We start from the raw sequence: 57671 nt of genomic DNA, 5'->3' as shown, positions 1-57671 counted from the left end.
CCCCCTTTAATGTACTTTGTCATTTTTCGCACTTATACCCTTTCCTCTTTTTTCTCAAATGTTGAAAGATATTTATCAATATGCCTTGTTCAATTAAATAGCCCGCATATTGAATAGAATCACTCGCATTCTTTAAACAACTTTACTTTTTTAAACAACTTTTTTGTCACTTTACACCCCGGTATTACCTACAATAGCAATAACAAATAAATACTGTTCAATTCCAAACTAAAAGCCATTATACGGTTTATGTTCGTATAACAGCTTTAAATAAAATTATTGGATTTTCTGCACTCTCGGCATAAAGCATGCAACTACTAATCCGACGATTGCAAATACTAGCATAACTAAATATGCATCATTGGTACTCAAAATAGACGATAATTGACGAATATTTTCGTGAACAACTTGCTGTGTTTCAAGTGTCGTGGCATGAGCAGTTGATTGAATTGAATAAATAGTCATGACAACAGCTGTTCCAATAGCACCTGCAAGTTGGCGAACCGTATTATTAACAGCAGATCCATGTGAACCTAATTCTTGTGGAAGTGCATTTAAGCCAGCTGTATTTAAAGGCATCGTAATAAAACTTAAACCTATTCGTAAAATAATTGTACGAATCATTAGGTATAAAAAGGTTGTAGAAGAGGTTAAATCCAGTACGCCCCATATAGAAATAATAATAAATACTAATCCAGTTATAAATAAAGGTTTAGCCCCATATTTATCAAACATTTTCCCTGTAACTGGTGAAAGGAATGCGTTAATGACTGCTCCAGGTAAGAGTAGCAATCCTGCCTCTAATGCTGTAAAACCTCGCCCATTTTGTAAGTACATTGGTAGCAAAATTAAATCAGCATACATAATCACCGTAATAACAACATTAATAATTGATGTTAATGTAAAAATTTTATACTTGAAAACAGTTAAATTTAATAATGGATCTTTTGACTTGATTTGTCGGATACAGAACAGAGATGTAATAATCATACCAATAATGGTCGTTGTTAAAACAGTTACATCATCCCAGCCTTTACTTCCTGCACTACTAAATCCAAATAGAATACTGCCAAACCCTATTGTTGAGAGTAAAATACTAAACATATCCAATTTTACTTTTGTTGTTTCTGCGACATTCATTAAATATTTATTTGCTAACAAAATAACAGCCATTACAAATGGAACTAGCCCGATAAATAGCCAACGCCATGAGAAATATTCAATGAGGAAACCTGAAAGTGTAGGAGCAATTGCAGGTGCAAATATCATGGCAAACCCAATTTTCCCCATTACAGCTCCGCGCTTTTCAGCAGGATATAAATATAAAATTACCGTCATCATAAGAGGTACGATTATGCCTGCTCCGACAGCTTGAATCATACGTCCAGTTAATAGTAGGCCAAAATTCATGGCACTCCCACAAACAATTGAACCGATTAATAAAAAGCCCATTGAGCTTATAAACAGTTGTCTTGTTGTAAATCTCTTCATTAAAAATGCAGTAATTGGGACAAGTACCCCATTAACAAGCATAAATCCAGTAGATAACCATTGGATGGTAGCTGCATCAACTTGAAATACATCCATTAAGTTACTAAGTGCAACATTTAACAGCGTTTGATTTAATGTGGATAAAAAACACCCCATTATTAATACGACCATTAAAATAGTCTTTGCTCTTTCTGATAATTCGTTTTGCATATGAACCCCTTACTATTGAAGCTTGTATTATCGACAATTTGTCGATAAAGTATATGGTATCAGAAAGCTATATCTCTTGACCATAAACAATATTTTTGAAATTGTTCACTAGTCGACAATAATAAAGTAGCTGTCGATGAAACAAGAGATGATGAACAGAGGAGTGAACAAATGTCTACGGATAAAAAAGAAGATCCAAGGTCGATTAGAACAAAGGAAATGTTCAAGAAGGCAGTCCTACAATTATTAAGTGCAGGGGAAAAGACTTCTTCATTGACCGTACAAAAAGTAGCGCAGGCTGCAAAATTAAATCGCACAACTTTTTATTTACATTACCATGATATTCAGGAATTAATTGAGCAACTAACCTGCGAAATCATGGAAGAAATTTCAATTCAAATAATGACGCTTATTGATACTAAAGATTTGTCGGAAAAAGAGCAATTGACGAAGCTATTAGATAACTTATATAGTCACCGTGAATACTTATTAATTTTATTTGACAATGATGAATTCGAAGAAAAGCTATTTATTTTTTTCCAACAACTTGTAATAAAAAGACGAGAGAATCGTAAGCAAATACTCCCGGAAAACTATGTAACAGTTGATATTAAAACTGCTTCGTTAATTGGTGTTATTATGTGGTGGATCAGGAAAGGTTTACACTTCAGTTCGGACTATATAGCCAATCAAATTTATCTATTGTATAAAAGTTAAAGTACAGGCTGACGAATTGAATTAGGTTAATGTAAATTTAACTCAATTCATTATTTACCATAAGTAATAAATAAGCTGGGTATAGATTACTCCCATACCCAGCATTTCTTCTCCTCCGAACTTAGCTACACAACTAAGATGCTCTCTCTCTTAAACGACACCGTGAAACTGCATTCTAAAAACGAACAATGTACCATAATATTAATGCAATCTATCATCAAACATTAATTGTATTTGAATACCAAACGGGTCTTCAATTATTCCGTATGCTTTGCTAAAAACATTATTAGCTAACGGAACAATGATTCTTACTCTCTTATCTGCTGTCAGACTCTTATAAAAATGTTCGATTTCTTCTAAGTCCGCACTTTGAATACACAGTGAAGTGTTATTCCCTACTACATATTTTTCTGTGACATCCATTGTATCTTCTGCCAGCATTACCTTTGTTCTTCCAATGGATAAAACGGAGTGAGAAATATGATTTTTATTCTCTTCCGTAAGCTGAAGCGAGCTATCGCGTTTGGCCATGTCCTCATAAGTAACGACTAATAATTCCTCTGCATTAAAATGCTTTTTGTAAAAATCGACCGCTTCTCTAGCTTTTCCGTTCATGGATAGGAAAATGGCTACTTCTAGTGTTGTACTCATATTACAATCTCCTTTATAAAATAATTTCGGTAGATATCTTATCGATTGATATTACCTTGATCTTATTTTAGGATGTAAAGGTATCAAAACGTGACACCTTTAAGGAGATTTGTATGAAGAAATCAGAAAGAATAAATGACATGATTAGATACTTAAATAATCGGGAGTACTTTAATTTAAGTGATCTAATGGCTAAATACAATATTTCCAAAAGTACAGCTCTACGTGATATTAATTCATTAGAACAATTAGGTATGCCTATTTTTACTGAGCACGGCAGGCATGGACGTTATGGTCTTTTAAAAAATCGATTACTATCCCCCATTATCTTTACGATTGATGAAGTGTATGCTCTGTACTTTGCCATGCTAACGCTAGAATCTTATCAATCAACACCATTCCATTTAAGTGTTACTAAACTAAATGAAAAATTTGAAAACTGTCTGTCTAAAAATCAAATACAGCAAATTCACAAAATGAAAAAAGTCCTGCAATTTGAAGTAAATCAACACAATCATGTAAGTCAATTTTTAGATAAAATTTTAAAAAGCGTTCTTAATGAAAGCACCTGTAAGATTCAGTATTTGAAAAATAACGAGCACAAAAATTACCATGTTCAATTTTTCAAAATTTCTGCTAGGTTTGGTCAATGGTATGCTACTGGGATAGAGTTCAATACGAATAAATATAGAGTTTTCAGATGTGATAAAATAACCTCTTTAGAAGAACAAGATATCAACTCACACTTTTCTATTGATCATCTTATTAGTCGTTCATTAGAAATTTATAAATCGAAGGAGAGTATTGACTTTGAAGTTGAGATTTCAGCACAGGCAAAGGATATTTTTCACAAAGAACATTACCCTTCTATGAAATTAGAAATTGGTAGTAAAACAGTCGTGAAGGGATTTTATAATCCTCATGAAGAGGAATTTATTGCTAATTACTTTCTGAAATACGGTCATCATGTTCTAACAGTAAAGCCCGATTCATTAAAGCATAATATCCAAGATGCCATACAAAACCTTTTCAATCACTATCAAAAATTATAAATCAGCTTGCGGATCACAATATAAAAAAGTTTGCCCTCACGTTGCTAAAAAAACTATAGCAGACAGAAAAGGAGCCAAACGAAAGATAAATGGGCCCGCAAGCTCCGGCACACCAATAGAAACAGTAAACATTTGCTGAAAGAAGTTAAAAACCTCCAAAAAGAGACTGGGATAAAACAGGTTAAAACCTTAAAAAGCGCGAGAAATCAATGTTAGAAACGTTGATTTCTCGCGCTTTTCTGATGTGAATTTTCCCAATCTTGCTTTAAAAATAAACTCTTTGATATCAAACACTCTTCTTGAACTGCCCAGCAAATTGCAACAGTTAATTAGATTCTCCATTTGCATCTTTAGAGTAATTATACTGAGAAGGATCAACTGGAGTATAACCTGTTGGCGTATAGAATCTCAATAAGTCACCATTCACGACTTTATCAGATAATTCCAATTTGTGATCGACTTCATCTTTAATAGTTTTCGCAAACTCTAATTGACTATCATCTAGTAGTAAACCTGTTTTATTATCATAATATTTCCCATTAACCGAATAAATAGTAGGACTGACAAAACCGCCATTTCTAAATGGTACAACTTCATCATGCTCTTTTGATAATAAGTCGGAACCAAATTGAACAAATTTTTGTGTATCTACTCCTAGTAAATGTAAAACAGTTGGAAGAAGGTCTGTTTGGCCTCCATAAGTATGGTTGGTTTCACCTTGCATTCCTGGAACATGTATTAATAATGGTACTCGTTGTAAATTAGCACTTTCAAATGGTGTAATTTCTTTTCCAATGACTTGTCCCATCGCTTCATTATGATTATCTGAAATACCGTAATGGTCACCATAAAGAACGATCATCGAATTATCATATAATCCTGATTCTTTTAATTGATTGAACATTTGTTCGATTGCTTCATCTGCATAACGTGCTGTTTGGAAATAACTATCTACACTTACATCTCCAGTAGCCGCTTTATCAATTGTTACTAAGTCTTGATTCATTTGATATGGGAAGTGGTTCCCTACCGTAATAAATTTCGTATAAAAAGGTTGTGGTAACGAACTTAAAAGACTTTTAGATTGTTCAAAGAATGGTTTATCTAACAAACCATATTCAGCCATGTTTTCTGAAGAACTCGTATCATAATAACTAGCATCAAAGAAGTAATCGAATCCAAATGATTTATAAATCTCATTTCGATTCCAGAAGCTTCCGTTATTACCATGGAATACGGCTGATGTATAACCATAATCTTTTAAAATACTTGGAGCCGCTTGGTACGTATTTTGTGCTTTTGTAATATAAGCAGATCCTTGTGGTAACCCAAACAAAGAATTTTCCAACATAAATTCTGCATCGGAAGTTTTACCTTGACCTGTTTGATGGAAGAAATTATCAAAATACATTGTATTCTCATCTTTTGCTAATGAATTTAAAAATGGTGTAACTTCTTCACCGTTTAATTTATAGTCGATCATAAAGTTTTGGAATGATTCTAAATGTAAATAGATGACGTTCATTCCTTTTGCTGCACCAAAATATTCTGCATTAGGTTTGGCGTAATTAGATTTTGTATAGTTTATCACTTCTGTAACATCACTACTATCCGCCAAAGCTCTCTGTGAAGATGCTTTTATCGTTTCTACTGAATCATAAATCGTATAGTTATAAATCCCTAGATATTTCACAATATAGTTTCTATCAAATCCTCGAGATAATAGTTGCGGGCGATCAGCTTCAGCTAGTCCTAAATTTAGGAATGATACTACTAATGCACACGCAATGATTGTCATTGCTTTTTTATATCCAAAACGATTAGTTTCTTTTTGTATTTTTTTTGAGAATCGTAGGTAAAACATTACAAATACATCCACAAAGAACAAGATATCATAAGGCTTTATTAAAGAAAGAACACTACTACCTAAATCTCCAAAGTTCTGCGATTGGAAAACTGTAGGTAATGTAATGAAATCACTAAAAAATCGGTAATAAACTACATTTGAATATAAAAGAATAGACATCAACGTGTAAACTACAACTAGTGATGTATATTTTCTCTTCCCTTTAAATAAAAAGGAAATTCCTAGAAATAGCAATGCTGAACCTAGTGGATTTATTAGTAAAAGGAATTGTTGAAGGAATCCTTCTACTCCTAGGTCAAATTGTGTTGTTTGAGTGAGGTATGTTTTAATCCATAACATTAAAACAGCTAATAAATAAATCCCTAAAAAATTGTTTAATAGGTTATCTTTTTTACTTAATAAATTTTTCATTTTTTCCCTACCTTTTACTTACTTAAATTTAAATCTAGATGTATATTAACTAAGATTATAAGTATATATTGCATTAAAAAAATGTTATTTCACAGTAGCTTTTTCGCAGCTATTGTATACTACTCCCCCATATAGACTTCTGTCAAGTTGTTAAATATAATTGAAGGCAGTTAGCACGTTTCTTCCTATTATTGTAAACCCCTTTCATAAAACCCCACGCATATGTTAGTTTTATAACGAACATTTACTTACGGGTCACTTTAGGCCGAGTGATCTTTAATATAGTTTTCAACAATAGTAATTTTAAAACACAATTTTAGTTTTAACAATTAAATTTAGTGACATGAAACTTATAATTTTGTAAGGTTTTAGTTTCAGAATATTGCCTTATTTCATATATGTAATTTTTTCCTCATTCCACTAGACTGCTCTGTTGAATTTATTATCAGCTATAATAAATTGGATGTATTAGAAAGAAAGCAGGTAAATTATGATTGATATTTTTTGGCTATGCTACTTAGGAATTTTAGCAATAGCTTCAATTGGAATACTCATAAAAGATGGATATAAAACTACTTTTGGGGTATTAGATTTTGTTTTTTCCTTCGTCACTTGGATAGGTTTATTTGGTTATGTCACAAATAATCAGATTCTTACTCCAATTGTATGGAAATTTGTATTTATAATTGGTTTATTATTTGACATTGTATTTGGTTTCAAAAAGTTTAATGAAGACATAAATTATGATGGTGAACCACTCTACTTTAAACTAGCAATTTTCGTAATCACATTTATAATCTTTATTGGACCATTATATTTTGGATTATTTAATTATGCTTTTAAATAAAGCAATCTTTAGTTTCTTTCGACGAAGAATAGTAGGCGCATACTAGAGCATCGAATTTTGATGCTCCTTTTTTACGCTATTTGTGTCAAATGTGACATAAAAAATACTCTACTCTTATTTAACTATCCTGCTACGTTCGTTCAATAAAGAAAAAAAGAGCTGCATATGCAACTCAATGTTCTTCAAGTAAAGCCTCTGTTACTTCAATAAGAACCCCTGAATATAAAAAGCAAACATCGTAACAATAATACACGAATAAGCTTATTCCTAAATAGAATATTGTAAAGAAATTACTGTATTTTTATTTTGAATGCATCCGTTTGAAACCATTATATTTCTCATTGGGATATTGTCGACTTGAGTCATCCCTAAATAAGACATAGCTTTAAATTCATTTTTCAATCTGTATAATCCTATTGAATGTAAGCTCTTTCCCAATCCTGTCCCCAGAAAATTAGGATGCATACCTATCCAAAAAATCCGTCCTTCATTATCTGTATTTGGTTCTATATGAGGAAAAACTACACCAACAGGTTCATTGTTAACCATATACACGGTAAACATTTCATTTACTTGTGTCGGAAGTTCGGTCCTCATTCCATCTAAAAACTTCTCTGCATCAATATAACTTGTACCCATCACTTCAGATAACAATAAGATAGAGTTATTCTCAGAAAATGACCATACTTCATAATCTGGTATGGAAACATTTGATGGTGTCATTAAAGATCTCTTATATATAACCCTTTCACTAATAATTTCCATTTTAGCCCTAGTACAATTTAAGCTATCTAAAAGAATTTTAGGACACTCAAACCTAACTTTTTTCAGTCTACTACTTTGTAATTTATCTAAAAGTTCATTTATAAGCACATCTATTTCAGAAGCAAGATGAAGTTTATTCTCTAAAATTTCTAACATAATTACACGATCACTTTTTATGTAATGTACGCCAACTCTTTGTAAATGCTGAAGCAGTTTATCCACAAATTTTCACTTCTTTTTATTTTATTTATAAAATTCTTCACTTTCTATAAATTTCCTTCTTCTATTATCCTGCGCCGTTAGATCAATAAAGCCCCGAAAACTTTACTATTTGTAAAATTTTCCTGGCTTTTTACTATATTTTATTGAGGTTTTGTCCCAGCAATTTATTTTCAACCATAAACCATCCGCTATGGCCATGTATGGTGTCTGTGTTCTCTTACCCCTACCACCTTTGAAAAGTCGCTATTACTTCAATTAATTTATAAATTAGTTAGCAACTTTTTAGCAACCTCTTTAGTTGAAAAAGGATTTTGACCAGTTATTAGGTTGCCATCTCCATTTATTAATCATAAAACCCTAAAATCTTTCATACTTTCTCCAAGAATATAGTGTGAAAACCACATCAAATTCTGCTTCATAATAGCCACATTCATTCCTGGCTGGTCAGAACTATATGCCATTCCTTTAAATATAATTAATTCTGTATCAACTTCCATATCCCTTAATCCTTGATATAGCTCATATGCATTTGGAGTTGGGACTCTTGCATCCTTTTCGCCATGTTGGATTAGAGTAGGCGTACAGGCTGATTTAATATATGTCATGGGTGATGTTTTGCCATAGATCTCTGGATCATTCCATGGATCATCTCCTAAATACATCCTAATAAAGTAAGGTATATCTGTATTTACGTAGTGGGTACTCCAATTAGTCATTCCACCCCCAACTGAAATAGCTTTAAATCTACTACTAAATATAGAACAGAAAGCTGATATATATCCCCCGTTGCTCCATCCCATAACCCCTACACTGTCTTTATCTGCAATCCCTTTGTCAACTAGCTTATCCACTCCAGATATAACATCATCGTAGTTAGCAATTCCCAGTTTTCTATAGTTTGCTTTTAAGAATTCATTCCCATAACCCGAACTTCCCCTGTAGTTTGGTTCTAAAACGATAAAACCTTTTTCGATAAACTGTTCAATAGGATATTTCTCATTAAAACAGTCTGAAAATATTGGAAAAGATGCCCAAGCCGGACCACCATGGATTACTACTAATAAGGGATATTTTTTATTTGCGTCAAAGTCGACTGGGGTTGATAAAACTCCCTCTATTTCAAGACCATCACTACTTTTCCAAGAAATTATTTCCCTGTTACTTTTAAGCTTTCCTTTGAAAAAGCTATTTTCATTCGTTATTTTTTTATCATCTAAATAGATTTCAAAGGTTTCATTTGTTATTGCCTTATTAAAGGCTAAATGATTTCCGTTCCTTGTTATAGAAGCATCTATTATAAAGCTATTTTCTTTATCGCTTAACATTTCCACAGTGCCATTCTCAAATAACAACCCAATAAGATAATTCGTTTTATTCTGCCATCTAATTAATATTCCTTTAGCTGTCCACCGTAATGGAATAACCGTACTATCAAAATCTGTTAAAGGTTGAATTAGCTCTCCATTATTAATATCATATATCTCTAGCGTACTGTCTTGAATATGGGTCTTATAGTAATCCTTCTCCCTTATGCTTGCTGAGTAACATATTTTGCTGCCTTCAGGAGAAAAGCAAACACTCCCTCCCAACAACTTATCTATATTCAACTTCTTCAGCTCTCCAGCTTTAATATCTAGTATGTATAGATCTCCATTAATAGTATCTTCCATATTTGGGCTTGGTGTAGCCATTAATACAACCTTTTTTCCACAATTTGAAATATCAAATTCATGGACATGGAAGTCCTTACTATCAGTTAGTTGATCAACAACACTATTTTCGTGTTCATATTTATCATTTTGTATCACTTTTTCTATTTCAATGTAATATAAACAATTATTCTGGTATTCCTTACCTATATGATGGAAATCTCCATATAGTTCCTTACGTTTCTTTATCGTCTCAGATTCTTTTGACTGTGCAACATAATAAAAACCCTTGCCAGTAGGCTCCCATTTGAATTTACTGACCCCTTCTTTCTCATCAGTAATTTGAACCCCACTATAACCATCTATTGCCTTAACAAAGATCTGATTTTTCTTATTATCCCCGTCACCAACTGGGCTAAGGTATGCGATATTTCTAGAATCTGGAGACCATAATGGGTATGTACTATCTATATCCCTAGTTGTTAATGGGTAACACCGCCCTTTATCTTTTTCATATATCCACACATGATTCCTATATTTATTGTCTTTCCAGTTAGCTGTCTTCTTGACAAATGCAACGTTTTTGCCATCATCACTTATGTTTGTACCTGATAAGGTTGGTAATGAAATAATCTCTTCTATACTTAAATATGTTTTTTCATTCATTTCCATTAATAAACCCCCTCGTTAACTCTCTTCCAATAAAGTTAGCAGGTACAGGGCTTAGTTCTAGTTCTCTTGCCCAAACAGAAAGTTGACCTATGTGGTGAATTTCGTGAGTAATTATATGATGTAATATTTCATCAAAAGTGTATTTATCTTCATCCCAAGAAACACTTACTAGTTTTTCTTTTAAAGCGCCTACATTTGTTTTTAAATATTCAGCTAATTCATTTCGTGATTTATCTGAAAGTGATTTAACCTTTTCAAGTGTATTATAATCAGCAAACTGAAATACTACATCTTCTTTGCCTTGAATACCTCGAATCCAACTATATTCCACATCAATTATGTGAAAAAGTGTATATAATATATTTCCTACTCCACCCCTGCGGTCTTTTAACAACTCTTTAATTGTCAGTTGATTGCACCAGTCAAACCATTCATCTCTTACCTGCCAGTTGTATTCAAAGAATTTAATCATTGTAAGCACTCCAATCTAGCTTATTACAGTATATTTCGATGTAAATGCAACAATTTCCTTCTTCATACAGATAGGTAAGTCTTTGGAATTATCACGACTTTCACCGCATACGGCATTCCAACTAATCCAATTTATTCTTTCTATGTCTAAGCAGACGAGTGCTTTTCTTCCATTACTAGATTATTGAGCAGGAGTAGGGCTACAGGAGCGATTGAGGAAGCATAACAAAAAAGACTTGCGTATATGGAGATTAATCATAAACACAAGTCCTATCCTTATAAAATTATAGCACCTCTTACTCTAAGTACATTTCTTTCCAATCTGCTAACATTACAAAAGATTAGTTTTATGGTAGTAAAAAATATGTTCGAGTTCGGGGAGGGCACTGAAAAAGTCTATATCTTCTCACATTGTGACTCTACTGTTGTTTTCCGAAGCATTCCGCTCGCTTTCCGCGGGCGAGCGCCGAGCCTCCTCCTACACTTCGCTTCGTGCGGGGTCTCGTCTGTCTCGCTTTCCCGCAGGAGTCGAGCGATGCTTCTCCAAACAACGCAATGTTTCACACTATTATTTTAGTCACGCTTTCCTTTATAATAAAAGAATTAATGTGCAGGTGGTGCCCCCCATGATTTCAAATCAAGAAACCCTTAATTTAAGTCCATATATGGCGATCTACGATATTGTTGTGCCAAAAGATAATATACTTCGCCAAATCAATGAACTTGTTGATTTTTCATTCATTTTAGAAGAGTTAAAAACAAAATATTGTTTAGACAATGGACGTAATGCCATTCCTCCAATTCGTATGTTTAAGTACTTATTATTAAAAGCAATTTATGATGTATCAGACGTCGACCTTGTAGAGCGTTCGAAGTACGATATGTCATTTAAATATTTCTTGGATATGGCGCCAGAAGATCCAGTCATTGATTCAAGTTCGCTTACAAAATTTCGTCGGCTTCGTCTTCAAGACGTAAGCTTATTAGACATGCTCATTGGGAAAACAGTTGAGATCGCATTGGAGAAAAAAATCATCAACAGTCAAACGATTATTGTGGATGCCACACATACAAAAGCACGTTACAACCAAAAAACGCCTAAAGAATTTTTACAAGAGAAATCAAAAAACGCTCGAAAAGCTGTCTACAAAATTGACGAATCGATGAAAGACAAATTCCCCACAAAGACCACTTCTAACGAAGTAAAGGATGAGTTAACTTACTGTAAGGAAGTTATTTCAGTCATTGAAAAGGAACCACAAATTGCACAAATGCCATCTGTCAAAGAAAAGCTGAATGTTTTAAAAGAAGTCGTAGAAGATTTCCAAGAACATCTAAATTACTCTTCTGATGCGGATGCGCAAAAAGGGCATAAGACGTCGGAATCTTCTTTCTTCGGGTATAAGACACATATCGCGTTGAGTGATGAACGTATTATTACAGCGGCTGTCATTACAACAGGTGAAAAAAGCGATGGAAAATATCTTCAAGAGTTAATTGAAAAAAGCACACAAGCAGGTATGAAAATTAATACAGTTATTGGAGACGCAGCTTACTCTGAAAAGGCAAATATCGAATATACAAAAGAAGAGAAAATCGCGCTTGTGGCAAAGTTGAATCCTATTCTTACACAAGGACCACGAAAAGAAGAAGACAAGTTTGAGTTTAATAAAGACGCTGGAATGTTTGTTTGTAAGGCCGGTCATCTCGCGACAAGAAAAGCACGTACGGGTAAAAAAGGAACGAGTAAGAGTCAAAGTCAGACATATTATTTTGACATTGAAAAATGCAAAGTATGTCCAATGAGAGAGGGCTGTTATAAAAAAGGCGCAAAAAGTAAAACATATTCTGTCACAATTAAGTCGGATACACATGCCGAACAAGAGGCATTTCAAAATACGGAAGCATTTAAGCAATTAGCCGCAAATCGCTACAAAGTAGAAGCGAAGAATAGTGAATTAAAAAACGGACACGGGTACGATACGGCATCGACTGCGGGTCTATTTGGCATGGAAATTCAAGGTGCTACAACGATATTCGCTGTCAATTTGAAACGGATATTAAAGTTACTAAACGAAAATGAATAAGGAATAGAGACAGAAATAAGGCACTTCCTGTTCAACATTGAACAAGAAGTGCCTTATTTTTATCTGAGAAAGGTTCGCTTTTATGAAAACGTAAGTTTTTCAGTGCCCTCAGTTCGGGGACTGTTTTTGTTGCTAATTCTAATTTTCTTTAATATTGCGCCAAGCACCATTCTTTAGTTTCTTGGTCGGCAAAGGATGCTTCTACACTATTTGAATAAATTTGGCGATAATCTTCTTCACTTAGATTAAATTCATTGTTAACTAAATGGATTTCTTTTGCCATTGTAGTATCTGATACTGTTCTGTTATCTGTATTAAATGTCACTTTTATTCCATCTTTATGAAACTTATAAATCGGATGTTCAGAATAATGATGAACAGCTTTCGTCTGGACATTACTTGTTGGACACATTTCAAGCACTACCTGTCTTTCTTTCACAATCTTATAAGCTTCGGCACAATCTTTAATAAATACTCCGTGTCCTATTCTTTCAGCCCCCAACAGTTCAACAGCCTCCAGAACGTTTTTACCAATTCCCGTTTCACCGGCATGAATAGTCACTCTGTAGCCATATTCTTTGGCTAATGCGATAGGTTCTACGAATTTTCCACAAAAGCCTTCTTCTTCAGATGCACATAGATCCATTGCCACCACACCTTTTCCAAGGAACTTTTTCCCGTTTTCAACCACCTCAAATGCGCTTTCTACAGACATCGTCCTCATGCAAGACAAGATTATATTTCCCTTTATTTCGTAACAGCTTTCAGCGTCCCTCATCCCCTCTATAACAGATTGAATAACTTCTTCAACACCAAGACCTTGTAATGTATGAAGTAACGGGGCAAATCTGACTTCTAAATATTTCACATTTTCTCTTGTTGCATTCTCAAATAGCTCAAAAGTAATTCTTCTTAAGTTCTCCTTGGACTGCATGACCATATTAGGAAGAGAAAATCTTTTTAAATACTCATCAAGGGATTCACATTCTAACGGAGCAATCAGCTCCTTTTGCAGTTCATCCTTATCAAAAGAAGGTAACTGAATACCTTCCTTCTGTGCAATATCGATAATAGTTTCAGCTCTAAGGCTTCCATCCAAATGACAGTGAAGTTCAATTTTTGGTAATGCTAAAAAGTTCATTTTTGTCCTCCTGAAATAAATTTTTAGATTAAAAAACATAAAAAAATTCCTGACTACAAAGAAAATACAAGTTTTGTACTTGTACTTTCTTCGTAATCAGGAATTTCGGTTCCTGGTAGAGACCCCCAAACCATATTATTGGAGTTATACGGAATTTTATTGAATTCATTAATGTTTTTTAACATGATAATAAAAAAATTTCGGATTGTCAACATGGTCCTTAATACCGATAAATCATTTGTGGTAATAAGTCTATCGGACTATCACAAACAAAAATGGAGGGATTCCGGTATTGGATAGCATATCGTGATATTCCCCATATATGTTTTTATCTAATTTTGCAGCAATTGCGGCAAGGTATTCACTCCCCCCCAACATAAATAGTGTCCGCTTCCTGAGGGGTTCCTTCTTGAACAAACTGAAATAGACATACTTGGAATCGGAAGCTTGCAATGCAGAGTCGTTAAATTAGGAGAACCTGATCTGTTAAGGTTCACCGTTATTTCGGGGGTTCGTCTTAATAATGCGAATCTACAACGCTAAGAAATATACGTGATTTTATGCAAAAGGAAGAACAAGTCTATCGAGTGAAAATATTGGTATATCCGCGATTTACACTATTAGTATAAATGTTGTATAAATAGTTTCCAAAAGAAATACCGAGAAACACTGATTTAACAGCATTTGTCGCCTTTCGGTGTGTCCCCAAACTTTCGTTTGGGAACGTTATTAGGTTTATTTATGTATACGTTATAAATCATTGTTTTACAAAAGCCTCCCATTAATTCAATAAGATACCAAAGAAGATATGTAGTTCGAGGGTTAATTTTTCTATATTCCCCTTCTTATATCAAAGTAATCTGAACTAAAAAATGGCTGTAATTGAAATTCCCTTAATAAATATTTAGTAGAAAATCGTACGTTTTTTACATTTAAATTATTATTATCGATTTCATTTTTTAACTCTTTTTTTAAGGGGTATGCCATTCTAAACTTCCAAATTTCACCACGTATTGCAGAGCCTTCTAATAATTCTTTTGAAAAGTATAAAATATATTGATACATAGATGGGAAATCTTTTTTAATCATCTCTTTATTCTTCAAAAATGCTTGGATATACAATTCTAACTCTGGTTGTTTTAATTTAGTCTGTTTTCTATCAGAAAAATAATATGAACTCCCTGCTTCCCAATTGCCAAGTCGGACTACAAAAGTAGCAATCGAATAACGTCTTATCTCTTTATCTAAGTGGTTAAAATACTTATAATACGGCATTTGTGGAAACCATTGTCCCGTATGAAAATAACCTATCTCAAAACCACTTAATCCCACTTTAACAGATTCAACTATTTGTTGTTCCAACCTAATTTCATCCCCCAATCCCTCACTAGAAATGGTTAAGCATCTGTACATCATCCTATCACATTCCTTATCACTTAACTTCAACTAACCTGTCTTGTTAGTTGAATAAAAAAATGCATCCAAAACTCCTTTGGCAACATTTCATTGAGAGTCTATTTATATGTTACCGCCATTCAGAACAAGTGGATCGAACAGTCTTCTTTAAAATTATTTTTCGCAGCGTCTCAGAGTGTTATTTTCTATAAAAAACAGCGACAAGCACTGATTTAACAGTGTTTGTCGCTGTTTGAAATGTTACCAAGCTTACATTTGGGAACTTTATTTAGGTAGATTATGTATGCTTTATACACTTTCAATAATAGCTAAAATATCATCAAATTGGTTCACGACATAATCTGCTTTTTCTAACTCTTTTTCTTGAGCAAAATCAAAACGAACGCCAATTGATATTAAATCATTATCAAGGGCTGCTTGAATGTCTGATGAACGGTCACCTACAACAAACCCATTTTGAATATCATTTTCCTTTAGAACAGTTGCTACTAATTCAGACTTGTTCCCTGAAGTAATTAAATCAATACTGTAAATACCTTTTATCCATTTTGTTAGATTATAAGTCTCTGCAATGGCTTGTAAATAATCAGTTTGCCCATTACTCGCTATAAACAAAGGCTGCGTTTGTGCCAGTTTCGTTAACGTACTTTTTACTCCTTCATATAAAGCACCGTTACCCATTTTTATTTGTTCAATCAGTGCTAATTGAAATAATTGATTACTCTGTTCACGCATTTGTGGCGAATGTTCGGGGCATAGTGTTTCCCAAACAACAGGTAAAGGGACACCCATAATTTCTCGGTATTTTTCAATCGGTGTAGTACCCGTCCATTGTCCCTTTTGCCGTAATTGCTCGAAAGTCGCTTCGAGTGCTGGTTCTAAAATTAAGTTCGTTTGAAATAAGGTACCATCCATATCAAAAATTACAGCTGAATTCATTTGAGTAGTGCTCCTTTGGAATGTTTTTTAACCTTCTCTATAACAACGAATATTCTGTCATTTTGTTCCTGAAATATTTAAAAACGCACCCAAAGCGGTGTTTGGGAGTGTTTATCTCTGAATTTGAATATTAAAACTTACTAACACCAAAAAAATCGGTCAGCGGTTTTTCTCTACCTTTTTCATGCCATTCATGATAAAGATTAAATACTTTCATCACATCGCCACTATAGCAATCTTCTACTAAATAGTGAATAGCAGCAGCACTTCTCCAATAGTTAAGCATAATTGAAGCTAACGACGTCTGATTATAACTACCTGAGCCAAATTCATCTAAAGAAAAATCTCCATACTTTGGTTTGAAGATTTCAATCATTAAATGATCAATTTTTCTTAGCTCATTAAATTGCTCTTCGGTTAAGGTTAATTTTTGAGAAAGATATTCGCACATGCCTTCTTCAAACCAAATACTTTCATGACGCTCATCTTCAAAATCATCTAGAAAAAGTTCAATGTGGTGTGTTAATTCATGGGCTAATACACAAAAAACATGATCAACTGTGATGGATTGAAAATATTGCTTTATGTATTCAGTAGCATCATTATGTGCTAACCTTTCGTCTTCTATTTGAGAAAGATAAAAGTGCTTCCATTCATCCAAACTAGGTGACATAAAAATAGTTTCCTCGTTTGTAAAAGCTGGGACAGGATTTTTTGAGAAGACTGTCATTGCATTTTCACTATTTGTCCACACAATTGTTTTTGGCAGCACCTTTAATTCAAACTCGTTAACCAAACGTTCTTTATATAGTTCTAGCTTGCTGTTTAAGATTTTTATGTCATTGGCATTGTTTTTGTAATCCGTGATACTTTCAAATGCAAAAATTTGTTTCATCAATTTTCATCACTCCTCATATGATTATATCAATATAAACCAAATTTGGATTTTATTATTTCGAATGTTCCCAAACCGTCGTTTGGTAACTTTCATTCCAGTTAAAACAGTCCAATCCCGTTCCCAAAATCGTATTTGTGTACTTTTCTATCCTTGACATTGTAAATCCGCATAAATCTGACGGAAAGTCACCGTAAATGACACTATTTTCCGTAAAATCTCTAATAGTTAAATAAGCATTACACGTTGAATTTCGATAACCGTAAACTTCGATAGGTTTTGTCATTTCAAAAACAAAGGATGTCAAAAGAAATTCTTTGATATTATGTTTTGTGCTTTCATTACTATAACTATCTACAAATAAAAACCAAGCAAGGTACTCGTCTGATTTAATGTGGTAGTGTTCTATCCCTTTTTCATTTGCATACATTTTATAGGCTCTCCAAGCGTCTGTTACAAGTACATTATTAGATGTTAATTTAGAGCCTATCATACCGTCAACTTTCGTTTTCACAACACGCCCCATACAAGCTACATTAACCTTTAACAGAGCCAAAAAAATAAGAAAGTAACAAAGAGTCGTACTTTCATTTTAATTAACATTACTTATTTGATTTCCTCAGCCAACTCCAAAATAATTCCTTCTGGACCACGAACGTAGCATAATTTATAACTTTCTTCATATTGCTGTATCTCACTAAAGATTTGCGTATCCTTCTTTTTCAATTTGGCAACAACGGCTTCAATATCTTCAACTGTAAATGCAATATGTCGGATACCCAGTGTATTTGCAAAGGGTTGCTGAATATCTTTTTCATCTGACGGTGTATAAAATTTGATTAGCTCTATCCATGTCTGACCGTCTGTCGTTCCCAATCCTACACACGCTACTTTAACGTCATCAAGCCCAGCTGCATATCCCATTAAATCTCCTTCCATTTCCCATTCCCCTTTCACCTCAAGTCCAAAATCGAGAAAACACTCTTTAGCGGCGGAGAGATTATTTACGATTACACCCACATGATCTATTCTTTGGATCTTCAAATTTCATACCTCCATTGTTTCTGTTTTTTTGCAATATCCTGTATTCAAATTCTAGTATTAACCAAATCTGTCTTTTTGTATTAACAGCTACATAAAACAGAAAACTCGATAATTATCTAGGCCTCTTTATTTCTCATGTGGCAGTAATATGGAATCTTCCTTGTGTAGTTTTAATTTCAAAGTAATATTTTTCATTATTTTTTAAGTTATCCAATTGTACACTTGTTCCAGGTGATACCAACAATTCATCTACTACTACATCTCCATTTTTATCTTTTACCCTTAGTAATATGTCACTTTCATTATTAACGTGATTAGTAATCTCTTTATTCCAAAAAACGCTATCATATATCAGATAATCTTTGTCATATCTCCGATGCTCTTTGTCGCTAAAAATTATTCTTTCCCATTCTTCCATCCCATCTGCTGAATCTACAACGACAACGGCGATTCTCATAGGGAAAAAGATTTGATTCACAGCCCCTACAAGCGGATGTTTTCTGTGCGAAAGTGCAACGACAGCAACAACAAAAGCGGCTCATCGGACGCCCCCACCAGTCGGAACGGTAATCAACCACACGTTATGGTGATGAACCTTTTTATAGTAAAAAAATACTCTATCAATTTTATAAGTGCAAGAAACAAAAAAAGAACGACATCGTCCACTATGAACTCAATGATCTTAAATTACCGCCCCCGTTAACCATCCATGAAGCGCAATAAACAGCTCTTCACCACAGAAAATGAAAGATGATTAAGTTCTTTCATGGGAGTTGAATAGGAAATTATTATTTATATTTACTCATTGTTTGTCCTTATTCCACTTATATGGAATTTCCGCCCATTTATATAACAAAATAAACAAAAACATTATAAAACAGGTCATTATGTTATCTGTCCAATTAATCTCTTTATTGGCAATGAATTTCCAAGCGGTTAATACCACAAAATATATTAAGGGAAATCTGATGCTTTGCTTAAACATAATATCACAGCCTTCATTCATATTTCTTCTACATATTTTTGTTCTTCAAGGAACCTGATGTAACTCTATTTAATATTTTTCTTAATGGCCATCGACATAAAGATATTGTGATGATGATTATCAAAATGAAAACAACTGATTGCAGAAAACGACTTGAAAATTGTCCAGCAATCCAATTACCTCCATAATAAATACAAATAACCCCCAATAACACCGTGAAAAGATAGGAAAAAGAAGCGAGAATTAATTGTTTAGCCGTTAATTGTCTTATTGATTCTCTATTTTTGTGTATAAGATTAATTGTCGCAAATATACAGTAAGCTATAATAATAAATGAAAACACACAAATACACCTCCCTTTATCAAATCTCCCTTCCAAAATATCCATATCATAACATTTTATCTTCAACTAAACTGCTTCTTTAGTTTAATAAGAAAAAAGCTTAATTCCTTAAAGGTAAAGCTCCCGTTAGCACAATCATCCACTTAACTTTGAATTCATTTCATAATTGAATCAATTTCATAAATCATATTTTTCAAAAGCCTAGACTACTCCTATTAAGAAAACTTGCGTTTTTAAAAATTATGCTGCTTGAATTTGTACTTGTGATAAAGCATTCAGACGATCCACCGCTAACTTGCAGGCATTATAAATAAACGTCACCAGGTTGAAATGTAGTTTAGCTTTTCTTCCTGTTCTGTGACGGACATTGTTTAACTGAAAATATTGCTTTAGGTATGCATTTACACGTTCAACGGCTGTACGTTCCTTATAAAGTTGCTTCCATAGTTCGGAGCCTCGTGCTGGATACGTGAATTTTCGTAAATCTATGTCACATTTGATTTTGAAAACCTTCTGACAGAGGGAATCATCACGTAACGGACAGGTTGCACATTCCTTTGGCCTTGTGAATTTTAGTGTTCGGTATTTTTCGTCGAAGCTGTCATAGCGGTAGCTGTGTTCACGTACACAAGTCGGTCTGAAATGCTCATCAAATCCGAGATACTCGCCTTCATTGCGGACATTATAGGGAATGACTGCACGCATTTGATATTCGTGTAATTGACGGTAAATGGGTTCATAATCATACCCTGCATCCAAAATAGCGGTTGTAAAATGCCCTGGAAATTGGTCTTCTGCTTTCTTTAAAAGAGGAATCGCTGCTTTACTATCTGACAAATTAGCAGATGTCATGAGGCGTCTAACGATATATTGACTCTTGGTCGTCACCGCGAGATGTCCTTTAAAGCCAAACCAAAACGTATTTTTACCGTCACTGTTCTTTTTGATGCCCCAATTCGGTTCGATGGGGGCATCTTGCCACAGTGTCTCCAGTGGTGTGTCGAGTTGGTCCTTGATTTCTTTTTCATAAGTTGACTGATTGGCTTTGATTTCTACTTGTTTCGTCAGCCAAGCATCTCGTTCTTCTTTTGATTTTCGTCCACGTTTTTTTGGTGGTGCCGTCCCTTTTTTCACCGAAGGTTTCGCTGCATCGCATGATTCAAAATGTGTGGCATCTATAGCGAGATGTACATCGTTTAGAAAGCCTTCTGTCATGGCTACTTGTATCAATGTATCTTGCATCACATCAAGTACATCGGATTGACTAATGACATCAATCATTCGAGAATAAGACGCTTCAGAAGGCACAACATCAGAAACAAGAAATCCACAATCCAAGCGGAATAAAGGATCATTGACCAAACGTTTGTTTAAATCCTTGATTGTTGGAATACGTTCGACAATGCGAACAATGAGTGACTGTATCATAGCACCGTAATTTAATTCACGTGGAGCACCGCGTAACGTCTTTTTTGAAAATAGCTGAAAAATCGGCTGTACGTCGAAAGTGGCAAAAATCGCATCAAATCGATGGGAACTTTCCATTTTCAATAATTCTTGGATGTCAAATAGGCTCATTTGTTTTACAATAGTCATAGGGCATTCACCTCATTCAGTATGGTTTAGTTTCGTCGCTACCATTATACCGAATTTGGGGAGGTGCCCGTTTTTTATTGTTTCAGAATCCTTGATACTAAAGGGATTAAAATTATGAAATTAACTCAATTATATTTCATAATAATTTGCATCGTCAGAGAGATACTAACTAGAGTAACTATTAGTAGTAAAATCCCATCATCATTACTCAAATCAAATCCATAGACAACACTTAAACAAATCACACAGCTTAACGAATTTAAGCCGAATAAAATCCCCCAAATGACTTCCTTGAATCTTTTATAGGCTTTATTACCAGTTAAATATCTTATATAAAAAGAACACACCAAACCCATTCCAACTATGATTAGCGAGGACTTTATGAAGGATGATGTTAAGGTAATCGGCTCTTCCCAAGACATATCAGTATAAATAATATTAGAGAAATTAATCATATTGAAAACGAAAACACAGAGAAGAACATAAAAAAATAAAACCCATTCAGCTACATAAATCATCAGCAATAAAAGCTTTTTCAACATCGTCTCACCTACCATTCGTTTGTATTCTCTATAAACTTTATAGACTCTAACTTACAACGGGCAAAATTGGCAAAAGTTCCACATTAAACAATTTTTTCTTCCGCTAACCTGCTCCGTTAGTACAATAAGAAAAAAGAGCTGTCTAAAACAGCTCAATGTTCTTCAAGTAATGCACCCGTTAGCCATCCATGTCGCATAAAATCATCGCTACACCACAGAAAATGAAAGATTATTACGTTCTTTCATGGGAGTTGAATAGACAAAATTCACCTAAATTTTCAGAAGGGAATGTTTATGCTCAATTCTTATCCTGAAATGGTTCATTATTCGTATTTGTTCTTCAGTTAGTTTTTCTATGTCCCAATACATATGCATTAAACTGTATTCAAAAATTTCCTTTAATTTTATAAATAGAGGGAGTTTTTCTAACATCTCTGATGATATAGTATTTTCCTCCTGATAGCCTTCAATTATTGCATTAGATATAGAACGACCATAGTCAACAATGTTACTGTTTCCTACAAATGAATATTCCATCGCACTATATATTGGAACAGCTAAATCAAATATATAGAAGTTTTTTTCGCAATCTTGAAAATCAATCATCGTAAAATTATTATTACTATCTACCAATGTGTTTTCTAACCATAAATCACCGTGTATCAAACCATAATCCGACTGTTTTTTCGGAATATTTTTTATTAAGGATAAAACCTCGTCTGCAATTTCTCTAATTATATTTTCTTCTTTAGGGATATATTTAAGAAAAGCATATTCTTCATTTTCATACCAATCTTTAATGTATTTAACAGTCTCTATATTTTCAAATTTCTTTGATAGGCGATGTAAACGACCAATTTGTCTACCTAATTCTTTTAAAACCTTTGCATTCCATTGACTTCTATGCAAGTGTGCACCTGAAGCACCCTTATATAAAACAGTTAGAACTTCACTCTCTAATGTCATTTTTTCAATTAATTTTTCGTTTAATGATTGTATTATGGGGGATACTCCAAATCCTTCGCTATACAAAAAATTAGTATATTTAATTTCTTCTAACTGTTCATCATATGTTTTATAGTTTGTTATTCTTGCAAAGTAGTTCCCCTGTTCTGTAATACATCGAAACATCTCATTAGTCACTGATTCGACTGCCATAATATTAACTGGATAAATTTTGTTAAGTGATTCAAGTATCCTTTGTTCCATAATCTTTTACTCCTCCTTTTATCTTTAATCGCCTTAGTCATTGTCAAAATTTTTATTATGATAAAAAACACTTTACATTCCCTTATTATACCATATAATAAAATCTTTGTTATTTAACTAAAATGCCCATTAGTTCAATAAGAAAAAAGAGCTGCCTATGCAACTCAATGATCTCAAGTAATGACCCGTTAGCAATATAATCTAAATCAGATCTCTATTTTAGGCACTACCCTTTTTTTGAATATAAAGGTCGCGTTTGTTTTAGCATGGACTTTTTTAGAGCCAGAGATTTAATTTTCATGGGAGTTGAATAGCATTTTTCTTTTTTCTTCTATTACAAATTTTGGTCGAAATATTCACCACTCATAAAAAAATTATCTTTACCACTAAAAGTCCACTTACCGTTTTTATATGTTATCTACCTAATTTGTTCCGCAATATGTCCGAATGAACTATCAATTCCTATTTTCAATCGACAAGATATAGATTGCTTTTAATTTATCCATATTAACCATATAATTAAGAAACTAATTAAAAAAGAGGTTAAAAAAATGAAACAAAATCCTTTGCACCAATGGCAAAAAGAACATAATAAACGGGTAAAAGATTTCCATAAAAATCACGCGTTAAAAATAGAACGTAGTGAGAATGGCAACGGGGTGTTAGCTAAATGGGAAAGATTTGTCTACAATAAAGGAAAAGCTCTTTCCGAAGGTTTCAGATAAAATTTTATAAATTAACTGTTCCTTTTGGACATTTTTTTTTGATTATTCATGTATGCATTGTTACACGCTTTGTTTCAACTGCGACATAAAAAGAATGGAATTTCCATATCTCTTGTTCAACTAAACTGCTTCGTTAGTTCAATAAAGAAAAAAAGAGCTGCCTATGCAACTCAATGTTCTTCAAGTAAGCACCCCGTTAGTTTAAGTGTAATACTTCACAATCTTATTCAATTAAGGTTGTTTTAATCATTTAAATCATATAAAAAAATTGGGTTTATACACTCCAAAATGGATACTATTGCGTTATTGTATCCGGATATTTTCTCAATTTCTTTTTCGTCTTTCAATTCTTCGTTTTCGAACTGTACTTTAGCGGCAAGCCCTAAATCGTCGAAATTTTTTTGCCCTACGATTTCTATTAGGAAGAAGGAATAATAATAGAAAACCGTGTTCCCTTTCCCTTTTCACTTTTTATTTCTATATCTCCGTTTAATCCTTTTACAATACTGTATGCAATCATCGTACCTAGCCCGGTTCCCTTCTCTTTTATAGAATAAAACGGCATAGCGATTCGATTTATCTCCTCAGAAGACATTCCAATTCCTGTGTCAATAATATCAATCACAATACGATTCTTTACCTTATTCACATTAATTCGGAGCATCCCTCCATTAGTCATGGCTTCAATCCCGTTCGTTGCAATGTTAATTAAACACAATTTTAGATTATCGGTGTTGGCATATATATAATAGGAACATTCATTATCGCTTTCAATTTTAACATTACATTGGATGGCGATCGGTAAAATAACATCTATTACTTGCTCAACTATTGGTCTAATATCTAATAATTCTCTTGCAACATTTTGTGGTTTTATAAGGGACAAATAATCGTTAATAACGAGTTGCGCTTTTTCTAACTCCATTAGCATGACTTGCAAATAGTCATCCTTTTGTGTTTCAGAGATTTCGTTTTTACTAAACATCTGCATAAATCCATATACCGTAGTCAACGGGTTTCTTATTTCATGGGCTATAGACGCTGCTAATTCACAAGTCACCATAAATTTTTCTGCACGATGAATTTTTTCTTTCATTTTAAACCTTTCTATCATTCCTTCAATTAAATAAAGAGACAATAAAACAGTCAGAATATTGATCACTATATAATTGAATAAAAAGTGAATAAAATCAGGTTGAACGTTATCGTTTATCCGTATTTGGTTCATTAAAGCGAATATAGAAAAGGAAATAGTGCAAAGAGACATAAGCAATAAGCTGAACAATATTTTTCTTTTTTGATAATAACCAGCAAGAAAATATTGGGATACCATAGTAATGGAAGTGGCCATAAAATATACAATAACTGCAGGGTAGACTCCGTCTCCGCCTAAGTAAAAACGGTAAGAAACAAATATAACAGTAATAAAAATAAAACTCCTAAAACCACCATAGAGAACAGCTAAAAGGATTGGGATAAGCCGTAAATCATATATGTATCCATAATTAAACTTAAACGGGAATGTCATACAAAGAACAACCGCAATGGATGAAAGAAAGGAAATTAATATAGTATTACGCGCTTCTTTTCCATCTTTATCTAACCAAAATATTTGATAGAAAAAAATACAAATGATAATAATGAATGCATTTAATAATAATGTCGTTATCCCCATGATCAGCGCCCCTAAATTGAGTAATAAATGTTAAAAAAGTGATGAAACACAAAAGGTTAAGATAATTATAAACATTTTTTCAAAAAAAGAAAGATGTTGAAAAAAGTGTAAAAAAAATTTGACTAACCTGCACCGTTAAGGAATGCGAATAAATTAAAACCTAATCATTCTATCTCTAATATAAAAGGCTTTTTTTCTAAAAGAGGTAAACAATAATTTTGTGTTACATATGGCATTCTTCTTTGTATCCATTCATGGGATATTGGATTATTTATATTAAACCCAAAAGAACCAATAATCCCTAAGATAAAACCTGCACTTATTAAGTGTTCGTCAGCACTATCGATATTTCTTAATGTTTTGTATCCGTCTAAGACTTTTTTCCTAAGATTAGTATTTAAGGAAGCAAGAGTAAGACCAACATCGAATAGATAAAAACCATAACCAGAGAAACCAAAGTCAATTGGAATTACTTTGTTTTTATTAACAATAATATTTCCACCTTGAAGATCGGCGTGAATGATTCCCCAGTTATTTTTAGTTTTTGGTGTATCATCAAAAACAGATCCTATATATTTCAAAGTATCTGAAATTATATCATAATGTTCAGATTTAATTAGGTTTAACTTAATTCCATACTGTAACCTATACATTAAATTAGTGTACTTGTTAATATCATAATTTGGTCGGATAAATGGACATGGAATTGTCCAGTTGCTTGAAAAATTATGTATATTAGCTAATACAATACCTACTTCATAAGAAATATTCTCGGAATATAATTCTTCCCCTGTAAATACATCTCCCTCTTTCCAAGTAAGGAGTGTACTTAACGGGCAAAAATGATCATTGGAATCAATAATTGTAGAAACAAAACTACCATTCTGATTTTTAATTGGCTGTTGTAGAGGCAAACAAGTCTTTTCTGCTATGCTAATAAGCAATTCCATCTCTCCATTTAAACCTTCAAAAGTATGTTGTACTCCTTGAAGACCAGGAGTAATAGGAACGTGTATACGCAATAAAAATTTATTTTTATCCACATTGTTTATTATTTTTATTGTAATGTTTTCATTATGTCTTATGAAAACAGAATCATAATCATAAATTCCATATTGACTTAATGCATTTTCAATTAAACTTTCGAAATAATTATCCATTCTATCCTCCTCATTGGTAACTCCTCTTCTTCACTATCCTGCGCCGTTAGTGAAGTATTTATTTTTCTATGTATACTCTTTCTAGCAAATTGGAAATAATTCCTCTATAAAATAATATTTTTGGAGGAATGTACTTTGTTAATGTCTAAAGCATGGGAAACATATGAATCTGAAAAGAGAATTGAAGGTTTTTCCTTACAAACTTTAAAAGCATATCGTCTTCAGGCAGCATTACTTACTCGCTATTTTGAGGATGTTAATATTGAATCACTTACGACTGTTCAACTAAAAGAATACTTAGCAAAATCTAATGTGTATCTTAAACCCTCTAGTCTTGCTCACCTAATTCGTTTTATGAAATCATTGTTCCGTTGGTCACATGAAGAAGGACATATATCTAAAAATCCAGCAGCTAAAATAAAGGAACCCAAAGTCGGAAAACGAATTCCTAAGTTTTTAACCGAAAGAGAAATTGAACATTTAAAAGAGGCATGCCATACTCCCCTGGAAAATGCGATATTTGAGTTTATGTTTTCAACAGGATGTAGAATTGGAAAAATTGTTTCACTAGAGAATAATAGTATTAATTGGTCAGAACGCTCTGCAATCTATTAAACAAGCCAGCACTGTTAGTTTAAGTAGAAAAAGGCTCTACCCCTTCTTATTGAAGTAAAACCTTCATTAGTTGAATTAAAGGTAATAATTCTTATTGAGATAAATGTTTGTAATCTAATACTTCAATGTTGAAACCATGATTACATTGCTGTTTATTAATTTTGTCACTATCACAGGATGGGGATATCCTTACTTTAACTACATCTTCTTTAGCATCATCAAAATTTTTCGAAGGGATTTCAATTTTCACAGTAACGTCATAGGAATGATTATCATTGTAAGTAATATCTAAAATCCTTTTCCATTGCCAGTCAAAAAGTGTATCCTGCCCATACTCTTTTATTACTCTTTTATCTACAGTTGGAAATATTATGTCTGAAATAATGTCTTCTGTTGTGACATACATTTCTTCTGCTTTTGGAACAGTTTCTGATTTAACAACTTGCGTAGAAGTAAGAACAATAAATAAAAATCCTAATAAGATTAAGTATTGCTTAACCATCAAGATTCACCTCTGATTTGTGTTTACTCCTTATTCTTAGTATCTTGTTACTTTTTATTCAATTAACCTGCTCCGTTAGTTCAATAAAGAAAAAAAGAGTTGCATATGCAACCCAATGTTCTTCATGTAAAACACCCGTTCGTTCAATTAATAGGTTAGTTGGGAAACCCGCCGACAAAACCATTGAAATCCAGGCTATTCGGAAGAAGAGGTTCAGACAACATTCTTGAAGATCGCAGTTTCATTCAACTCATTGAATAATGTTCCTCACTAAACAACTTGCTAGTAGGATGTTGATTTAAAGTCACTTATTTAATCGACTATTGTTTTTTTGTATCACCATATTTTCCATTAATCACATAAGAGGATCCTTTGTATAGTAAAAATATAACAACAGTCAGGGAAAACAAAATTGTCAACTGTAAAGCTGTATTAATGCATACATACAAAAATAAATCCCAATAGGCTTCCCCAGGAGGGAAATCATCATAAGATGATTTGTCTATGTTAATATAATGAATAAAGTAGAAGACAAAAACGGAACAAAAGTAACCTATATATGCCGAAATCAAATGCCAAGAGAATTTGATTCTAAATTTACTTAACCAAAGAATTAAATTAACGAAAACAATAATTAAAGGTAAAAAGAAAAGAAGAGAAATGGTCACGTCCTTTATCTCTAATAACATCAAAGTATAGAAGCCTTGAGCTATACAAATGAAAATAAGATTAATCAGAACTACCAAAATAACCGATGAATGACTGTTTTTTTTCAATATAATCCTGCCCCTTTTGGTTCAATAAGCCCTGTTCATTTACTTTAATACGTTTGAAACTAAAAGAGGTTCCAATTTTAAGTAAATTATCCAAAAATCAATTTCTGCTTGTTCATACAGATAGGTAAGCCTTTGAAATTATCGCCAGCTTTTCCCCCTGTTCACACCGTACGTGCGACTTTCACCGCATACAGCGTTCCAACTAATCCAATTCAATTAATCATCAACACTTCTGATATCAAAATACCTTCTATGTCTCAATTCTTCCGTTTCAATAAGTCGGTGCCTCCCTTGGAAGGTGAACCTCTTTTAGTCTCACGAGAACCTTATTAACCGATAAAGATTTGCCAAGCATGATTAAATAATTCTTCATTAGTCTAGTGGCTATCCCTCCACGTTCATTACACGCTTCAACGGTACTGTGCCACCACTTTCACTGATATAAAGTAAAGTTATATAACCGCTAATCTTACGATTATTTTCCTTCGCAACGCTTCAAAGAGAGTAAGCCCTCCACGTTATCAGCTTACAATGTTGAATTATATCTATTATAGAATGAAATTAGGTGCTTCCTGTAAGCCTGTTAGCATTCATACGCCTGTAACGTATCATGGATTTTCATATTAGCTAGTCTTACTCACCCACATCTAACCTCACAATTTGGTGACATACACATTTCTATGTATCGCAGTTATAGGCCCGTACATTCAGAAGTTTGTCAGCTTAACCTTTTCTTTTAGGTTCATTCGCATTCTCACCATATTCATTCAACTCAAGCACCATGATTTACACCACCCCCGCGGGTAGGCTTTCGTCAGCCGAACTGTTACGGTAAATTCTCACGCCTTTTCGCCGAGCTTATAACACTTTCATTCTTACTAAATCAAGTGCTATTCGACTAAGAGAGAACCCTTCCGAGCGTTACCTCTTCATTTGATTCTTCGATATAACCCTTCAATTCCGAAAGGAACTGCCTAGCTTTACCAGAGTAATGTGACCATTCTCCATTTGAGCTAGGAACATTTCGCACAACTAACCTGCTTCGTTACTTGAAGAAGAAAAAGGCATTACTCCCGTTGAAGTAAAGCCACTGTTAGTGAATTGTTTAAGGGTAATAAGAACAATTAGTCCTTTTATTGAAGTTCTTTTTTAATATTCAATAGCTCATTTTTAGCTCAATAAGACATATTCAATTAAATGGTCTTTTAATCAATCTTTTTTACAAAACTACACTTTAAAGTAACATTAACATAGATATTCATAAAAAAAATCTCTCCTCTAATAAATCTATAGAGGAGAAATGATTTTAATCCATCTTTATTATAAATAATCCATCTTTCTTACAAAGCTACTGCGGTAATAATCTTTTTTTCAAGTAACGAACTTTTTTAACGAGTATCAATCTTTTTTTCAATACTACAGTTCAAGCCGCAAAGTGGTTAAACTCAATGCGTTATACTTGGCGCAAAATTATTATTACTGCTTTAATCGCCATGATAGAAGATTACATCTCCATCTTGTAAGCTAAACGAAAGAAGCTTCCCTTTTATATTTTATTAGTTTTGAACACTTAAACTTTTGAGTATTAAAAACATCTACAACATCTCTTTTCTCATTATGGTTTAGAGGAATCTCAAGCTTTTCTAGACCAAATGACAACAGGAATAAGTAATAAGGATAAAAGACCTCCAGCTAAAGATAGTATCGCATAACTTGCATTAGCCACTACCATACCAGAGAGAACACCACCAGAAGCTCCTGCTAGTGCAACTAAAACATCAATTTTCCCTTGTGTTTTTGCTCGTGTAGAAGGCTCTGTCGAATCTACTATTTGTGCAGTACCACTTATTAAGCCAAAGTTCCAACCTAATCCAAGTAAAGATAGAGCAACTATTAATAGAACCATAGAATCGCTCGGTGCGAATGCCGCTAATAAACCAGCAAATAACAAAGTTACTCCTGAAGCAATACTCATGGCTGTTCGTCCGACTTTATCAACAAGAATACCTGTTACAAGCGAGGGAAGATACATGGCACCTACATGAAATCCTATAACAATCCCTACTTCCGATAAACCATGACCATGATGTTTCATATGTACTGGTGTCATCGTCATAATTGCAACCATTACAATCTGAGTAAGTACCATAACCGTTGCGCCGACTGTTAGACCTCTTTTATTGTTTGCTTTATTCAAGGATTCCGTCTTATTTACTTGTTTATGTGCTTCTATCCTTTTTGCAATCTCTAATGGATCGGGTCGCAACATAATAAAAAGGACAAGACCTGCTAAAATAAATGCTGTTGCTGATAAAATAAATGGACCTGCAAGAGACGGCACACCAATAGAAACAGCAAATTTGCCCATAATTTCTACTAAATTTGGACCTGCCACAGCCCCAAAGGTTGTCATAACCATTGTCGTACTGATAGCAGTTGCTCGTTGTTTACTATTTGCTAAATCTGTCCCTGCATAGCGAGCTTGTAAATTTGTCGCAGTCCCTGCACCATAGATTAGTAGAGAAGCAAATAATAAAATGACACTATTCATCATGGCAGCAATTACAACACCAATTGCCCCCAGTCCCCCTACAATAAAACCTGTCGATAACCCTATACGACGTCCATACCGTTGAGAAAGTTTTCCTACGATTAAAGCTGCTCCTGCTGACCCTAAAGTAAATAAAGCTGATGGCACACCTGCATAGGCATCCGTTCCAAGCATTTGTTGAGCTAAAAGAGCACCAACCGTAATGCCCGCTGCAAGCCCTGCCCCACCAAATATTTGGGAAATACTAACAACAATCAACACGCGCCTGTATAAATTTTTTAGCTTTTCAGGTGAATCTATATAACTCTCAATAGAATCTTGTGATTGACCAAACACTTATATACACCTTCTTTCTTACTTATATAAATGATTAAAATTATCCCCATTTTATTAGCCTATTCGACAATTTCAACTCTAATTTAATTATTTCACTAATTGTAGCCATTCTTTAACGCCCTGTTCCATTCGAAATGCCTTAATTCCGTTTGCTTTGAGAATCTTCACTGCATTTGCAGACATTAAACAATAAGATCCTCTGCAATAAGCAACAACATCACAATTTACTGGTAAAGACGAAAGTGTATCCTCCAATTCTTCAATAGGAATCGAAATAGCACCTGGAATATGCGCCTCCTCAAATTCTTCTTTCGGTCTTACATCCAATAGTAAAACCTCACCTTTTTCCATTCGAGGAATAAGCTCTGAAAGTGTTATTCCTTCTAAGCCAAGTTGAGCATTTAAGAATTCTTCTTTAATTTGTTGAACTTGGATAAGCTGCTTTTCTGATAAAGCATGCAATGTAATTAAAAAATCAGAAATAACTTCATCTGCTAGTTCATAAATGACAAAATTTCCTTCCTTCTTAAATTTAACCAATCTCGAATTAAAAAGTGTTTTTAAATGTTGAGACACATTGGCAACTGACATATCCGTACTTTTGGCTAAAGCATCTACAGACTTTGGACCTTGTGATAATAGATCAAGAATTTCCAATCGTTTAGGACTTGATAAACTTTTTCCAATCCTTGCGAACTCTTGATATAACAAATCCTTTAAATTTCGTTCATTCAATACAGATAACCACCTTTAAACTATTCAATTAATTTATTGAATAGTTGAATAATACTTCTGAATTTTACTATTGTCAATACAATAGGCTCAGGGATGTAGCGCTTTAGCCCAGGCGACAACTATGCCCTTAGTTATTCACACCTTTAACAATAAAAATATCCGGATAGAAACTTAATTCTATCCGGATACAGAAGCTAATTATATTACCAATAACCAAGAAGCTTCCACCATAATCCTCCGACTAAAGTAAAGATCAGAATGGTAACTACGGAAACGACAAATCCAACTGTCCACCACTTTTTCTGTTCAATATAACCTGCACCAAAAAAGACCGGTGCTGGACCAGAACCATAATGGGTTGTGGCGCCAAATAAATTACTAAATGCTGCTAATAATATAGCTGCTAGCATAGCTGGTGCCCCTGCTTGCAACATAACAGATAAAAAGGCTGCATACATCGCACTAATATGAGCAGTGGAACTCGCAAAGAAATAATGGGAGTAGAAATACACTAATGCTAATATGACAACAGCCCATACCCAACTATACCCAGATACAAGTCCACCAACTTCATTACTAAACCATGGAATTAGTCCTAGTTTGTTCATAAAAGATGCCATCATAAATAATGTTGCAAACCAGACTAGCGTATCCCATGCCCCTTCTTCCTTTTTGATATCTGCCCATGTTAATACATTTAACAATAAAAGCAAGGAAAGACCGATTAGAGCTGATGTAGTGGCACTAATTCCTAAAGAGTCTCCGCCAATCCATAACGATAACACAACAATAAATACTACAATCATTCGCTTTTCAGAACTTTTTAGTGGACCAAATTCATCCAGTTTCTTTTTAGCGATAGCTGCTGCTTCTGGTGTCTGCTTGATTTCAGGCGGATAGATTTTATAAATAATATAAGGAACAACGATTAAAGCTGTTAGCCCAGGGACAATCATAGCCACCGCCCAGCCAAACCAAGTAATCGTTACTCCAGCTGTATCACTTGCCAGCTTTACAATTAAAGGATTCGCTGCCATGGCTGTCATAAACATAGCAGATGTTATTAAATTCCCTTGAAAGCCTACCGTCAAAAGAAAGGCCCCCATCTTACGCTCTGTACCGTCTTCTGGTTTAGATCCGAAGGTATGAGATAATGATTGGATGATTGGAAATATAACACCACCAGCACGAGCTGTATTACTAGGAATAGCTGGCGCTAATATTAAATCACTCGCTAGTAATGAGTAAGACAGACTCAAGGTTTTTTTCCCAAAAACACGAACAAATAGATAGGCAATTCGTTCTCCTAGTCCCGTTTTAATAAATCCACGTGAAATAAAGAAAGCAATAACAATTAGCCAAATTGTTGAATTGCCAAAACCGCTTAATGTCTCTTCAATGGTTAATGTATTTGTTATGGCAATCACAGCCATAGCAATAATGGATACAGCACCCATTGGCAACGGTTTAGTAATAAATCCTATAATTGTCGCAACAAAAATAGAAAATAGATGCCACGCCTTTTCATCTACTCCTGAAGGTACTGGACAAAACCAGATAGCCACACCAACAGCAAGGGTAATTAAGAAAGGAACCCATTTGACTGCACTTTTTTCTTCTTTCATGATGTAAATGCTCCTTTACCCCAATGTATTTTCAAAAATGATTTCTCCCATGTTTTAATATTTCCCCATTATCGAAAAAACATAAGTATTATATATGCTTTATGTAATAGATGAAAAGAGTTTTGGTTCATTTTTTAGAAAAAAACGGGCTTTAATTAGAAATATTTCTCTATTATGTTAATCTATTAATAAAAACGAACTTTTTTATAGGATTTTTTTTACAATATATACTTACAGCAGGAAGAATGTGGGTTTTAAAATCATGTGAGACACTAGAGGAGAAATCAAAAGTTTTATGACCTATTACAATCATGATCGAAGTAGTGGAACCTAAAAAAGATGACAACTGCACAATGCAGACATCATCTTCTTCAAGTTGCCTAGCGCTTTTAAAATGACCTTTACAAAGGGTACACTTTATTTTGACTAGATTCTTTAATCATTCAAGAAATATTATTTTGTTCTCATCTGTGTTGATCTAAAAGAATAGGATTACCATCAGGATCTTCAATTGTAAAACTTGCAGGGCCTTCGCTTGTTTCATCTGCTTCAGATAATATTTTAATCCCTTTTGCTTTAAGATGTTTCTGAATGTCTCGAATGTCTGTAAACGAATTTAGATTCTCGGCATTTTCATTCCATCCTGGATTAAAAGTTAGAATATTCTTTTCGAACATTCCTTGGAATAGACCAATTATACAGCTTTCATTCTTCATAATGAGCCAATTTTGAGTAATATCCCCCCCGAATACTTGAAATCCAAGATTTTCGTAAAATGTTTTTGATATGTGAATGTCTTTTACACTTAAACTTACAGAGAATGCACCAAGTTTCATATTTCCTCCAATAAAATAATTAATAATTTAAAGCAAGTTTTTACATAAATTAAGTATACATCATTACTTTGATGAATACATTTCAGTTTGTCCAATTTTTCTAAAATAAAACCAAAGCCAAGTTAACTCAATGAGCCATATTCCATTAATTGACCCGATTCAAAAAGATTGTTCTCTTCATTCAAATAAGGTGCCCAATAGCTGATTACCTATTTCTTCCAATGCAGTGAGAATAAAAAAGAACTGTCAAGAGTGCTACAAGGATTGACAGTTCCTACTAGAGAAATATTAATTTTTACTCACTAAATGCGCATGCATGACAACATTCTTTTTCTTTGAATATAGTAAAAAAGATATTGTTAAACTTAAACTAATGACCCCGAAAACTAGCCCCATACCACTTAGACCAATTAAATCTAACATCATGCCTGTCGACAATAAAACGACTTGAAAGATGACGGAATCGATCATATTGCGGAATGAGAAAAATCGTCCGTGAAAATCTTTTGGTACTTGCTTTTGAAAAATCACCATTGTCGTTGGGAAAAAACAGCCTACTGAAAAACCAAAAATGCCAAATGTCATGAGCGCAAAGAATTGAATATCTGATAATAGTAACATTAGCTCCATCGAACCAATGATAAATGCTAATGAAAAGAGCAGTGTTCCTACTTTCACCCGTTCAGTAATCAATTTTAAACCTGCTGCACCTAGCATAAAACCGATACCTTCAACCGTATACAATAATCCTGATATCGTCGTTGACTGATGGATTTCAGAAATTTTCATAATAACTAAATTAAAGGACCCTAAAAATAATGTTGGGATTAACATTAGAACAAGTGTCATCAATACAACAGGGTGCTCCTTCACCATTGGTAAAACCTCTTTAAAACTACCCTTTTCCTTATTTGTTTTCGACTCATTAGCCGTTTCATCTAATTGTAGGAAGTTCGTAATAACAAACATCATCATATAGACGATCAATGAAATGATATACAACCATTTAAGCTCAAAGAAACTTAACATAAATCCTGCCGCAGCAGTTCCAATAATTCTTGATATCGTTCGAGCATTCATTTGCCAAGCATTTAATGTAATTAAATCCTTATCCTTGACAATCATTGGAATAATAGATTGTAGCGCCGGCATATAAAAGGCAGCTGCTATTTGCAATGTTATTAAAAAAAGAATCATCCAAATAACCGAATTTGTATAAAGCGCCATAAACATAAATAACACACTTATAATTCGTCCTATACTTGCCTGCTGCACCACTGTTTTTTTCTTCGACTGGTCAATAATACGACCTGCCAACGGACCTACAACTAAACCTGCTAGTATACCGCAAGCAATAATTAATGATTTGTGAAAGTCAGAGGGAACGACCTCTTGCATAAAAGCTAGATTCCCTATAATCCCAGCCCACAAGCCAAGACCTACGACAAATTCGCCTAATAAAATTATCCATACATTCCGATTATGCCACATGTTGCATCTCCTTGTTGATTCACTTTCAATTAATTACATTAATAGTAACAAAATTACAAATATTCGTACATATAATTATGGCTCATCACCATAACGTGTGGTTGATTTCCGTTCCGACTGGGCGCCCAGTCGGAACGAAGATCAACTTATATACAAAACATACGTCTTAAGAAATGCCATCCACAACTTTCGGTGATGATCCTCAAAATTACATCCTTTGTAATTTTTGTGTTTCTAGAAGATATTTTCTACTTACATGCATATGTATTTTGTTACTAATTCTTGCTCATCCACCATTTTTATAAAACATCTACCAATCAAGTTGTCTCCCCTTTTCCATTTACTTTCAAAAGTATACTGTTTTTACAGAAAATAAGTATCATGCAAAAGTTTGAAATAGACATAATAAAATAATCGAGTAGGAGGGAGTGACTAACTCCCGACCTCTCCAACCACCGTACGTACGGATCCGTATACGGCGGTTCAATTAAGATGAATAACGCAAGATTTCATAACGAGCTTGCAGACTTTTGAGCCCTTGGTTACTCCAATAAGAGTTACCAAGGGTTCTGTGTAATATTGGACTTTTCGAAATACGCCAGTAACTCTTGCGAGTATTGCCCCATTCGTAAGCCTTCCAGTCTGGAACTCCTAAGCGAATAAGGTTGCGCACTTTCGTACGAGGCTTCTTCCAATTCTTCCATAAACACATGCGAAGTCTTCTTCTAATCCATCCATCCAGTGATTCAAATATTGATTTCGTATCCGCTAATGAAAAGTAGCCACACCACCCAATTAAGTATTGATTCAATTGTTGAATTCGGTACTCCATTGGAAATGGCTTCTTTCTAGCTGTTAATTCCCGAATTTTGTTCTTCATTCGCTTTATGCTCTCTTTCGCAATTCGAACTTGTGGTTCTTTGCGGGAGGTAAAGCTAAATCCTAGGAATTTACGTTGCCAAGGACGAGCCACTGCGGATTTCTTCTCATTTATTTTCAATCGCAGCGTCTTCTCAATAAAGGTTTTGATACTTGCCATCACTCGTTCTCCTGCTCGTTTTGTTTTCACATAAATATTGCAGTCATCGGCGTAACGGACAAATTTATGACCACGTTTCTCTAATTCTTTGTCTAATTCATCCAGCACAATGTTTGAGAGAAGTGGACTCAGTGGACCCCCTTGGGGTGTTCCTTCATCTGTATCATAAACGACACCATTTATCATGACACCCGATTGCAAGTATCTACGAATCAGCTTGAGTAGAGGTTTATCAGAAATTTTCTTCGCTAATGTACTCATTAGACGGTCATGGTTTACTTTGTCGAAGAATTTCTCTAAGTCCATATCTACTACCCAGCGATATCCTTCTTTTATATAGCCTTTGGCTTCTCGGATTGCATCGTGAGCACTTCGTTTTGGTCGAAATCCGTAACTATGATTCGAGAAGTTCGGGTCGTATAGGTTGGATAGCACTTGGGCAATTGCCTGTTGAATGAGTCGGTCTGTCACGGTTGGGATTCCTAATAGTCGCACACCGCCGTCAGGTTTCGGGATTTCGATTCTGCGAACTGGTTGTGGTTGGTAGGTTCCCTCAAGAATTTGCTTCTTAATCGTTAGCCAGTTTTCGACTACATGCTGTCGTAGGAATTTTACGGGCATTTTGTCTACTCCATGACTCCCTTTGTTTCGTTCCACCCGTTTGAGTGCGAGAAGCAGATTCTCTCGTGATAAAATTTGATTCATTAACATCTCGTTCGACTCCTCCGTGAATAGCTTGTCTTCTTATAACAGTTTCTACTGCACCCGCTCAATGTCCCTCATGGGATTCACCATTACCTCCATTAAGTCGGTCCTTCTGGATTTTCTGTGTTTATCATAGAAAACTGCATGCCAAGGGCTATTCTCTCCGAATTGTTCGGTCCTTTCCATTCATTCTAGAAGTGAATGGTACTATGACCTCTGCTGACTTCTGATGGTTCAGCTACCTATCGCTAAGTAGGTTACAAAGTGTACTTTGCGTTTCCATCAGACCTCCCCGGGTAAGCGTATGCACTTTCACACCATCTATCCGCCTCATTTACTCGATATGACCTTCGACAGAAAGGACTTTGTGTTGTTGTGCACACTCATCCAATCATACCTAGCCTTATATGAGATTTGTGTTCCTCGGACCGGTGTTTTGCCTCCAGCTTCCTTCAGATTCCGCGTCGCCACGGACACCCTTGCTCTTGGCTAACCTCTACTTCTGTCTTCGAGGTTCGGGACTTGCACCCTATAGTTCATACGCATGCCGGGCGCACACAAAAAAGCATCGTTTGAATACATGATCAAACGATGCTTCCACATAATAGAACTTCTAATTTACGAACGAGCGATTTTCTACGGCACTCGAAGATTTTTTGACTTACTAATGTAACGACGGAAAAAACTCCCACAGTTGTTGCCTTTATCCCTGCATTGGACGTATCCCAAAGCTTCGCTAAATAATATCACGGTAGTAAAGGAAACCGTTGTCATAAAATCATCATATAGAAAAACAATAGGAATGCCAATGGAGGCAGCATAGACTGGGTCAAAGGTCGTTAACTTCATTTCTTTAAAGTATAATAGCAGGAACATACTATTAATTATCAGGACAAGGAGTAACATCCTTACAGCCTTTGGCATTGTAATCGAAAGCAATGTCCTTCTATCCCCCTTAATTTATAATAATTTCCTTATAAGCTGGCGCCAGCTTATCCAGAAAACAATAACCATCATTCCCGCTCCAACAGACTCTGTTAGTTTCCATAAAAGTGTAAGAATTATCAAAATACTTAACGGAAGAATTGTTAGCTTCACATCATCTAACTCTTTCATTCACTCACTCTTCTTTCTCGGACGATATTTTGTTTCCTTTAGGAAAGATATATGCTCAACATTAAAAAAACTCAACCATTTTATGAAATTTTCTTTTAAAAATTTTTTCTTATTACTTTCGCCTAGCACAAAAAACACCAACATTTTTCGTAAAAAATACTGGTGTTTAGTCATTTGTTTGTATCAATACACTCTTTTTAATTACTCGATTCATCATCATAAAACACGGAACTAAAACGAATAGCTTGTGTCAAACCCTCATGGATTTTTCTACTTTTATAACAGTTCCACTTCACTAATTCCTTCTACAACTTCATATTTCATCCGTCATATTAGTTGGTATTCTCCTGATACAAATACCTTAATCACAATCTATTTCGTTTAGTAGTTTAATGCTTGGCAGTTTGCGATCGATTTGTGCTGTTTAATTATTTACTTCTTCATAACAGTCGGTTCTATGGGTTGTTTTTTTAATATCCAGAAACATTAAAAAAAGACGACTCCATCCTATCTTAGAATGAATCGTCTGAGATTTTCACGTTCCCAAAAAATAAGGGGGGTTTTAGGAGCGTAATCATGAACTAGCAAACTTCTGGAGAAAAGTAGCTAAAGTTCATCCTCTCTACACTGTTTTGTAAATGAGGAAATAATCTTTATACGAAAATGATAACCATTATCAATTAAAACGTCAACAATAATCTATTAAATTTTACTATCTTCATGCAGTAGAATATTCCCCCTCTATAATTGTTGAGATGAATACCAGTATAATCTTTTTTCAACGGGCATCCAAACATGCACTTAAATAATAAATGGTTAGGATTTTTCAGCACTTCCGAAAAATATCAATTTACTTTTGACTAAGCTAAAAATACAGATTATCAATTTTCCTGCTTTCTTAAACGAATCGTCTCCTTTAATCGTTTCCTCCCTCGTCCTTCACTAGAAAAATTTGCAGTTTTAATCCATATACTGCAAACTATTAACATACCTAGCTAGAAAGGATGACTGAGACTAATGAAAAAATTAGTATGCGCTTTAATGCTTTCTATACTTGTTGTGGCAAGTGGTTACACAGTACAAGCTGCTGGCTTTAAAGATGTACCAGAAGATCACTATGCGTATGAAGCCATTATGTGGGCCGAGGAATATGAAATCGTTAACGGCTATGCAGATGGTACATTTAAACCTAATGCAACAATTACAGAGCAACAATTTGCGAAACTACTTGCCAATTTTTATGAGCTTGAATCGCCGTATGATGAATTAAAAAAACAGACCCCTGCTACAAACTGGTCTGATGAATATTACAATCGTCTTGCAAGCTATGGTGTGCCATTAAATGGATATTTTGATAACTATATTCGAGCAGCTACTGTAAAGCGTGGTGTTGTGGCACAGGCAATATCACATTTAACGAATGGCAAAAGTGGATTAGATCAATCGATTCAATTTTTACTCGACTACTACATTTCTACTGGTCAAAATCCTCAGTATGAAAATCGTAATTTGCAGAAGTTTTTCGGCGTTACAAACAATATGACACGTGCTCAAGTCGTTACAATGCTCCATCGTATGGATGAAAGAAATTTTTATGAAATTTCAGAGGACGCACAAGCCATTCATGAAAATGCTAGCAATGCTTCTTTAAATACGCGAGCAAAAAATGGCCAGAATCAGCTAGATAAAACAATGCAGCTCACAACACCATCAAAAAGTGCTTGGGAAGGGACCTATTCGTATTACTATAAATGGGGCAACAGTGCGACTGATTTTAATCGCCGTGACGCCATCATTTCCAACGCAACAAGTAAAAATTTCAACATTTTCATTACTGCCAATGATGGAACAGCTGGAGGTAGTATTGATGGGACTGCAACGATTACTTCAAGCACGAAGGCCGTGATGAACAACGCTTCAAACGGCAATCGCTGTGTACTAGAATTTGAGCGCCTTCAAAATGCACTAAAAATTACCGAGGTTGATTGTCGTACAGAGCATGATGAAGGAACCAATTTTTCTGGGACTTTGAAAAAACAATAGGTTGTATGTCCGACTCGTAATCTCTAACATCAAAATGTTGAATTACTACATCATTGAGGTACTTTTATAAGTCACAATTGTGCCGATGAACTAAAAAGTGCGAAATGAATTATAGAATTCATTCGCACTTTTTTAATTACCCAACTAGCACTTTTATCACTGATACAATCTTTATAAAAACAAGCGTGTTGATTAGGAAAGTCAGGCTTATTATTGAGCGATAAAAGAATTTTTTCGTTGCTATTTTGCTAATATCTTCCCTTTTTAATTGACTGTAGCCTGTGGCGGTAATTAATTCAGTGAAATGTGGTTTCTCTTTTATAAACAGTACGACCCTTATTTTAAATCGACATTTGCGGTGTTGCCGATTCAATGGCCAGCAACTTTTTGCTAATCAGTCATTAGTTAAGTGCTCTTAAAACTTTTTATAACTCTTCATGGCAATCTCAATAAAATCCGAGAGGTACGGAGATATATGTTTATTCTTATGCCAAGCAATATCCGTAAAAATATCTGCTAAATTCATGGATGTCGTCAATTCTTTTAAACGATGGTTTTCTAGCTCCTTCTCCACCACCATTTTCGGTAAGAATGAGATGCCTAAGCCAGCCATCACACATTGTTTAATGGCTTCAATACTAGCAAATTCAATCATTTGGTATGGAAGTGCACCTTCCTGCTGTAACTGTATTTCCAATTGATTACGGTAGGAACAACCACTTTCGGTCAAGAGCAGCGTTTCATTTATTAATCGTTGTGAAGAAAATACACCTTTCCCAAAGTTATCGTCGGTAGGTGCTGTGACAAATACTAATTGCTCTTGTAAAAGTCGTTCCCTATATAACATAGGCGTCTCTCTATAAATATCTGTAATAAACGCTACATCGAGATGGCCTGACTGTAATAAATCTTTGGCAATTTCGGTTGTGTGTACGGGCTTAAAAATAATTTTTACTTGGGGATGAGATTTTTGAAATTGTTGTAAAATACTTGGAAGACGATATACACATTGACTTTCCTGTGCACCTATTTTTAACACTGCTTGTTCCTGCTCGTTTAACATTGCTTTTTTCATTTCCATATCTAAGTCGAGCATTTTTTGGGCATACTGTTGTAATCGCTTGCCCTCTTCCGTCAGAGTAATACGCTTTCCTAGCCTCTCAAAAAGAACAACTCCTAGCTCCTCTTCAAGTGATTTAATTTGTGCGGTAATAGTTGACTGTGCATAATCTAGTAGCTGTGCTGTTTGCGTAAAGCTTAACGTGTCTGATGCTGTTAAAAACGTTTGTAGCTGTTTAATATCCATCTCTTTCACCTCTTAATCGCCTTTTCCGATACATTCCATCGAAACATTCAGCTTTATCGATAATAAACATCAGTTTACACTAGTAATAACCTAAAAAACAGAGGAGGATTCAAATGAACATTACCGCTTTCATTGGAAGCTCTAGAGCCGATAGTAATAGTGAGCAACTAGCTGACTATGTATTAGAGGGCATTAGACATGAAAAAATAGACCTTAAAAATTTAACGATCGAGCCTATTCACGATTTGCGCCATGATAATAATGGCTTTCAGTTTGTAGATGATGATTATGATCAAATTATTCATGCATTTTTAACAAGTGACCTCGTTATTTTTGCAACACCCATTTATTGGTACAGCATGTCAGGAATTATGAAAAATATGGTGGATCGACTAAGTCATGCTATTCGTGATGAGCGCTTTCCACAACTAAAAGAAAAACTACAAAATACTGAGGCCATCGTTCTTGCTGTCGGAGGTGATGACCCATATATAAAGGGTCTACCAATGATTCAACAATTCCAATACATCTTTGATTTCTTAAAGATGCAGTTTTCCTCATATATTATTGGAGAAGCAAACATACCAGGTGAGATTCGTCATGATGAACAGGCACTAGTACAGGCAGCCATATTAAATAATCAGTTAAAAGCACGTATAAATGTTCAATAAGAAAACGACCTGAAAGCGGGGATGCTTTTAGGTCGTTTTTCAAATGTTCGATTTTTCCATGTGACGTCAAAATATTTTGTAGTAAAGATTTATCGTTAAATGAAGAAGCCCATTGTATAATTTCCATTATCACCCGAAAAAAACGACCACATCTTAATAGTCGTTTGTAAATTCAAGCTCTTTAGCTGGCTCCCCTTTTTTATTCATCAGGCGCATACGAATCGGCTCGATTTTTAAAGTAATCATTTCATCTTGATTACCAACGAAAATACTTGTAAAAAACTCAGCTAACTTATTTTTTAGTCCTTCCTCATGAATTTCTGTTAGCTTTCCTTCAATTTCAACATACGAATCACCAAAGCCTCCATTTTCGTACCCAAATAAAATATGTGTATATGGATTATTGTGAAGCTCTTCCATTTTTTCTGAATGTTTATTCGTTACTGTATATAACACAAAATTTTCATTTTCGAACGTCATATAGCGTGAAAAGGGTTTACCATTTCTCACAGTTGCCATCGTTCCTATTTTTTCTCGATTTAAAACTTCTAATATTTCGTCACGTACAGAGCTCATGTAATCCCATCCTTTCTTATCCCCTTATATTTTGTCCTTATTTAGCTAAGCTAACCGTAATTTTTAGAAAAATACGAAATGTCAATCTTCGGAGTTATTCTCAATCTATTGTTATAATATTTTTTTGGACACAAGAATTTTTAGAATGAGGGTATTTAATGATGAAGCAAGCTTTTTTCACACGCTGTCTGTTTTTTCTTACAGGTATTTTGGTTTTATCTTTTGGTATAACGTTAACGATTAAAGGGCAAATTTTTGGTGTTGGTTCGTGGGACGTTTTACATATTGGACTAACGAAAACGTTCGGGTTAACAATTGGTACTTGGTCAATTATAATTGGACTAGCTATTCTAGCAATTGATATGGTCGTAACGAAGAAGTTTCCACTGCCAGGCACATTTATAGATATGTTTTTAGCAGGTATTTTTATTGATATTTTTAACTATTGGCTTCCTGATATAAATGGTTTTTGGATGCAACTGCTAGCTTATGTATGTGGCTTAGTATTACTTGGTTGGGGCTGCGGTATGTATATGGTAGCGAATTTAGGTATTGGTCCTCGTGATTCATTAATGCTTCTAATGGTCCATAAATTCGGCTGGAGTGTCACGCGCGCTCGTACAACGATGGAAGTTACAGTTGCTATACTTGGTTTTTTACTTGGCGGACCTATTGGGGTTGGAACAGCTCTAATGGCCTTTGGGCTTGGGCCAATTGTACAATTGGCTTTAACATACAACGAGAAATTATTTACAAAATGGACAGGCGTGAAGAACGCTGTTATATAAAGTGAAAGTTTATTCCGTGGGGTGTTCTTCATCCCATTATTATGGGCAATTCATGCGGGATTAACTTTAAGGACAATGCATTTTAAGATGTATTGTCTTTTTTTGTATACAGTTGCATTATACAGTTGGACTATATATAATCAAACTATACAGTTGAACTGAATAAGAGGTGTGACATAGTGAAAAAGCATAAATTACTACCTTTATCGGAAACGATGCACTATATTTTACTAGCTTTACGCGAACCGCTTCATGGTTATGCAATGATGCAAAAAATCGAAGAAATGAGCGAAGGTAGTGTAAGGATTGCTGCTGGGACCATGTATGGGGCAATTGAAAATTTGTTGAAATATCATTGGATTTCGCCTGTAGAGACCCAAGATACGAGGCGTAAGGTTTATCAAACAACAGCTGAGGGACTAGAAGTATTAGCGGCCGAGCAAGAAAGATTGCAGCGAATTTTATCTTTATATGAGGGAGCTGATGAAAATTGATAAAGTTTAAAATATTTTTTATATGGATAATAAAGAACGATGGTTAAATACAATGCTTGAAAGTGGCTGGGCATGTACACATATTCATTAAATAAGCGAATGATAGTATGGCCCAAAAGATCGCATGCTTCATTAAACGTTTATATATAGCAATCTGCGAATCACTATCTGAAAATAATTCATCATGTCCATCTTTGTCTTTTACCCAATAATAAGTTCCGTCATTAGATTTCCCTTTAATAACTTACCAACCAAAATCCTCGTGTAATTGTACATAGTTTTCGTGTGCCTCTTTGCGAAGATCTTGCTGAAAATCAATTCGAATGACTTGTTCCGTATCTGAAGTTCTCTTAAATATGTAAACGCCAAAAGAATTTTGAAACACCCTTTGCCTTAATGCATTTTACTATCCCATGGCTATTTATTGCAACATGTGTGATTTATGCTTTAACTTATATTCGCTATCGCAAAGCAATTCAGCTCCTTGTTCAATAGTGAACGTTAAAAAGGAGCCTTTTACAGATGTAAGTTAGCTCCTTTTTTAACTTTCTCTCTAATGTGTGAGCAATCGAATCGTTTTTGTACGACTAATCGGTACAGCTGAATCGTGCTCGACGACGACAACTGTTGAAAATTTATTATAATAATGGTCATCATGAGCCTTAGGCGATAAAATAATAAGCTTTCGTTGTAATTCGTTTACATACAAATCAAACACTTTTTCTTTACGCTCCTCATCCAATGCACTATCAAACTCATCTAGTACGATGAAGCTTGGTGAGGTATTTAAATTTTGTAGCAAGGCAAGTGCAAATAATAGTGAGCTTAATGACTCTTCTCCGCCTGACACACCTTTTCCAAGCTTACCATGTCTAGCCTTTGTGCCCACGTCTTCTAAACGCCCACTATGTCCGATTTTTCGCGCTTTAATATACAACTTAAAAATTATACGACCTTTTTTATCTTCAAAACGTTCATACTCAATTTTTCCTTCAAATTGGAATTCATCCATATATTTCGAAAATAAATTATTTATTTTAAGAACATTCATATTGATGGTCGTTTCAAGACGATTCTCATTTTCTAATGCTCGATTTCTGTGAATTTCTAAGTATTCCTGTGTTTGATCTACTGTCTCTTTTTTTATGTCAAAGTCATCTTTTACTGCAATATAATTACGCTCTGCCTCAGGATTCACATCTTCTACTCGTGCATTCTCAAAGTTGATACGTGCTGTAGTATTGTCATTTTTCAACTTTGTCACAGTGCTATTTAATACTAGAGCCTCTTCTTGTACTTTAGCAAAAATATCTGGAATAATTGTTGCTAGCTCTTCTAAACGAAGCTGTTCTTGTAAAATGGAGGCTTCTGCCACTTCAAATTCTTCCTGATATTTGATAAGCAACTTCTCCGTACCTTGCACTTCATTTTCTGCATCCGTTAAATCACGCTCAAGCGATCGAATATCACTTTCTTTTTGTCTACAAACATCATGGAGTTTATAGCTCTCATCCTTTAATTGATTAAGTTTGCTATTCGTCTCATCAATAGTATCATTCATGTCTTTTAACTTTAATTTCGCTTCTGCAAGCTGTTCTTGAACTTTCTTTAAAACGCCAAGCTGCTCATAAATATCTAGCTCAGTTTTTAGTTTTTCTAATTCAAATTGGGTGGCTATTTTTTTCCCTTGCTCATTTTGTAGTGCTGCTTTCATCTGGATTTCTTGTTTCTGAAGTTCTGTAAACTGTTCGTCTAGTTTTGTTTTGTACTGTAGCTTATGATGCTTGAATTCGGCATCTACGACAATTGCTTCTGCCTTCTGTACATCCTTTATAATACTATTTAGCTTTTGCAAGCTGATTTGGTCTTCTTTAAATTGTGTTGTCGCTACTGTTAACTGTGTTTCAAGCTGCGTCCTTAATTGGCGCATTTTGTATAACTGCTCTATCAGCATTTTATCATTTAAAATAACTGTATTTTTTTCTTGTGCACCTCGATTGCCATGCTCATCTACTAATAATTCATCTTGGATTTTCGGTACTTGCATCTCGAAAAATTGCTGCACCCACCATAATGCTTTTACGGCAAAATTTTGTTCTTTTTCCGATAATCCTTGTCGAACAACTAATTTTTGCACTGGTAAACTAGTAGTCAAACGAGCTGGCACAATTGAACGTAACGATACATGATACAAATCATTGAACGCTACTTTTTCTTTTGCATCATAAAAAATGGTATATTTAATCGAATTCAAACGATTTTCATGCTCTATTGTGGCACCTTCAGCTAACGTAACTAAATCTCGGAATGTATAAGCCGAGATGTTTCGTTGCTTGAATTGTTGTAAGCCTGCTAATTGACGAGCTGAATATATTTGATTGTTTTCACGTTGTGTAATTTCAATTGTTGTATTTTCAAGTGCCTGCTCTAAGGAAACTTTTTTCTTATAATAATCCTGAATTTGATGTTCAAGATGGGTAATTTTTTGTTGTACATGGTGGGCACTCGTATGCTCTGCTAGGAGTGCGATTGCTTCCTGCTCCGCTTTTTCAATTTGCTCTAGCTCCCATTTAAGGGTTAATCTATTGCCATTAAGCTCATCCTTTTGGATAGTCAAATTTGTTAATTGCTGCTGTAATTGTTTATATTGCTGTTCAATTATAACTAGTTCTTGCTGTGCATCATCGAATTTTGCTTTTGTTACATCCTCTGTAAACCGAAGCTGTTTACGCTGTTCCTCTGTATGAAAAAGTTGATCCTTTAATTCCTGTTCTGTCACAATCAAGGTCTCTCGTTTCTTGGATAACTGTTCAAGCAATGTTGATTTTGATCGCTTTTCCTCATCCATTTGCAGTTGCTTTTTACGCAACTCTTGTAATAAGTGCTTTGCTTTTTCGATTTGTTTCTTTATTTGTCCAATTTTTCCTTCTGTATCTTGATGAAAGTTTGTTTGCTTTTTTTGTTTTTCCACAAGTTCTAGCTTTTGATTGTTGTATAATTGCACAAGTGACATTGTATAAAGGATATGCGCTTTTCCTGCTTCATATAAACGAGCCTTGTTATTTTTTAAACGATCAAATTCTTCTTTTGCTAATTTCAAATTAAATTCAGCCTGCTTTACAACTGTCTTCGCAGCCGCAAGCTCTTGCTCCAACTCTTTAACACCTTCAATTGCTGTTTCCCACAACTGCTGGATTTCAGTAATATTATGCATTTCACTAAATCGACGAAAACGCTCTTCAGGCGCCATCACAGCAAACTGATTCACTTCTTGCTGATACCAAATTAAATAAAATAAATCTGAATCAATTTTATATTTAAACTGTAAATCTTCTTTATATGTTGTAAAATTACGTTGGTTTGCATCACCTGAACGATAAATATCGCTGACAGTCAATTCGTCCTCTGTTTCTCCAGTTAGGACATGATATTCCCGCTGTAATACGCCCCGATTTGCATCCTGCTCAATCATTAATCGAAATGAAACAAAAGGTGCTGCGTCAATTCGTGATGGCCCTTCATTTTTAAAGGTTAGCTCCACCATCGCTCTCCATTTTTGATGGCTTGGTAAATTATTTGAACGCAAGCCCTCTAAATCGATTTTTGACGAATATAGTACCGCTCCCATACAAAATGATATAGTTGATTTTCCTGTGCCATTTGGACCCGTGATTAGAATATGATCATTAGCTTGACCAAATAAAATGCGCGTTGGTTTATAGTCACGTATACCACTAAACTGCAGACGATAGGGAATCATAGTGCGTCCTCCCGAATATACAGATTATAGCGTTTGAAAAATTTCAATACTTCTTCTTTATTTAACTGAGTCGATTGGGCAAATTCGGCAGTTCTTCGTAAAAATGAATCTGAAAACATATGAACACCAATCGCTGTTAACGAGTAAGCTTTTTCATTTTTTGAAATTTCATTTTCTTCTACTGCACCGATTTTTTTCAGCTGGTCGATGTTTTTCAGTAATTTAGCACTCGCATTTAACATCTCATGTCCGAAATCTGTTAATATTTGCTGCACTAATGTATATTCATGGTTTAGTACTTCCTGCTGATAAAACATATATAGTAAAATCGCAAGTGCCTCTTTGCTTAATGTCGACTTTGCATCCTTGGCGGAAACTCGCATCATAACGATCACGCGCGTTCTTTTTTCATCATAAATTACACGAAAGTTGCGATGCACCGCTGCATTTACACGTTCAATAAAAGAATAGAAAGCCTTGTCATCGTTTTTTATGTCTAATAGCTTTTCTAAATCCTTACGTCTTAAACCATAATTACTGCCTAGTACACTTGCAGAGGATGAAAATAAAAGCTGCATGAATGCTAGCTCTTCCTCCGCCGATAAGTAGGCACGTAAATTACTCATTGTCGCAAGTTGTGCGTTTATGTCGTTGTAATGTAAATCGTCTGTCGTCATCTTCTACCCACTCCCATCGTTTATCGAATTGTTTTGTATCCAATACTTCCTTCATATTCACCTTTTGTTTACTAGTTAAAGCTGATACAGCTAAAAGGGACCGAATTGCATCTCCCCATTCAGCAGAGCTTGATTCAATCATCACTTCCTCTAGTTCACTTTCACCATGTACATCCAAGTAATGTTCGATTACATCTGTATTAATAACCGCCTTCGTCATTTGCCACGCCGCATCATCAAACAATTGTTGAACGGATTCACCTTCAACAACCGTTTCTTCAAAGTCGATTTCCTCCTCAGTCTCAATTGGATCATTCACTTTTGGTTCATAGGTTTCTAAATAGTGAATAGCTTCATCAATATCTTGTCCACCTATCGGAGCTGCAAATTTAATTGGCATCCAAATACCGTCCAGTTCCTCATCCTTATACTGTGCCTGCTCCATAAAACTAAATAAATCATACGCATTTGGGATATTCGAATCGATTGGTGGGTTGTACATATTTACTATAAATGTGCGTATCTTTTCTGGTGAAATCGAATCGGAGAGAGGCGTATCCTGCATCGTTACAAAACGAATATATTTCGTAAGCATTCCTAGACTAAGAGCTGTTCCCTTTGATAAAACGGCTGTCCCACGTTGTACTAATTCACTCATCACTAAGCTCTCTTCTACAGTTTGGAACTGGCTAAGTCGCTCTTGCATTTTTATTTCAAGTTCCTGCATTAGCTGATGGATAATTTCAAGCTGTGGTAAAGCATTTCGATCAGCAAAAAATTCTAATTGACGAAGTTCCAGTTTTTGAATTGCATCTTCAACATTGTGAATCATAGATGCAATTTTATTACCTCCTGAGATTCCATTATCATCATAGGCTGCACTGAGCTCCGCATCTCGCCGTGCTTGGAAAAGCGAACGCCCAATATCATCCTGTAAATAATAGGCTAATGAGTCGTTCGCAAGACGAATAAGTGCATCCATCATCCGTTTACCACGGTCTAATAATTTTATTTGACGCGTTTGTTTTGTAAGCCAGCTATTACGCGCCAAAATGTAAATTAAGTGATCAAGTTGCTTGATGGTTGGTGGTGCATCATCGATAAATGTATTACGATAGCGATAATACAGCATTTCTGTATCCTCAATCACATCTGCTAAGCCTAAAGATTCTTCATATAAAAGCTGAATCGTATTTAGAAACCGTAAAATTTCAAGCGGTGACTCATAAATTTGCTGGCTCCCAAGCTCGTTTAATACCCCCGCTAATGAGGCAATATCACGCATTGATGTTTTAAGCTCAGCTGTGTTCGATTCAACATTAAAAATAGAGATAGGTGCACGCTTTACTGTATCCATTTCATCCATTGTTCTATGTCTCCTAATTGCTGCTCTTGTTCGTGTTCAGCTATTTCAAGTTCACCAAGTAGCCACTTTTTATAGGCTTCGATATCAGAAAAAGTCTGATTATCCCTAGCAATCATTTTATATGGTGTCTTAATCAATTGTACTGCATGCATAGCTATTATTAAGCCTGCAACATCAAAATCTGTCCAAATAATCACTGTTTGTGTGGTGACAAGCTGACGAATCAACGTTTTATGCGCAGACCTTATTTGACCATCTAAGCATAAAATAAAGGAATTAGTATGCTGTAAAAAGCTTGTTTCCTTTGCCATTCGTGTAAGGATTGCTCTATTTTCGACGAGCCAAATAATGCTTGCATCTGTTTTATATGTATCCTTTAAAATGGCATCATCTGTTAATGCATGAATAACACCTTGTTGATAATGGCTATATGTCCCCGTTAACTCACCCGAAAAAAAGACTGGTGTAATTTTCCCTAAACTAATTAATCCGCAATCACTTGTCTGTACAGAAAAGACACGTTCTAGCTCCTCGATAAATTCTTTTTGCTCACGGTCGAAAACTTTTGAGCCTCCAATCTTATCAAAAAGCGTTGCACCTATTTCTTTAAAATCAAACAGTACTCCTTCATTTGCCAATTGGAAAAAGCCGATTGAAAAATGCAAAAAACGTAATCGTTTTTCAATCGACCAATGGGACAATAATTTTGGCGTATGCGCTAATTTTTCGATCGGCATTGCTATAAACTCATTTAAATTTCGCACAGCTTGTTGAAGTTCTTTTATAGGTTGTATGTCAGCACTTTTTTGCAACTGCAATGCATAATTTTCTAACCTTTGCGTCTGCTGCTCTTTCTGTGCATCAATATAGCACTTTAAACTTGGTCCAATTCGGTAATGGATTGCTTTTGCGGTACGCCCATCTTGTGCGAAAACAATTTCTTCTACAATCCACCCTTTCTTAATCCAGCTTTGAATTGTAGAAAAATCTTCTGTTAGCTTTCGCCTTGCATTTTTTGTGAATTTATAATTTAATAGCCCTTGTGGTGGCACTGTTTTTGTTAGTTGACCAACCTTTAAAAACGATACAATGCGGTAAGTTCGTGCAGTCTGTTTTGCTACCGTATACTGCTTGATTGTATCTGAAATATATTTTGGAGGTACTTCAAGGTGTTCACCATTTTTGACAAAATACGAAGTCAAAAATTGTTCTATCATACTATCGCACCCTTTCTCCCTTCATTATACAAAACCAGTGTATTGAATGGACCTACTTATATATATTAAATCAAAAAAATCTGTTAAAACACATAACAAAAAACTACATCATCCATTAGGCGAATCTGATGGATGATGTAGCTTTTTTCTTTTTACGCTTCTTCTGGATTTTTCCCAGTAGCCTCGATTACTTCTGGGGTACCATCCACTGTGTCGTCTTCCTGCACATTTTCAGCAGCAGGCGGTGTAATTGTCACTAATGTATAGTCATCTTCCTGTAAAATTTCAAAGGAAAACTTTTGACGAATATCTCCTACATAAAGTGATGTTCCGATGGCTACATCAGTCACATCAACCTCTATTGTTTCAGGGATTTTAGCTGGATTTACTTTTATTCGAACTTCACGATTAGGCTGTAATAGGAATCCACCATCTGCAACTCCAATGGCATTACCAGTAACCGTTACTGGAATATCAACCTCTAGTTCCTCTGCCATATTAATGGACTTGAAATCTACATGCTTAACATTGCCTTTTAATGCACAACGTTGCACTTCTGTTAGTACTGCGTTGATCCGATTACCGTCAACATCTAATTGAAACACACTTTTATTTCCGAATGCCGCTAACATTTTTGCAAATACTCTAGCATCAAGCGATATCGCTGTTGGCTCCATTTGATAGCCATAAACAACACCTGGAATAGCACCTTTCTGTCTAAGCTGAGTTAATGATGATTGACGCCCTTTTTCACGTTTATTTGCAGTTAAAACAGTACTCATCGTCATTTTCCCCTTTCATGGAAACTAGTCTCATAAAAGGTTTTGCCCGTTCTAATGATTTTTATACCCTTTAGAATATAGTGGTCGATAAAGATTTTCTACAAACATGAGGTGGATCGGTAAAAATCATGTGTACCTTTCTCTTGTCAATAGCTGATGATACGTACATATTTAGTACCATTGAATTCCCGCTTCGGTATTTCAAGTGAAGATTCATATCGAATAGACTAGCTCATTTTTTTCGGACTCATCTCTTTGTTTTTTCATTTAAACTTTTCATACCAATTCCTTACATATCATCTCAATATCTTTTGAAAAAGATTTTACTTGAAAGGCGTCTGAGAATAATCCTCTCTTAGATGACGCTACAACTTGTTTTAGCTTTTGTTCATATGTTTGTATAAATTGTTCAATTGTTGGACATTCAATTTTTAATGCTCTAGCTACCCCTTGAATAATTTTTAGACGATAGTAATCCTCTTTTGGCATTCTTGGAATATCCCATGTACCTTCATGATTCAAAAATATCTTTCTTATCGGAACTGCCGAAAAATCAAAATATCTTCCCTCTTGATCTGGATTAGAAAAAGGATCAATCAATAATGAAGCATAACGAATATATAACAGATACTCCTGATGAATGGACTCCAGCTGTTCAAAATTCTCTATATCTTGTCGTGCAATACTTGCTGGCTGTAATGGATAGTTATCATCTACCATAAATTTCAAAAGATTTAGCGACTGAATATTGACTCGTTTCAATATTTCCATCGTTTCTTTCCAATGATTCAGTAAATAACGAATCATTGTGTACGTAATAGGTCCCTCAGGATAAAGCTTATAAACATATTTTTTAGTTATTTGCTCTTCAAATATTGCCTGTAATGAAAAATCATTCATAAAAAATGCTGGATGTACATATAAAGAAATATTTCTTGTTTCCGCTTCTAATGGCGACGCTAATATGTCTAGTTGAATTCCTAGCTGACAAAATAACTCGCTTAGCTTAGCCAGTCGCTTCGTTTTTGCTTGGGTGGAGCCAATGTAAACTTTTTTCTTTACCCCGGTTGTTAACACTTCATTCGACGGCACATCCTGTAACCATCTCGTATCCCCATAATATGTAGAAAAACTAAAGACCTCTGCACAGGACGAAATCTGTTTTAAATAGTTAGTCAATAAATGACTAGAGCCAAATGTAGGTGAAATCAAAATAAAGCATTTGACTTGCCTCAATACTTGGCTATCAATTTGTGATAATACGGCTGTATATGCATCCGTGGTTACAGTCAGAACAACGGTATCCCAATCTCCTGTTACTGTATGATAGCCTTTAAAAAGACAATCGATTACACATTTCCCCGCTACAGGTTGATGTTGTGTATTTTGTATATGTACTTTGAGTGTAAGTTGATGTTTGATTATAGCTTCGTAGAAAAAGTTTGAGCGTAAAGATTCTCGACCAGCAATACCCACTTTACTATTTAAATAATTTCTAAAATTCACAGCTAATTGAATAGCTATTGGCCCTGTCCCTAACAATAAAACCCGTTTAAAATAAGTCATAACATTCTCCTCACTATCATAGTAATGTTGCTTTTTGATATAAAGCGACATCAAAAATACCTTGAGGGTGTTCAATATGCTCCACTACACGCCATTTTGTTGCATCTACCGTTTGCATTGGGTAATTAAAGAGAGACTTTAATGCATTCCCATAACGCATCGCAATAATCACGTCTTTATTTGTTAAATCATGTAATTGCTCTAATATGTCATATTTGCAGTTGACTGTTGAGCTAAAAATAATATGACTAATCTGTTGTATAGATTGGAGTTGATCCACTGAATGATTTTCAAGGTGAATTGTTAAAGGATGTCCAAGTTTAGCAGCTACTTCCCTTCCCAACCGAATCGCTTCATCGTCAATATCAATTCCTAAAACTTCTGCGCCTGTTCGTTTAGCAATCGATAATAATGTCATCGGAAAAGACCCTGCCCCTACTAACAACACCTTCGACTGATTCGTAATTGCAAAGCTACCAAATTCTTTTTCAATACAGCCTTCTATATTGCGAACATAAGCTGTTATCTCTTCTTTTTCATTTAATAATTTCAAAGCCCAATATTTTTCTATTATTTTTACACATTGGGAAGACATTTTTCTTAAGTTCTCGACTAACGGTGCTATTTCAATCGTTTGTTCTAGTTCATGCCATAGTCTTGCATGATCATTGTCGGTAATAAAGGATGAAAAATCATCAATTGCTACTTCTAGCTCTAAATAAAAATCTACCATTTGATCTCGATTATTTTTATCAATAAAAAACTCGAACTTTTCAACAAAGTAATGTAATCTCTCTAAGAATAGTCCTGGCTCCTTCACTTTCGTCACTCCTACGCATTGGGATTAAAGTTCAATATATGCAATTCCCCTTGCTAATATAAACAAATTAATTTTTATATGGTGGCCAAGACTAAGTGATGAATTCATTTATTAATAACAAACGACAAAAAAGTCGAGAGACACAATGTCCTCGACTTACTTATACAGAGTCTATTATATTCTGCCAGCAGCCTCCAATGTCTCCACTAGCATTTTGGCAAACTCTCCACGTGTAATATATTGATTTGGCGATAGATTTTCATTGTAGTCAAGAGCACCGATGGCATACAATGTCTCCGTATGACGTAATGTTTCCCCCTGAAGATCGTAAGTATCTCGATAAGGTAAAACGGCATATTCTTCTTGTACAAAATCAACAGCATCTAATGTCCGCCCTAGCATTAAAATTGCCTGCTGGCGCGTTATTTTTCCATTTGGATCAAATAATTCTTGCGTTTTCCCTTTAATAATCCCTAGAGAATGTAAGGCACCAACATATCCACCATACCAAGATTTTTTGGCATCAATGTCTTTGAATTGTGTTGGTTGTACTTGCTGAAAGCTGAATGCACGAGCTAGTAATGCACTAAATTGAGCACGTGTTAAGGAATCATTAATGCCAAAATTATTAGCGGTTCTTCCTTGAACAATTCCCCGCTTCGCTAAAGTACTAATGTACGTACTGTATGCTGAATGACCTGTATCACGAAAATAATTGGGCTGTGGATTCACAAATTTTAATTCTGCATTATTATGAAGCGTTACAATCACTCGGTCCCCTAAATCTCGATAAGCAACTGGCTCCATTACGCCTTTTTTAGCAACTTGCTTTAATACACCATCCTGACCATTTTTGAAGATTTCCACTTCAAGCGGCTGACGGTTATTGACAATATCTGCTTTAATGCTAAAAATATCACCTTTTTCAGATGCATTAATAGTAGCACCATATGCAGAGTAAACTGTCATATTTGGCGTTTTCATATGTACATAATTCGTTGGCTCTTGATAGGCATATGCTTGTATGGGGGTAGCAAGTGATAAACCTAACATTCCTATTAACACTACCTTTGGAATTTTCCCCTTCATATTACTCCTCCTTCTTTTCATCTAGAACTATCATACTGGATTTCTCTATGTAAAAATATAGTATTTTTAGCACATTCACCAACACTTTAGTGCCATTTAAAAACTACGCTTCAATTGTTTAGACTTCCGAACAATTGAAGCATAGCTCTAACATGCACTTACAGAATTGCTATTTTATTATCTAATAATACATGTAACTCATGAAGCTTTTTAATTTCAAAATGTGGTTGAATATCGCTTGTATTTTCTATATTACGTATATTAAACCAGCATGTATCTATTCCGGCCTGTAATCCGCCTTTAACATCCGAAGTTAAAGAATCCCCAATAATTAGGGTTTTATCTTTATTTAGATCATCGATACGTTCAAAAACATAATCGAAGAATGCTGGCATTGGTTTTTGATAGCCTGTTTGCTCCGAGATGAAGATACCTTTGAAAAATTGCGCTAAATTAGCATCCTCTAATCGTTTATTTTGAGTCATTGTCTTCCCATTTGAAACGACATATAATTCATAGCTATCTGCAAGCTGTGCGATTACTTCATAGGCACCGTCTACATAATGATGTGCCTCTTTCAAATATTTTTGGAAGATTGCTTCAAAGTATTCCCCATCTACATCTAGGCCGAATTCCTTTAACGCAATTGAAAATCGAGTGTTATGTAGTGTATCTTTAGACACCTCTCCACGTTCAAAAGCACGCCACATCGATTCATTAATCTCTTTATAACGAGCAATCATCGTTGGATTAGTTGCAATATTTTCCTGTTTAAATAAACGGTCAAGGGCAGCATTTTCAGCTAAGTCAAAATCTAATAATGTGTCATCCACGTCAAACAATAATGTTTCATATTTAGTCATGTCATATCCTACTTTCTTTGGTGCAATATTACCATCTTGGTACTTCTATCATAACGTTTTTTTAAAAAAATAACAGGAAATGTACCCAACCCCTCCTTTTACAGAATTTTAGGAAATGTCTTTTAAAAAAAGTCGTTCAAATTATTTCCTTAATTGGGTAATAAATATGATCATCTAACCTAAAAATAGCCCTTTCGATAATTTCGTATTTGAAATTTTTAGCGAATATGAGACAATAGAATGCTAGAAAGGAAGATGTACGAATTATGAAGACCCTACAAAAAATTACGCCTGTCTTTGATCCATGGGAAGCGTATTTAGATGTTGAACAACATGGGCATATGACCCTATCTAATATTGAATTTACAACGACAACACTTTGTAATATGCGCTGTGCACATTGCGCGGTTGGCTATACATTGCAAACTAAAGATCCTGAAGCATTACCAATCGACTTGCTAACAAAGCGTTTAGATGAAATTCCACACCTTAAAACAATCTCGATTACTGGTGGAGAACCGATGATGTCTAAGAAGTCCGTTCA

General features: G+C 34.7%; 47 protein-coding genes, 1 pseudogene and 1 riboswitch (1 of these 49 cut by a window edge). Of the genes and pseudogenes, 11 read left to right on the top strand and 37 right to left on the bottom strand.

Annotated elements, in window-relative coordinates:
* Nucleotides 1-276: 276 nt before the first annotated feature.
* Complete coding sequence (locus ACB089_RS10545) at nucleotides 277-1701, bottom strand: DHA2 family efflux MFS transporter permease subunit (RefSeq protein WP_374966356.1); 1425 nt, start codon at nucleotides 1699-1701, stop codon at nucleotides 277-279.
* Between the two features lie 171 nt (nucleotides 1702-1872).
* On the opposite strand from ACB089_RS10545, the gene ACB089_RS10540 reads away from it, so the two are divergent.
* Nucleotides 1873-2418, top strand: coding sequence for a TetR/AcrR family transcriptional regulator C-terminal domain-containing protein (locus ACB089_RS10540; protein WP_374966355.1), 546 nt, complete (start codon nucleotides 1873-1875; stop codon nucleotides 2416-2418).
* 201 nt (nucleotides 2419-2619) lie between these two features.
* On the opposite strand, the gene ACB089_RS10535 is transcribed toward ACB089_RS10540, so the two are convergent.
* Nucleotides 2620-3069: a VOC family protein gene (locus tag ACB089_RS10535; protein WP_374966354.1), complete on the bottom strand. Its 450-nt coding sequence runs from the start codon at nucleotides 3067-3069 to the stop codon at nucleotides 2620-2622.
* Between the two features lie 113 nt (nucleotides 3070-3182).
* Here ACB089_RS10535 and ACB089_RS10530 point away from each other — a divergent pair, with 113 nt between their 5' ends.
* Nucleotides 3183-4121, top strand: coding sequence for a helix-turn-helix transcriptional regulator (locus ACB089_RS10530; protein WP_374966353.1), 939 nt, complete (start codon nucleotides 3183-3185; stop codon nucleotides 4119-4121).
* A gap of 325 nt (nucleotides 4122-4446) precedes the next feature.
* Here ACB089_RS10530 and ACB089_RS10525 read toward each other — a convergent pair whose 3' ends face one another.
* Complete coding sequence (locus ACB089_RS10525) at nucleotides 4447-6399, bottom strand: LTA synthase family protein (RefSeq protein WP_374966352.1); 1953 nt, start codon at nucleotides 6397-6399, stop codon at nucleotides 4447-4449.
* 490 nt (nucleotides 6400-6889) lie between these two features.
* Here ACB089_RS10525 and ACB089_RS10520 point away from each other — a divergent pair, with 490 nt between their 5' ends.
* On the top strand, nucleotides 6890-7246 hold the full coding sequence (locus ACB089_RS10520; protein ID WP_374966351.1) for a hypothetical protein: 357 nt from the start codon (nucleotides 6890-6892) through the stop codon (nucleotides 7244-7246).
* Between the two features lie 267 nt (nucleotides 7247-7513).
* Here the strand turns inward: ACB089_RS10520 and ACB089_RS10515 are convergent, their stop codons facing one another.
* From ACB089_RS10515 to ACB089_RS10505, 3 genes are all read right to left on the bottom strand, one after another.
* Entirely contained in the window at nucleotides 7514-8233 is a 720-nt protein-coding gene (locus tag ACB089_RS10515; RefSeq protein WP_374966350.1) for a GNAT family N-acetyltransferase, read from the bottom strand.
* Nucleotides 8234-8580: 347 nt separating this feature from the next.
* Complete coding sequence (locus ACB089_RS10510; RefSeq protein ID WP_374966349.1) at nucleotides 8581-10554, bottom strand: S9 family peptidase; 1974 nt, start codon at nucleotides 10552-10554, stop codon at nucleotides 8581-8583.
* Nucleotides 10541-11026: a DinB family protein gene (locus tag ACB089_RS10505; RefSeq protein WP_374966348.1), complete on the bottom strand. Its 486-nt coding sequence runs from the start codon at nucleotides 11024-11026 to the stop codon at nucleotides 10541-10543. Before ACB089_RS10505 ends, ACB089_RS10510 begins: the two co-directional genes overlap by 14 nt.
* A 625-nt stretch (nucleotides 11027-11651) precedes the next feature.
* Here ACB089_RS10505 and ACB089_RS10500 point away from each other — a divergent pair.
* Nucleotides 11652-13112 carry an IS1182 family transposase gene (locus ACB089_RS10500; protein ID WP_374964340.1) on the top strand — a complete coding sequence of 487 codons (1461 nt, stop codon included), beginning with the start codon at nucleotides 11652-11654 and terminating at the stop codon, nucleotides 13110-13112.
* Nucleotides 13113-13260: 148 nt separating this feature from the next.
* Here the strand turns inward: ACB089_RS10500 and add are convergent, their stop codons facing one another.
* From add to ACB089_RS10455, 9 genes and pseudogenes are all read right to left on the bottom strand, one after another.
* A complete protein-coding gene (gene add / locus ACB089_RS10495) occupies nucleotides 13261-14253 on the bottom strand; it encodes an adenosine deaminase (protein WP_374966347.1) in 993 nt (330 codons plus the stop codon).
* A gap of 73 nt (nucleotides 14254-14326) precedes the next feature.
* Nucleotides 14327-14425: riboswitch (purine riboswitch) on the bottom strand.
* Nucleotides 14426-15084: 659 nt separating this feature from the next.
* Nucleotides 15085-15615 (bottom strand): hypothetical protein, encoded by a 531-nt coding sequence (locus tag ACB089_RS10490; protein WP_374966346.1) that lies wholly within the window; start codon nucleotides 15613-15615, stop codon nucleotides 15085-15087.
* Nucleotides 15616-15957: 342 nt separating this feature from the next.
* Nucleotides 15958-16608, bottom strand: a complete 651-nt coding sequence (locus ACB089_RS10485; RefSeq protein ID WP_374966345.1) for an HAD hydrolase-like protein — start codon at nucleotides 16606-16608, stop codon at nucleotides 15958-15960.
* A 130-nt stretch (nucleotides 16609-16738) separates the two neighbouring features.
* A complete protein-coding gene (locus ACB089_RS10480; protein ID WP_374967540.1) occupies nucleotides 16739-17503 on the bottom strand; it encodes a hypothetical protein in 765 nt (254 codons plus the stop codon).
* Between the two features lie 239 nt (nucleotides 17504-17742).
* Nucleotides 17743-18038, bottom strand: a pseudogene (locus ACB089_RS10475) (IS1595 family transposase); the annotation flags it as partial.
* Nucleotides 18039-18109: 71 nt separating this feature from the next.
* Nucleotides 18110-18547 carry a VOC family protein gene (locus ACB089_RS10470; protein ID WP_374966344.1) on the bottom strand — a complete coding sequence of 146 codons (438 nt, stop codon included), beginning with the start codon at nucleotides 18545-18547 and terminating at the stop codon, nucleotides 18110-18112.
* A gap of 133 nt (nucleotides 18548-18680) precedes the next feature.
* The gene (locus tag ACB089_RS10465; RefSeq protein ID WP_374966343.1) at nucleotides 18681-19025 is read right to left on the bottom strand and encodes a hypothetical protein; all 345 of its coding nucleotides are present in this window, start codon (nucleotides 19023-19025) and stop codon (nucleotides 18681-18683) included.
* A gap of 1090 nt (nucleotides 19026-20115) precedes the next feature.
* Entirely contained in the window at nucleotides 20116-21471 is a 1356-nt protein-coding gene (locus ACB089_RS10460) for a transposase (protein WP_374964127.1), read from the bottom strand.
* 812 nt (nucleotides 21472-22283) lie between these two features.
* The gene (locus ACB089_RS10455) at nucleotides 22284-23222 is read right to left on the bottom strand and encodes a phosphotransferase enzyme family protein (protein ID WP_374966342.1); all 939 of its coding nucleotides are present in this window, start codon (nucleotides 23220-23222) and stop codon (nucleotides 22284-22286) included.
* A gap of 551 nt (nucleotides 23223-23773) precedes the next feature.
* Here ACB089_RS10455 and ACB089_RS10450 point away from each other — a divergent pair.
* Nucleotides 23774-23947 (top strand): hypothetical protein, encoded by a 174-nt coding sequence (locus ACB089_RS10450; RefSeq protein WP_374966341.1) that lies wholly within the window; start codon nucleotides 23774-23776, stop codon nucleotides 23945-23947.
* A 418-nt stretch (nucleotides 23948-24365) separates the two neighbouring features.
* Here ACB089_RS10450 and ACB089_RS10445 read toward each other — a convergent pair whose 3' ends face one another.
* Nucleotides 24366-25622, bottom strand: a complete 1257-nt coding sequence (locus ACB089_RS10445) for an ATP-binding protein (protein ID WP_374966340.1) — start codon at nucleotides 25620-25622, stop codon at nucleotides 24366-24368.
* Between the two features lie 164 nt (nucleotides 25623-25786).
* Nucleotides 25787-26782 (bottom strand): phosphotransferase, encoded by a 996-nt coding sequence (locus tag ACB089_RS10440; RefSeq protein ID WP_374966339.1) that lies wholly within the window; start codon nucleotides 26780-26782, stop codon nucleotides 25787-25789.
* Nucleotides 26783-26917: 135 nt separating this feature from the next.
* On the opposite strand from ACB089_RS10440, the gene xerC reads away from it, so the two are divergent.
* Nucleotides 26918-27397: a tyrosine recombinase XerC gene (gene xerC, locus ACB089_RS10435; RefSeq protein WP_374966338.1), complete on the top strand. Its 480-nt coding sequence runs from the start codon at nucleotides 26918-26920 to the stop codon at nucleotides 27395-27397.
* 91 nt (nucleotides 27398-27488) lie between these two features.
* On the opposite strand, the gene ACB089_RS10430 is transcribed toward xerC, so the two are convergent.
* The 8 genes from ACB089_RS10430 to ACB089_RS10395 form a co-directional block, all read right to left on the bottom strand.
* A complete protein-coding gene (locus ACB089_RS10430; protein ID WP_374966337.1) occupies nucleotides 27489-27899 on the bottom strand; it encodes a hypothetical protein in 411 nt (136 codons plus the stop codon).
* Between the two features lie 2409 nt (nucleotides 27900-30308).
* Complete coding sequence (locus tag ACB089_RS10425; RefSeq protein WP_374966336.1) at nucleotides 30309-31562, bottom strand: MFS transporter; 1254 nt, start codon at nucleotides 31560-31562, stop codon at nucleotides 30309-30311.
* An 87-nt stretch (nucleotides 31563-31649) separates the two neighbouring features.
* Nucleotides 31650-32297: an ArsR/SmtB family transcription factor gene (locus ACB089_RS10420; protein WP_374966335.1), complete on the bottom strand. Its 648-nt coding sequence runs from the start codon at nucleotides 32295-32297 to the stop codon at nucleotides 31650-31652.
* 203 nt (nucleotides 32298-32500) lie between these two features.
* Nucleotides 32501-33922, bottom strand: a complete 1422-nt coding sequence (locus ACB089_RS10415) for an anion permease (RefSeq protein ID WP_374966334.1) — start codon at nucleotides 33920-33922, stop codon at nucleotides 32501-32503.
* 464 nt (nucleotides 33923-34386) lie between these two features.
* Nucleotides 34387-34758 carry a VOC family protein gene (locus ACB089_RS10410; protein WP_374966333.1) on the bottom strand — a complete coding sequence of 124 codons (372 nt, stop codon included), beginning with the start codon at nucleotides 34756-34758 and terminating at the stop codon, nucleotides 34387-34389.
* A gap of 288 nt (nucleotides 34759-35046) precedes the next feature.
* Entirely contained in the window at nucleotides 35047-36249 is a 1203-nt protein-coding gene (locus ACB089_RS10405; protein WP_374966332.1) for an MFS transporter, read from the bottom strand.
* A gap of 487 nt (nucleotides 36250-36736) precedes the next feature.
* Nucleotides 36737-37999: a group II intron reverse transcriptase/maturase gene (ltrA, locus tag ACB089_RS10400; protein ID WP_374963429.1), complete on the bottom strand. Its 1263-nt coding sequence runs from the start codon at nucleotides 37997-37999 to the stop codon at nucleotides 36737-36739.
* 630 nt (nucleotides 38000-38629) lie between these two features.
* Nucleotides 38630-38869: a metal ABC transporter permease gene (locus tag ACB089_RS10395; RefSeq protein WP_374967539.1), complete on the bottom strand. Its 240-nt coding sequence runs from the start codon at nucleotides 38867-38869 to the stop codon at nucleotides 38630-38632.
* A gap of 1257 nt (nucleotides 38870-40126) precedes the next feature.
* Here ACB089_RS10395 and ACB089_RS10390 point away from each other — a divergent pair.
* Nucleotides 40127-41152: an S-layer homology domain-containing protein gene (locus ACB089_RS10390; RefSeq protein WP_374966331.1), complete on the top strand. Its 1026-nt coding sequence runs from the start codon at nucleotides 40127-40129 to the stop codon at nucleotides 41150-41152.
* Nucleotides 41153-41567: 415 nt separating this feature from the next.
* Here the strand turns inward: ACB089_RS10390 and ACB089_RS10385 are convergent, their stop codons facing one another.
* Nucleotides 41568-42458 (bottom strand): LysR family transcriptional regulator, encoded by an 891-nt coding sequence (locus ACB089_RS10385; protein WP_374966330.1) that lies wholly within the window; start codon nucleotides 42456-42458, stop codon nucleotides 41568-41570.
* A gap of 113 nt (nucleotides 42459-42571) precedes the next feature.
* Here ACB089_RS10385 and ACB089_RS10380 point away from each other — a divergent pair, with 113 nt between their 5' ends.
* Nucleotides 42572-43129, top strand: coding sequence for a flavodoxin family protein (locus tag ACB089_RS10380; RefSeq protein WP_374966329.1), 558 nt, complete (start codon nucleotides 42572-42574; stop codon nucleotides 43127-43129).
* 153 nt (nucleotides 43130-43282) lie between these two features.
* On the opposite strand, the gene ACB089_RS10375 is transcribed toward ACB089_RS10380, so the two are convergent.
* Nucleotides 43283-43705, bottom strand: coding sequence for a pyridoxamine 5'-phosphate oxidase family protein (locus ACB089_RS10375; protein ID WP_374966328.1), 423 nt, complete (start codon nucleotides 43703-43705; stop codon nucleotides 43283-43285).
* Nucleotides 43706-43866: 161 nt separating this feature from the next.
* Between ACB089_RS10375 and ACB089_RS10370 the strand changes: the two genes are divergently transcribed.
* A complete protein-coding gene (locus ACB089_RS10370; protein ID WP_374967538.1) occupies nucleotides 43867-44493 on the top strand; it encodes a YitT family protein in 627 nt (208 codons plus the stop codon).
* A 215-nt stretch (nucleotides 44494-44708) separates the two neighbouring features.
* A complete protein-coding gene (locus ACB089_RS10365) occupies nucleotides 44709-44987 on the top strand; it encodes a PadR family transcriptional regulator (protein WP_374967537.1) in 279 nt (92 codons plus the stop codon).
* A gap of 244 nt (nucleotides 44988-45231) precedes the next feature.
* On the opposite strand, the gene ACB089_RS10360 is transcribed toward ACB089_RS10365, so the two are convergent.
* From ACB089_RS10360 to ACB089_RS10315, 10 genes are all read right to left on the bottom strand, one after another.
* Complete coding sequence (locus ACB089_RS10360; protein ID WP_374966327.1) at nucleotides 45232-45372, bottom strand: DUF2812 domain-containing protein; 141 nt, start codon at nucleotides 45370-45372, stop codon at nucleotides 45232-45234.
* Nucleotides 45373-45540: 168 nt separating this feature from the next.
* Nucleotides 45541-48747 (bottom strand): AAA family ATPase, encoded by a 3207-nt coding sequence (locus ACB089_RS10355; protein WP_374966326.1) that lies wholly within the window; start codon nucleotides 48745-48747, stop codon nucleotides 45541-45543.
* Nucleotides 48744-49424 carry a hypothetical protein gene (locus ACB089_RS10350; RefSeq protein ID WP_374966325.1) on the bottom strand — a complete coding sequence of 227 codons (681 nt, stop codon included), beginning with the start codon at nucleotides 49422-49424 and terminating at the stop codon, nucleotides 48744-48746. The genes ACB089_RS10355 and ACB089_RS10350 overlap by 4 nt, the downstream gene beginning before the upstream one ends.
* Nucleotides 49366-50790, bottom strand: coding sequence for a hypothetical protein (locus tag ACB089_RS10345; RefSeq protein ID WP_374966324.1), 1425 nt, complete (start codon nucleotides 50788-50790; stop codon nucleotides 49366-49368). Before ACB089_RS10345 ends, ACB089_RS10350 begins: the two co-directional genes overlap by 59 nt.
* Nucleotides 50769-52007 (bottom strand): DUF2399 domain-containing protein, encoded by a 1239-nt coding sequence (locus ACB089_RS10340; protein ID WP_374966323.1) that lies wholly within the window; start codon nucleotides 52005-52007, stop codon nucleotides 50769-50771. Before ACB089_RS10340 ends, ACB089_RS10345 begins: the two co-directional genes overlap by 22 nt.
* 152 nt (nucleotides 52008-52159) lie before the next feature.
* On the bottom strand, nucleotides 52160-52789 hold the full coding sequence (locus tag ACB089_RS10335; RefSeq protein WP_374966322.1) for a 50S ribosomal protein L25/general stress protein Ctc: 630 nt from the start codon (nucleotides 52787-52789) through the stop codon (nucleotides 52160-52162).
* A gap of 276 nt (nucleotides 52790-53065) precedes the next feature.
* On the bottom strand, nucleotides 53066-54355 hold the full coding sequence (locus ACB089_RS10330; protein WP_374966321.1) for an opine metallophore biosynthesis dehydrogenase: 1290 nt from the start codon (nucleotides 54353-54355) through the stop codon (nucleotides 53066-53068).
* Between the two features lie 16 nt (nucleotides 54356-54371).
* Nucleotides 54372-55175, bottom strand: a complete 804-nt coding sequence (locus ACB089_RS10325; RefSeq protein ID WP_374966320.1) for an SAM-dependent methyltransferase — start codon at nucleotides 55173-55175, stop codon at nucleotides 54372-54374.
* A 174-nt stretch (nucleotides 55176-55349) separates the two neighbouring features.
* Nucleotides 55350-56264, bottom strand: coding sequence for an S-layer homology domain-containing protein (locus tag ACB089_RS10320; protein ID WP_374966319.1), 915 nt, complete (start codon nucleotides 56262-56264; stop codon nucleotides 55350-55352).
* Between the two features lie 158 nt (nucleotides 56265-56422).
* Complete coding sequence (locus ACB089_RS10315; protein ID WP_374966318.1) at nucleotides 56423-57127, bottom strand: YjjG family noncanonical pyrimidine nucleotidase; 705 nt, start codon at nucleotides 57125-57127, stop codon at nucleotides 56423-56425.
* 266 nt (nucleotides 57128-57393) lie between these two features.
* Between ACB089_RS10315 and yfkAB the strand changes: the two genes are divergently transcribed.
* A protein-coding gene (yfkAB, locus tag ACB089_RS10310) for a radical SAM/CxCxxxxC motif protein YfkAB (RefSeq protein ID WP_374966317.1) crosses the window boundary here: on the top strand, nucleotides 57394-57671 show its 5' portion. The gene runs 835 nt beyond the window's last position; 278 of the gene's 1113 nt are visible here — the first part of the coding sequence; it begins with the start codon at nucleotides 57394-57396; its stop codon lies beyond the right edge, outside the window.

Origin of the sequence: Lysinibacillus sp. RS10 (assembly GCF_041956855.1) — a bacterium.
Classification (GTDB): domain Bacteria; phylum Bacillota; class Bacilli; order Bacillales_A; family Planococcaceae; genus Lysinibacillus; species Lysinibacillus xylanilyticus_A.
The sequence above is the reverse complement of the archived record's forward strand: the minus strand, read 5'-3'. Positions and strand labels throughout refer to the sequence as shown.

Bases quoted from the DNA above. Each gene is read 5' to 3' on its own strand.
- ACB089_RS10545 (WP_374966356.1), bottom strand. From the start codon at position 1,701: ATGCAAAACGAATTATCAGAAAGAGCAAAGACTATTTTAATGGTCGTA.
- ACB089_RS10540 (WP_374966355.1), top strand. From the start codon at position 1,873: ATGTCTACGGATAAAAAAGAAGATCCAAGGTCGATTAGAACAAAGGAA.
- ACB089_RS10535 (WP_374966354.1), bottom strand. From the start codon at position 3,069: ATGAGTACAACACTAGAAGTAGCCATTTTCCTATCCATGAACGGAAAA.
- ACB089_RS10530 (WP_374966353.1), top strand. From the start codon at position 3,183: ATGAAGAAATCAGAAAGAATAAATGACATGATTAGATACTTAAATAAT.
- ACB089_RS10525 (WP_374966352.1), bottom strand. From the start codon at position 6,399: ATGAAAAATTTATTAAGTAAAAAAGATAACCTATTAAACAATTTTTTA.
- ACB089_RS10520 (WP_374966351.1), top strand. From the start codon at position 6,890: ATGATTGATATTTTTTGGCTATGCTACTTAGGAATTTTAGCAATAGCT.
- ACB089_RS10510 (WP_374966349.1), bottom strand. From the start codon at position 10,554: ATGGAAATGAATGAAAAAACATATTTAAGTATAGAAGAGATTATTTCA.
- ACB089_RS10505 (WP_374966348.1), bottom strand. From the start codon at position 11,026: ATGATTAAATTCTTTGAATACAACTGGCAGGTAAGAGATGAATGGTTT.
- ACB089_RS10500 (WP_374964340.1), top strand. From the start codon at position 11,652: ATGATTTCAAATCAAGAAACCCTTAATTTAAGTCCATATATGGCGATC.
- add (WP_374966347.1), bottom strand. From the start codon at position 14,253: ATGAACTTTTTAGCATTACCAAAAATTGAACTTCACTGTCATTTGGAT.
- ACB089_RS10485 (WP_374966345.1), bottom strand. From the start codon at position 16,608: ATGAATTCAGCTGTAATTTTTGATATGGATGGTACCTTATTTCAAACG.
- ACB089_RS10480 (WP_374967540.1), bottom strand. From the start codon at position 17,503: ATGAAACAAATTTTTGCATTTGAAAGTATCACGGATTACAAAAACAAT.
- ACB089_RS10460 (WP_374964127.1), bottom strand. From the start codon at position 21,471: ATGACTATTGTAAAACAAATGAGCCTATTTGACATCCAAGAATTATTG.
- ACB089_RS10455 (WP_374966342.1), bottom strand. From the start codon at position 23,222: ATGGAACAAAGGATACTTGAATCACTTAACAAAATTTATCCAGTTAAT.
- ACB089_RS10450 (WP_374966341.1), top strand. From the start codon at position 23,774: ATGAAACAAAATCCTTTGCACCAATGGCAAAAAGAACATAATAAACGG.
- ACB089_RS10445 (WP_374966340.1), bottom strand. From the start codon at position 25,622: ATGGGGATAACGACATTATTATTAAATGCATTCATTATTATCATTTGT.
- ACB089_RS10440 (WP_374966339.1), bottom strand. From the start codon at position 26,782: ATGGATAATTATTTCGAAAGTTTAATTGAAAATGCATTAAGTCAATAT.
- ACB089_RS10430 (WP_374966337.1), bottom strand. From the start codon at position 27,899: ATGGTTAAGCAATACTTAATCTTATTAGGATTTTTATTTATTGTTCTT.
- ACB089_RS10415 (WP_374966334.1), bottom strand. From the start codon at position 33,922: ATGAAAGAAGAAAAAAGTGCAGTCAAATGGGTTCCTTTCTTAATTACC.
- ACB089_RS10410 (WP_374966333.1), bottom strand. From the start codon at position 34,758: ATGAAACTTGGTGCATTCTCTGTAAGTTTAAGTGTAAAAGACATTCAC.
- ACB089_RS10405 (WP_374966332.1), bottom strand. From the start codon at position 36,249: ATGTGGCATAATCGGAATGTATGGATAATTTTATTAGGCGAATTTGTC.
- ltrA (WP_374963429.1), bottom strand. From the start codon at position 37,999: ATGTTAATGAATCAAATTTTATCACGAGAGAATCTGCTTCTCGCACTC.
- ACB089_RS10395 (WP_374967539.1), bottom strand. From the start codon at position 38,869: ATGTTCCTGCTATTATACTTTAAAGAAATGAAGTTAACGACCTTTGAC.
- ACB089_RS10390 (WP_374966331.1), top strand. From the start codon at position 40,127: ATGAAAAAATTAGTATGCGCTTTAATGCTTTCTATACTTGTTGTGGCA.
- ACB089_RS10385 (WP_374966330.1), bottom strand. From the start codon at position 42,458: ATGGATATTAAACAGCTACAAACGTTTTTAACAGCATCAGACACGTTA.
- ACB089_RS10380 (WP_374966329.1), top strand. From the start codon at position 42,572: ATGAACATTACCGCTTTCATTGGAAGCTCTAGAGCCGATAGTAATAGT.
- ACB089_RS10375 (WP_374966328.1), bottom strand. From the start codon at position 43,705: ATGAGCTCTGTACGTGACGAAATATTAGAAGTTTTAAATCGAGAAAAA.
- ACB089_RS10370 (WP_374967538.1), top strand. From the start codon at position 43,867: ATGAAGCAAGCTTTTTTCACACGCTGTCTGTTTTTTCTTACAGGTATT.
- ACB089_RS10365 (WP_374967537.1), top strand. From the start codon at position 44,709: ATGCACTATATTTTACTAGCTTTACGCGAACCGCTTCATGGTTATGCA.
- ACB089_RS10355 (WP_374966326.1), bottom strand. From the start codon at position 48,747: ATGATTCCCTATCGTCTGCAGTTTAGTGGTATACGTGACTATAAACCA.
- ACB089_RS10350 (WP_374966325.1), bottom strand. From the start codon at position 49,424: ATGACGACAGACGATTTACATTACAACGACATAAACGCACAACTTGCG.
- ACB089_RS10345 (WP_374966324.1), bottom strand. From the start codon at position 50,790: ATGGATGAAATGGATACAGTAAAGCGTGCACCTATCTCTATTTTTAAT.
- ACB089_RS10340 (WP_374966323.1), bottom strand. From the start codon at position 52,007: ATGATAGAACAATTTTTGACTTCGTATTTTGTCAAAAATGGTGAACAC.
- ACB089_RS10335 (WP_374966322.1), bottom strand. From the start codon at position 52,789: ATGAGTACTGTTTTAACTGCAAATAAACGTGAAAAAGGGCGTCAATCA.
- ACB089_RS10330 (WP_374966321.1), bottom strand. From the start codon at position 54,355: ATGACTTATTTTAAACGGGTTTTATTGTTAGGGACAGGGCCAATAGCT.
- ACB089_RS10320 (WP_374966319.1), bottom strand. From the start codon at position 56,264: ATGAAGGGGAAAATTCCAAAGGTAGTGTTAATAGGAATGTTAGGTTTA.
- ACB089_RS10315 (WP_374966318.1), bottom strand. From the start codon at position 57,127: ATGACTAAATATGAAACATTATTGTTTGACGTGGATGACACATTATTA.